Source organism: Acinetobacter sp. 148 (assembly GCF_031196675.1).
GTDB lineage: Bacteria > Pseudomonadota > Gammaproteobacteria > Pseudomonadales > Moraxellaceae > Acinetobacter > Acinetobacter baumannii.
In genome coordinates this window covers 170,368-217,567 of sequence record NZ_JAVIMT010000090.1, presented here as the reverse complement: position 1 = coordinate 217,567, position 47,200 = coordinate 170,368, and the positions used below count along the sequence as shown (strand labels likewise).

The 47,200-nt window shown below is 38.5% G+C and carries 44 protein-coding genes (1 of these 44 cut by a window edge); 29 read left to right on the top strand and 15 right to left on the bottom strand.

Annotation, left to right across the window (positions count from 1 at the left end):
• Positions 1-36: 36 nt before the first annotated feature.
• The 3 genes from prmC to RFX69_RS18635 form a co-directional block, all read right to left on the bottom strand.
• Positions 37-858 carry a peptide chain release factor N(5)-glutamine methyltransferase gene (gene prmC, locus RFX69_RS18645; RefSeq protein WP_289332382.1) on the bottom strand — a complete coding sequence of 274 codons (822 nt, stop codon included), beginning with the start codon at positions 856-858 and terminating at the stop codon, positions 37-39.
• The gene (gene prfA, locus RFX69_RS18640) at positions 858-1,946 is read right to left on the bottom strand and encodes a peptide chain release factor 1 (protein WP_000648005.1); all 1,089 of its coding nucleotides are present in this window, start codon (positions 1,944-1,946) and stop codon (positions 858-860) included. The genes prmC and prfA overlap by 1 nt, the downstream gene beginning before the upstream one ends.
• A gap of 190 nt (positions 1,947-2,136) precedes the next feature.
• A complete protein-coding gene (locus RFX69_RS18635; RefSeq protein WP_031985607.1) occupies positions 2,137-2,976 on the bottom strand; it encodes a type 1 glutamine amidotransferase domain-containing protein in 840 nt (279 codons plus the stop codon).
• Positions 2,977-3,095: 119 nt separating this feature from the next.
• On the opposite strand from RFX69_RS18635, the gene RFX69_RS18630 reads away from it, so the two are divergent.
• From RFX69_RS18630 to RFX69_RS18610, 5 genes are all read left to right on the top strand, one after another.
• Complete coding sequence (locus RFX69_RS18630) at positions 3,096-3,998, top strand: LysR family transcriptional regulator (protein ID WP_289332381.1); 903 nt, start codon at positions 3,096-3,098, stop codon at positions 3,996-3,998.
• 198 nt (positions 3,999-4,196) lie between these two features.
• Positions 4,197-4,619, top strand: coding sequence for a glycine zipper domain-containing protein (locus RFX69_RS18625; protein WP_000772605.1), 423 nt, complete (start codon positions 4,197-4,199; stop codon positions 4,617-4,619).
• Between the two features lie 234 nt (positions 4,620-4,853).
• The gene (locus RFX69_RS18620; protein ID WP_289332380.1) at positions 4,854-5,357 is read left to right on the top strand and encodes a hypothetical protein; all 504 of its coding nucleotides are present in this window, start codon (positions 4,854-4,856) and stop codon (positions 5,355-5,357) included.
• Positions 5,358-5,491: 134 nt separating this feature from the next.
• Entirely contained in the window at positions 5,492-6,496 is a 1,005-nt protein-coding gene (locus tag RFX69_RS18615; protein WP_004840791.1) for an LLM class flavin-dependent oxidoreductase, read from the top strand.
• Between the two features lie 147 nt (positions 6,497-6,643).
• Complete coding sequence (locus tag RFX69_RS18610) at positions 6,644-7,207, top strand: flavoprotein (protein WP_271055745.1); 564 nt, start codon at positions 6,644-6,646, stop codon at positions 7,205-7,207.
• Between the two features lie 40 nt (positions 7,208-7,247).
• On the opposite strand, the gene pgaD is transcribed toward RFX69_RS18610, so the two are convergent.
• The 5 genes from pgaD to RFX69_RS18585 form a co-directional block, all read right to left on the bottom strand.
• A complete protein-coding gene (gene pgaD / locus RFX69_RS18605) occupies positions 7,248-7,712 on the bottom strand; it encodes a poly-beta-1,6-N-acetyl-D-glucosamine biosynthesis protein PgaD (protein WP_000786880.1) in 465 nt (154 codons plus the stop codon).
• The gene (gene pgaC / locus RFX69_RS18600) at positions 7,709-8,956 is read right to left on the bottom strand and encodes a poly-beta-1,6-N-acetyl-D-glucosamine synthase (protein WP_289332379.1); all 1,248 of its coding nucleotides are present in this window, start codon (positions 8,954-8,956) and stop codon (positions 7,709-7,711) included. Before pgaC ends, pgaD begins: the two co-directional genes overlap by 4 nt.
• Positions 8,956-10,785, bottom strand: a complete 1,830-nt coding sequence (gene pgaB / locus RFX69_RS18595) for a poly-beta-1,6-N-acetyl-D-glucosamine N-deacetylase PgaB (protein ID WP_289332378.1) — start codon at positions 10,783-10,785, stop codon at positions 8,956-8,958. The genes pgaC and pgaB overlap by 1 nt, the downstream gene beginning before the upstream one ends.
• Positions 10,785-13,223 (bottom strand): poly-beta-1,6 N-acetyl-D-glucosamine exporter porin PgaA, encoded by a 2,439-nt coding sequence (gene pgaA / locus RFX69_RS18590; protein ID WP_005128348.1) that lies wholly within the window; start codon positions 13,221-13,223, stop codon positions 10,785-10,787. Before pgaA ends, pgaB begins: the two co-directional genes overlap by 1 nt.
• A 385-nt stretch (positions 13,224-13,608) precedes the next feature.
• Entirely contained in the window at positions 13,609-14,445 is an 837-nt protein-coding gene (locus RFX69_RS18585) for a pyruvate, water dikinase regulatory protein (protein WP_000004354.1), read from the bottom strand.
• Positions 14,446-14,591: 146 nt separating this feature from the next.
• Between RFX69_RS18585 and ppsA the strand changes: the two genes are divergently transcribed.
• From ppsA to alr, 12 genes are all read left to right on the top strand, one after another.
• On the top strand, positions 14,592-16,979 hold the full coding sequence (ppsA, locus tag RFX69_RS18580; RefSeq protein WP_000853480.1) for a phosphoenolpyruvate synthase: 2,388 nt from the start codon (positions 14,592-14,594) through the stop codon (positions 16,977-16,979).
• A gap of 64 nt (positions 16,980-17,043) precedes the next feature.
• A complete protein-coding gene (locus tag RFX69_RS18575; RefSeq protein WP_001167811.1) occupies positions 17,044-17,799 on the top strand; it encodes an RDD family protein in 756 nt (251 codons plus the stop codon).
• 316 nt (positions 17,800-18,115) lie between these two features.
• Complete coding sequence (gene cyoA / locus RFX69_RS18570; RefSeq protein ID WP_001250044.1) at positions 18,116-19,168, top strand: ubiquinol oxidase subunit II; 1,053 nt, start codon at positions 18,116-18,118, stop codon at positions 19,166-19,168.
• 3 nt (positions 19,169-19,171) lie between these two features.
• Positions 19,172-21,163 carry a cytochrome o ubiquinol oxidase subunit I gene (gene cyoB / locus RFX69_RS18565; protein ID WP_289332377.1) on the top strand — a complete coding sequence of 664 codons (1,992 nt, stop codon included), beginning with the start codon at positions 19,172-19,174 and terminating at the stop codon, positions 21,161-21,163.
• A gap of 4 nt (positions 21,164-21,167) precedes the next feature.
• A complete protein-coding gene (cyoC, locus tag RFX69_RS18560) occupies positions 21,168-21,788 on the top strand; it encodes a cytochrome o ubiquinol oxidase subunit III (RefSeq protein WP_000852577.1) in 621 nt (206 codons plus the stop codon).
• Complete coding sequence (locus RFX69_RS18555; protein WP_000094534.1) at positions 21,788-22,117, top strand: cytochrome o ubiquinol oxidase subunit IV; 330 nt, start codon at positions 21,788-21,790, stop codon at positions 22,115-22,117. Before cyoC ends, RFX69_RS18555 begins: the two co-directional genes overlap by 1 nt.
• Before the next feature lie 10 nt (positions 22,118-22,127).
• A complete protein-coding gene (gene cyoE, locus RFX69_RS18550; RefSeq protein ID WP_000915319.1) occupies positions 22,128-23,006 on the top strand; it encodes a heme o synthase in 879 nt (292 codons plus the stop codon).
• Positions 23,007-23,190: 184 nt separating this feature from the next.
• Positions 23,191-23,574 (top strand): 30S ribosomal protein S6, encoded by a 384-nt coding sequence (gene rpsF, locus RFX69_RS18545; RefSeq protein ID WP_001216679.1) that lies wholly within the window; start codon positions 23,191-23,193, stop codon positions 23,572-23,574.
• Positions 23,575-23,585: 11 nt separating this feature from the next.
• Positions 23,586-23,813 carry a 30S ribosomal protein S18 gene (gene rpsR, locus RFX69_RS18540; protein WP_000090661.1) on the top strand — a complete coding sequence of 76 codons (228 nt, stop codon included), beginning with the start codon at positions 23,586-23,588 and terminating at the stop codon, positions 23,811-23,813.
• 8 nt (positions 23,814-23,821) lie between these two features.
• Entirely contained in the window at positions 23,822-24,268 is a 447-nt protein-coding gene (rplI, locus tag RFX69_RS18535; protein ID WP_000382591.1) for a 50S ribosomal protein L9, read from the top strand.
• Between the two features lie 200 nt (positions 24,269-24,468).
• Entirely contained in the window at positions 24,469-25,914 is a 1,446-nt protein-coding gene (gene dnaB / locus RFX69_RS18530; protein WP_000075891.1) for a replicative DNA helicase, read from the top strand.
• 32 nt (positions 25,915-25,946) lie between these two features.
• Complete coding sequence (gene alr / locus RFX69_RS18525; protein WP_289332376.1) at positions 25,947-27,017, top strand: alanine racemase; 1,071 nt, start codon at positions 25,947-25,949, stop codon at positions 27,015-27,017.
• A gap of 52 nt (positions 27,018-27,069) precedes the next feature.
• On the opposite strand, the gene RFX69_RS18520 is transcribed toward alr, so the two are convergent.
• From RFX69_RS18520 to RFX69_RS18505, 4 genes are read right to left on the bottom strand one after another with little or no spacing between them, the layout of a single operon-like run.
• Positions 27,070-27,804: a proteasome-type protease gene (locus tag RFX69_RS18520; RefSeq protein WP_000220477.1), complete on the bottom strand. Its 735-nt coding sequence runs from the start codon at positions 27,802-27,804 to the stop codon at positions 27,070-27,072.
• 16 nt (positions 27,805-27,820) lie between these two features.
• A complete protein-coding gene (locus tag RFX69_RS18515; protein ID WP_289332375.1) occupies positions 27,821-28,600 on the bottom strand; it encodes a transglutaminase family protein in 780 nt (259 codons plus the stop codon).
• A 2-nt stretch (positions 28,601-28,602) separates the two neighbouring features.
• On the bottom strand, positions 28,603-29,199 hold the full coding sequence (locus RFX69_RS18510) for an alpha-E domain-containing protein (RefSeq protein WP_289332374.1): 597 nt from the start codon (positions 29,197-29,199) through the stop codon (positions 28,603-28,605).
• Between the two features lie 22 nt (positions 29,200-29,221).
• On the bottom strand, positions 29,222-30,772 hold the full coding sequence (locus tag RFX69_RS18505; protein WP_001295019.1) for a circularly permuted type 2 ATP-grasp protein: 1,551 nt from the start codon (positions 30,770-30,772) through the stop codon (positions 29,222-29,224).
• Between the two features lie 223 nt (positions 30,773-30,995).
• On the opposite strand from RFX69_RS18505, the gene RFX69_RS18500 reads away from it, so the two are divergent.
• Entirely contained in the window at positions 30,996-32,003 is a 1,008-nt protein-coding gene (locus tag RFX69_RS18500; protein WP_000117148.1) for a YafY family protein, read from the top strand.
• A gap of 386 nt (positions 32,004-32,389) precedes the next feature.
• Here the strand turns inward: RFX69_RS18500 and mnmG are convergent, their stop codons facing one another.
• Positions 32,390-34,270: a tRNA uridine-5-carboxymethylaminomethyl(34) synthesis enzyme MnmG gene (gene mnmG / locus RFX69_RS18495; RefSeq protein ID WP_075400100.1), complete on the bottom strand. Its 1,881-nt coding sequence runs from the start codon at positions 34,268-34,270 to the stop codon at positions 32,390-32,392.
• A gap of 232 nt (positions 34,271-34,502) precedes the next feature.
• Here mnmG and RFX69_RS18490 point away from each other — a divergent pair, with 232 nt between their 5' ends.
• From RFX69_RS18490 to RFX69_RS18440, 11 genes are all read left to right on the top strand, one after another.
• Positions 34,503-34,733, top strand: a complete 231-nt coding sequence (locus RFX69_RS18490) for a hypothetical protein (RefSeq protein WP_000859008.1) — start codon at positions 34,503-34,505, stop codon at positions 34,731-34,733.
• A gap of 156 nt (positions 34,734-34,889) precedes the next feature.
• Complete coding sequence (prmA, locus tag RFX69_RS18485; RefSeq protein WP_000871703.1) at positions 34,890-35,795, top strand: 50S ribosomal protein L11 methyltransferase; 906 nt, start codon at positions 34,890-34,892, stop codon at positions 35,793-35,795.
• Positions 35,796-35,808: 13 nt separating this feature from the next.
• A complete protein-coding gene (locus tag RFX69_RS18480) occupies positions 35,809-36,651 on the top strand; it encodes a zinc-ribbon and DUF3426 domain-containing protein (RefSeq protein WP_001003277.1) in 843 nt (280 codons plus the stop codon).
• A gap of 376 nt (positions 36,652-37,027) precedes the next feature.
• Positions 37,028-37,297, top strand: coding sequence for a DNA-binding transcriptional regulator Fis (fis, locus tag RFX69_RS18475; RefSeq protein WP_001086304.1), 270 nt, complete (start codon positions 37,028-37,030; stop codon positions 37,295-37,297).
• 89 nt (positions 37,298-37,386) lie between these two features.
• A complete protein-coding gene (gene purH, locus RFX69_RS18470) occupies positions 37,387-38,961 on the top strand; it encodes a bifunctional phosphoribosylaminoimidazolecarboxamide formyltransferase/IMP cyclohydrolase (RefSeq protein WP_002041327.1) in 1,575 nt (524 codons plus the stop codon).
• A gap of 125 nt (positions 38,962-39,086) precedes the next feature.
• On the top strand, positions 39,087-40,373 hold the full coding sequence (purD, locus tag RFX69_RS18465; RefSeq protein WP_001024112.1) for a phosphoribosylamine--glycine ligase: 1,287 nt from the start codon (positions 39,087-39,089) through the stop codon (positions 40,371-40,373).
• A gap of 248 nt (positions 40,374-40,621) precedes the next feature.
• Positions 40,622-41,488 carry a MetQ/NlpA family ABC transporter substrate-binding protein gene (locus RFX69_RS18460; RefSeq protein WP_000733779.1) on the top strand — a complete coding sequence of 289 codons (867 nt, stop codon included), beginning with the start codon at positions 40,622-40,624 and terminating at the stop codon, positions 41,486-41,488.
• A gap of 75 nt (positions 41,489-41,563) precedes the next feature.
• On the top strand, positions 41,564-42,589 hold the full coding sequence (locus RFX69_RS18455) for a methionine ABC transporter ATP-binding protein (RefSeq protein ID WP_000614025.1): 1,026 nt from the start codon (positions 41,564-41,566) through the stop codon (positions 42,587-42,589).
• Positions 42,586-43,281, top strand: coding sequence for a methionine ABC transporter permease (locus tag RFX69_RS18450; protein WP_001205190.1), 696 nt, complete (start codon positions 42,586-42,588; stop codon positions 43,279-43,281). The genes RFX69_RS18455 and RFX69_RS18450 overlap by 4 nt, the downstream gene beginning before the upstream one ends.
• A 157-nt stretch (positions 43,282-43,438) precedes the next feature.
• The gene (gene gloB / locus RFX69_RS18445) at positions 43,439-44,170 is read left to right on the top strand and encodes a hydroxyacylglutathione hydrolase (protein ID WP_261482640.1); all 732 of its coding nucleotides are present in this window, start codon (positions 43,439-43,441) and stop codon (positions 44,168-44,170) included.
• Between the two features lie 356 nt (positions 44,171-44,526).
• Positions 44,527-44,730: a hypothetical protein gene (locus RFX69_RS18440; protein WP_000758190.1), complete on the top strand. Its 204-nt coding sequence runs from the start codon at positions 44,527-44,529 to the stop codon at positions 44,728-44,730.
• A gap of 240 nt (positions 44,731-44,970) precedes the next feature.
• Here the strand turns inward: RFX69_RS18440 and RFX69_RS18435 are convergent, their stop codons facing one another.
• Both RFX69_RS18435 and RFX69_RS18430 read right to left on the bottom strand, forming a co-directional pair.
• Positions 44,971-46,269: a dicarboxylate/amino acid:cation symporter gene (locus RFX69_RS18435; RefSeq protein WP_000347180.1), complete on the bottom strand. Its 1,299-nt coding sequence runs from the start codon at positions 46,267-46,269 to the stop codon at positions 44,971-44,973.
• Positions 46,270-46,697: 428 nt separating this feature from the next.
• Positions 46,698-47,200 carry the 3' portion of a TetR/AcrR family transcriptional regulator gene (locus RFX69_RS18430; RefSeq protein ID WP_072617747.1) on the bottom strand. The gene runs 64 nt beyond the window's last position, so 503 of the gene's 567 nt are visible here — the last part of the coding sequence; its start codon lies beyond the right edge, outside the window; it ends in the stop codon at positions 46,698-46,700.

Below are 47,200 nucleotides of genomic sequence, written 5' to 3'. Positions count from 1 at the left end.
AAAATTTAGAACAGTCCCCTAGAGCTTAAGTTATTCTTATTTTATTAATAATGATGCTAAAGTGACTCGATCATTTTGGCCATAGTCTTGAATAGTTTTTATCTCACTAAAACCATGCTCAGCAAATACATTTCGCACAGCTTGTCCCTGATCGTAACCATGCTCTAGTGCAATCCAGCCTTGCGGTTTTAACCAGTTTTTGCCTTGAGCAATAATAATTTCAATATCGGCTAACCCATGATGGTCTGCAACCAATGCACGGCGCGGCTCTGTTGCCAAAGCTTGCATGTGTTCATCTTCAGGGTCAATGTAAGGCGGATTAGAAACAATTAAATCAAAATGTTGGGGTTCTAGTGCTTCAAACCAAACGCCACAAGCAAATTTCACATGATGCAAGCCATGTGTTTGTGCATTTTCTTTTGCAACATCTAAAGTAGGTGCGTAAATATCAGTTGCTGTGACGAACCAGTCTGGACGTTCACTTGCCAATGCAAGCGCAATTGCACCTGTTCCCGTTCCCAAATCCACGATATTTGCATTCTTTGGCAAATTTAGATTTAAAACAGTTTCAACTAAAACCTCAGTATCTGGTCGTGGCACTAAAGTATCCGACGTTACTTTTAAATCGAGCGTCCAAAATGGCTGCGAACCTGTCACATAGGCTAAAGGTTCACCATTTTGGATACGTTCAAGACCAGCCAAGTAGTCTTGCTCTTGTTGGACTGTTAACTCTTGCTCAAGTCTGAACTTTAATTCGAGTGAATTGATTTTTAGAAAATGCTCAAGTAACCAAGCATTTTCCTGTCGGTCATAACTGTCAGGCTCACCACGAATTGCAAGCGCTTGAGCAATATTCATTAGCCGCCATTTTCCTGTGCAAGCATCGCAAGCTGATCTGCCTGATATTCACGATGTAAACTATCGAGCAATTCCGTTAGATCACCTTCCATAATGGCATCTAACTTATATAAAGTTAGGTTAATACGGTGATCCGTCATACGTCCTTGCGGGTAGTTATAAGTACGGATACGTTCAGAGCGGTCACCAGAACCGACCAAATCACGGCGCATTTCAGAAGTTGCTGCATCGGCTGCTGCACGTTTAGCATTTTCTAGACGTGATACTAGCAATGCCATCGCCTTAGCTTTGTTTTTATGCTGTGAACGTTCTTCTTGGCACTCAACGACTGTACCGGTTGGAATGTGAGTAATACGCACTGCCGAATCGGTTTTGTTAATATGCTGACCACCCGCACCCGAAGCACGGTAAGTATCAATACGCAAATCTGCCGGGTTAATTTCAACGTTAGTATCAACGTCAATTTCAGGCAAGATTGCTACTGTACAAGCTGACGTATGCACACGACCTTGTGATTCAGTTGCTGGTACACGTTGTACACGATGCGCGCCACTTTCAAACTTTAAGCGGCCATACACACCATCGCCATCTACACGGCAAATGACTTCTTTAAAACCACCATGCTCGCCTTCATTTTCAGAAAGGACTTCAATACGCCAACCTTGCGATTCGGCATATTTGCTATACATACGGAATAAATCGCCTGAGAAAATTGCAGCTTCATCACCGCCCGTCCCGGCACGAATTTCTAAATATGCAGCATTAGAGTCATTTGGATCTTTTGGAATCATCAAAATATTAAGCTGGCTTTCTAATTCTTCAAGCAATGCTTTATTTGCTTGAATTTCTTCTTCTGCCATATCTTTAAAGTCAGGGTCCGACTTCATCATTTCAGCAGTTTCAATATCTTCTTCTGCTTGACGGTATTTGCCCCAAACTTCGGTAATTTCAGTTAAATCACTATGTTCACGAGACAGTTTACGGAAACGTTTGTTATCGGAAATCACTTCTGCATCTGCAAGCAATGCAGTAAGTTCTTCATGACGATCACAGAGTTGATCAAGACGTAAACGGAGTGACGCTTTCATAAGAGGAAATATCTCAAAAGTCCAAAAAACTTATCTAGATAAATATAAGAAGATAAGCCAAATCATAAAAATAGCGCATAGTTTACAGTTTATGCCGATTAAATAACATATGTAATCCTTTAAAACGTTAACTTTCCAAATCCATATAATAAAAGAGACTTTATTTATAAAGCCTCTTTAACCTCTATAGTTATTTTAATTTTTCTAATAAAGATTTACCGACAAGAACAGCCGAAGCTGGGTTTTGTCCAGTAATAAGTTCACGATCCACCACTACATTTGGCGACCAAGCTTTCGTATTGCTTTGATATTTTGCTCCAAGTGACTCTAATGCAGTTTGTGGATAGAACTTCATCTCACCGCCTTTTAATAAGCCCTTCGCTTGCTCTTCTTCTTGATTGCTAATTACTGTCATCTGATAATTTTTATAAATCCATTCTCCAGTTTTAACTTTTTTACCTTGTTCAAGTTGCTTAACGGCTTCCGCAGCATGAGGTAAAGTTGACATCAGGGCTATAGGACCATGACAAACCAAAGCTGTAGGCTTTCCTGCATTATGAAAAGCCGTGAGAACTTTACCAAGCTGTTTATCTTTTAATAGGTCTTGCATAGGCGCGTGTCCGCCCGGAATATAAATAGCATCAAATTGATCTATACCAATTTGCTCAATACGCGCCAGACTTACAACAGGAGAATCTTGAGCAGAAGTTAACTTTAGATTATGTAATAAACCAGCATACTGCTTTAATGCTTTTTCATCTTGATTAAAATACATTGCATTATTTGATGACTCATCTAACGTTGGAGCTTTCCCCTTTGGAGTGGCAAATGTTACGGTATGCCCTGCATCTAAAAGCATTTTTGTAGGCTGCATCAACTCATTAAGATAAAAGCCCGTTTTAAAAACCTGCTTATTCTTTAGCTCTAACTGTCCTTCATCAGACAATACAACCAATACATGAGCGGCATTTGCACTTAATGCTGCCGAAGCTGCAATCATTGCAAACATTATTTGATTTAACTTCTTCATTATTCGACCTTCATTCCAAGCATTTGCTGGATTTATAACTGGGATGGATATATTCTATTTTTACCCCAGAGGTATAAAAACAACTCATTTCACAAATCTTTTTTGCGTTTGAGGACAAAATGTCTCGCCAATTTGACCATCTTCCCGATGTTGAAGTGTTTTTAATTGTGGCTGAAAAGCTTTCTATTAGTGCAGCTGCAATTGATTTATCTACAACGCCTTCGGTCATTAGTAGAACAATTACAAGACTCGAGAAAAAATTAGGTATCCAGTTTTTTAGAAGAACTACTCGTCATTTAAGTCTGACCGAAGCAGGCCAGCTTTACTATGAAAAAATGCAACATGCTTTTCAGTTAATTGACCATGCTGAACGCGTGGTTCAAGGTGAACAACTACAAATTTCTGGAAAAATTAAATTAAGTGTACCTACGACTTATGGGCACTATCGTCTACCACCCTTATTAGAAAAATTTCTTTTGAAATATCCGGACATTCAAATTGAAATTAGTATTTCTAATCGAAACGTTGACTTAATTGCTGAGGGTTTTGATTTAGCCATCCGTCAAGGACAACTTCCTAACAGCACCCTTATTGCTAGGCCTTTAGAGCAAGCACCTTTAAAACTTGTTGCCTCACCTGCTTATTTGAAACGCATGGGTATTCCAAAAAATTTGGAAGAATTAAAACATCATCAATGTATTGCCTTTGAATTGCCCAGTAGCGGCAAAATAACCCCATGGTTTTTAAAAAATGATAATGAGGAAATTCAATGGATACCAACAAATCGAATTTTAGTAAAAGAAGATATTGTGGGTGTGGTAACTCTTGCTGAAAGTGGGCTAGGTATATGTCAAAGTTACGACTTTATTGTTAATGAAAAAATTCAACAAGGAAGACTACAACCTATACTTACTACATATGCAGGTCATACACGTCCTTTTTCTTTGTTATATGCGCAGCATAAACACATGTCCTCTGCTACCCGAGCTTTAATTGATTTCTTATGTTCAAATGATGACTAGCTAAACTTGAATATATGTAAATGGTATTTAATTTTTCTAGGTGAATAGTAAATATTCCATTTTAATAGAAAGCATACAAAGAAGACACTAAACTCCAATAATCGAATGAAGGTTCTCCACATTTAAAGAGAAGTGTTTTGTTACATTTGCCGTAACGAAAGATATTAAGGTCCTGTAACTTGGGACACGGAGTAAATGATGAAATTAAATGCTTTATTATGTAGTGCTGTTTTAGCTACTTCTATGGTAACTGTAGCACATGCTGACAACACAACTCATGTAGCAGCAGCTTCTGCTTTAGGTAGTATCGCTGGTACTGCAATTGGTAAAAGCATGGGTGGTACATCTGGTGCAACAATTGGTGCTGCTTTAGGTGGTGCTGGTGGTGCAGCAGTTGCAAGTGACCGTCGTCACCGTACAGAATCTGCAATTGGCGGTGGTTTAGGTGGCGGTGCAGGTTATACTGTTGGTAAAAGCATGGGTGGTACAAACGGTGGTTACATCGGTGCTGCTTTAGGTGCAGCAGGTGGTTCTGCTTTAGGTAATAAAATTTCTAAAGACCGTGATGCAGACCGTTCTTCTAAGTATTGGAAGAAAAAACACCGTCATCATCGTCACTAATTACCGTGATGAAATCAGCTTAAAAACACCTTCGGGTGTTTTTTTATAACTAAAAATTTTGGTTTCTAGGATAGTTGTTCATAGTTTATCCATATATTAATAGAAACAATACAAAGCAGACACAAAACTATCGTATCAGCATGTGCCTTCTTCATAATTTTCTCGAAATTTTTAATTACATTTAGCTCAAGACATAAAGATTGCTCGTTATTGAAAAGAGCATGGAGTTCCACAATGAAAATGAATGTTTGGTTAGCAAGTGCATTAATCGCAACAACATCTATGGTTACAGTTGCTCATGCAGATAATGGTACCCGTATAGCGGCAACTTCTGCTCTAGGTAGTGTAGTAGGAACAGCAATCGGTAAAAGTATCGGCGGTACATCAGGTGCAACAATTGGTGCAGCTTTAGGTGGTGCTGGTGGTGCTGCTGCAGCAAGCGACCGTCGTAACCGTACAGAAGCGGCTATTGGTGGTGCTTTAGGCGGTGGCGCAGGTTACACCGTTGGTAAAAACATGGGCGGTACAAATGGCGGATATATCGGTGCAGCAGTTGGTGCCGCTGGTGGTTCTGCTCTAGGTCGTAAAGTTGCCCAAGATCGTAACTATGATGACCGTTATGACCGTCGTTATGATCGTGATGACCGTAGATATTATGATGGTGATCGCCGCTATTACAGAGGTGGTAACTACCGTCATGACAACGGTTTACACCGTGGTTGGTACAAACATCGTTAATTTATATATCAATCTAAAAAGGCACCCTAGTGGTGCTTTTTTATTTTAGGAAGAAATCCATATCGAAAAAAAACGATATACAATGGCTTCTTTATATCGTATTATTTCGATATAATGTTTTCCGAGAATATCGCATGCGATCACTTCAAGATACTAAATTTTCAATTTTGGAGCTTGCCCCTATACGTGATGATAAAACTATTGAGTTTTCATTACGTCATGCACTAGAGCTTGCCCAACATGCAGAAAAGTTAGGTTATGACCGTTTTTGGCTTGCAGAACATCATAATATGGATGGAATTGCGAGTTCGGCAACAGCTGTTTTACTTGGTTTTATCGCGGCTCATACCCAGCGCATTCGTTTAGGTTCAGGCGGGATCATGCTGCCAAACCATGCTCCCTTAGTGGTTGCAGAACAATTCGGTACATTAGCTACTTTATATCCAGACCGTATTGAGTTAGGTTTAGGTCGCGCTCCAGGTACAGATCAGGTCACTATGCGTGCCTTACGCCGCGGACATCAGGAAACAGAAGATCAGTTCCCGAGAGATGTTGTAGAAATCTTGCAATATTTCAAAGCACCTCAAGTGGGCCAAAAGATTATTGCGACACCTGGACAAAATACTCATGTACCTGTCTGGTTGTTAGGTTCAAGCTTATTTAGTGCTCAGTTGGCTGCAAAACTTGGCTTACCCTACTCTTTTGCATCACATTTTGCACCACGTATGCTTGGTCAAGCCATTGAACTTTATCGTGAGAATTTCGAGCCTTCTGAATATCTAGATAAACCTTACGTTTCAATGGGTGTTCCAGTTGTCGTTGCAAGCACAGATGAAGAAGCACAATTCTTGGCAACAAGTGCTTATCAACGTGTATTAGGATTAATTCGTGGGGAAAGCCTCAAACTTAAGCCACCAGTTACATCTATGCAGGGATTATGGAACACGGCAGAACAACTGTCTGTTGAAAACTTCTATACGATGGCACAAATCGGTTCAGTTGAAACAGTACGTTCAGGTCTGCAAAAACTTCTGGACACTTATAAAGTCGATGAGTTTATTTTTACTTGTGATGTATACGACACAGCTAAACGCTTAGATAGTTTCACCCAATTAATGCAAGTAAAATCAGGAAATTAATATATATGCAACATCTCATGTTTGAATCTATATCAAGCATGAGATAACCACCTATCTGAAAATACTTTACCCAGACTCCTTGCTTGGTTATTTATATTAAAACGATAAAAAATCATCATAAATGAAAACCAAAAGGACTTTTGGAAAATGAGTATTGACCTTAAAAATAATGTCGCTAAATCAGCTATTTTTCAAAATACAGTTGAGGATTTTGAAGCCTTCACTGGTCAAATTCTGCCATCAAATAAACTTAAAGAATTTGATTTTTCTCATTTAAATGTAGCCATTATTGGAACGGATCAGGAGACCGTAACGCATTTAGAAAAAATCTGCCAACAGGCAAAATTTGTAACGGTATTTCAAATTACGCCTCACTTTATTTTACCTCACAGTCAAATCGGTATACATCGATTAATTACCCATCCACTTATTGCCAAGAACCGGAGGTTATTTAACAATCGTGTTAAAAGCATCTTAGCTTTACGTTTTCTTGAAACCCAAGTAAATGAAACATGGCTTAAACGACTTTTGACGCCCAATACCGCACGGGCCAATAAAACATTTTTTAAATCGGATAGCTACTATACGGCACTGCAAAGACCAAATTGCAAACTACAAACTTGGCCGATTGTAAAAGTTACCGATACATCCATTTATAGTATGGATGGCACTCAACGACCCGTTGATATCATTATCAGAACTACAGCTTAAAAATAAAAAAGCATGGTTGATAGACCATGCTTTTTTTCACTCATTTCAAATCATATCGAGTTAAATACCCCTGATCATCATAATGTAAGATGATGCGCTGAGACTTTTGTAATTCTGATAATGATTCGGTACTGACCATAAATTGTGAGGCCAGCAACTCAACAGAGCTATTCGGAGCTTTGCTGCGGCGATCATCCCCATGAAATCTAAGCCAGTTATAACTTGCCCATAAAATTAAAATGAGCGCGCTTAGACCTATTAATAGAAGTAAATGCAATAAAGTTTTCACTTCTGAAACATGATCTACCCACACATAGTCATAGATGAGATGCCCTTCAAAAATCCATAAAAATAATGAAACGAGTGGAAAAAGCAGCCACATTAAACAAAACCAACCTATTGTTTGTAATGTATAGTTTGCGGTTTTATTTTTCACATATTCAGGCTGATCAATATATTCAGGTATATCTAAAACTTCTACGTCGATATTTGTATCATTTTTCATGAGTGATCTCCACGGAAGCCTCGATCAGGGCTTACCCAACGAGCACGTTTTTTGGTGTTAAATATAGTTTTGGGTACTGCAACAACACTGGTAAATAACGTCAGTAACCAGAAAAATAATGGATACCAAATTACCCAAAAATAATTTCTAAAAAGCCGACCACGATCATAACGATGGTCTATCCATAAACTTACTAGAAATTGAACAAGACATGTTCCACCTAATATCACGCCATACCACTGCGGCATGAGTGAATTAATTTGAAATTGTTGCGGTAAATCCACAAACAATCCCACAAAAAATAGAATAAAAATCATAATCATCACATATGACCAAATAATGCTGACTAAAGCTTCGAGCATTACCGGCCACATACGGCGCAAGCGCAGTTTGAACATTTTCGGAATATATTCTAATAATACCTCTACCCCACCTTGTGCCCAGCGTAAACGCTGTTTCCAAAGGCCTTTAAAGGTTTCCGGCATATAGATATAACAAAGTGCTTGAGGAATATATTGAATGTCCCAATGGTCCATTTGGAGCTTCCAAGAGATATCAATATCTTCCGTAATTTTGTCATCAGACCAAAAGCCCACGCGAACCAAAGCGGTCTTTCTAAAAGCTGCAATTACGCCTGATACTGTAAAAATACGGCCATATGTTCTTTGTGCGCGCTTAATCAAGCCAATAATTGAAGAGAACTCGCCAACTTGTAATTTACCTAAAATACTTGAGCGATTTAAAATCCTAGGATTACCAGTTACAGCACCAATTCTTGGAAAATTAAAAAAAGGCTGCATAAGCCAAAGTACTGCATGAGGATGTAATAAAGCATCTCCGTCAATACAAACTAGATATTCGTATTTACTTACTAACACTCCCGATCTTAAAGCTACGGCCTTACCTTGGTTTTCTGCCAGGTGCACAACTCTTAATCGGACATCTTGAGCTGCCAGTTCATCAAGAATTTCTGCAGTGCTGTCACTACTTCCGTCATTTACAGCAATGACTTCAAAATTCGGATATTTTGTCTGTAAGGCATAACGAATCGTTTGTCGGACCTGAGCTTCTTCATTAAAGCAAGGAATAATAATACTGCACCCTTCACTTGATGGCTCAGGCAGTTGCTGCTCATGATATTCCCTTTTAAAGAAAAACCAGAGACCTCCTACCATCCATGTCCAAGCCATCAACAACGGATATAAAAAGGCAAAAGCAAATAAAATATCGAGTAATACTTTCATTACTTTTTCCCCTCAGTCGCGAGACCTGCAAAGGGCTGATACATGACCGAACTCGAATTTAAACTAATCGGGTTATATAAATATTCATGAACATTTTTTGAGTTTTCATTGGTATAGCCATCAACCCCAAATTTCTGAATACCTATGCGCTGAATATTGAAAAGACCTTGTTTCACTTCTTGCCAGGCATTTTGCTGACTATTTTCGGGTAATGATAAAGTCAGCATAATGCGCTGTTTATATTTCGAATCAAGCGTATTTAAAATTGCTAATACGTGATTAAACTGTTTTTGCTTACCCACTATATTGAACTTAAGATTTACTAAATCATGTTGGGATAACAGCGTTTTTAAAAGCGTTGGTAAATTTTCAATATGTTCAAAATCAGGTGTAAGCAATAAACTAAACTGAGCCTGATTACTCATGTTTAAATAAGGCTTCACAGCCTTTTGAGTAAGCTGGCTCACATATGTAAGCTGTTTTAATTGGTCAGCACAGGCATTTTCTTTTATTGTTGTGCTTTGCATAGCACAATTTAAAGTGGTTCCAGCATTAAGTTGAATACCACTTAAATTACTATTGAAACGTGCGATATCCTTCGCTAAGTCTGCCACCAAAAACGGTTTATTTTTTTGAGGATATACAGGCAACTCTAAAATAACCGACTGTCCGGCACGAGTCTGTGCCTGCCATAAAGTTCGGTTCAAAATATCTTGCTGGACGCTTAGTTGAGTTGTTGGGAAATAAGCAATGTCATACTGCCCATCGCCATCTTGATCATCTAAAGGTTTCAATATAAATGTGTTATTCTTTAAGCTATAAAGCTTGGATAACAATAACCCTAGTTTTTCATCTGACTGAGTATTAGTTGAAGCAGCTAACTGTTTTAAGTCCATACTCACAAAGTGGCGAGGTTGCTTAAATAAATCTAATTCTTCAAAGTTGAGAATATTGATCATACCCTCTGTTAACTGCTCAGCTGTAGGATTATTAGTGACCAAACTACGTTTAAAAGTCGAGTCACTCACTCTATTCATTCCATCACGCCCTAAACTGAAAGAAAAAATAAAGCCGGCTTCTTGAGACAATTTTTCTAATTGCTCATTCACAGCACCATAAGGCCAAATAATTGCCTTAGGTTCAACACCCACTTCTTTCTTTAAAACGGCGTATGATTTTTTTAAGTCCTGTAAAATACGTTGTTGATATTCCACATCCGTTTCATAACGCTTTTGTGATTTTAAATACGCGTAAGAAGTCGCAACAGGCTGTTCATTCCCTTGAGGATTAGCCAATACTCCATGATGCAAATCATCACTATGACTTGCAAACTCGGCTAAGCCCGAAGCTTGCATTTCTCGCACTTGCTTCCAATTGACTAGATTTCCTTGCCCATAAGCTTCATAGCCAGCTTGTGTATTGCCATTTAGCCAGCTGGTCGGAAGTGCAAATACTGCCGGAATCTGATATTGCTTAAGTAATGGGAATACACGGCTATAACTACTTAAAGCACCATCATCGAAAGTTAACAAAATAGAATTATGAGGTAATTCCTTACCTTGTTTACGCGCTTCTTCAATATCTTTTAAGCGAATGGGCTTCCAATCAGATTGACTTAACCAGTCAAAGAACTGTGCTAAATTTTTCGTTTGGATTGCATAAATATCCCGATCCCCTTCTTTTAAGACATCATCCCTGACATCATGAAAGGTTAAAGAAACCGTATGATTTTTTGGTAAATCTTTTTCTATCTGGGCATATGCAAATTGCAGAGGCAACAATGTTGAGACCAAGGCACAGCCCAACATTTTCGACAATAAATTATTCATTAAAAACGCCCTTCAAATCCAAAAATACCGTAGGTATGTTGTTCATCATGTCCATCGTAAGGATGGTATTGCCAACCAATTCCATAATTGAGCTGCCATGTCCGTGATAGCTGCCATTGATGTTGATATTGCAAAGAGTAAGTGGGTTTAGCAGAGTAATCGGCCTGTTTATAAAGGCCTACACCCGCTTCAAAATGCTGTTTAAATGAACGCTCATATTCACGCCAAGTCACCCAATCATGACTTAAGTTCATCTCAGCGCTGTAATGTGAACTTGGACTAAAATAAGCTGTTTGATCTTGGCTGTTAGTACCGTAGAAACCTCGAACAGTGCCATAAGTAATATGATGAGGTGCGTCGAATAGCCTTTCACGCCAAAATGTTGAAAATTCTTGTTGTTTGTTACCATCACTAATATCAGTTAAACCGTAACTCGCGCCAATCTGGCGAGATTCATCTTTTTGCCATGTAACAGCAGCTCGGTAAGATTGACCATCTTCCCCTGCATCAAGGGCTTGTAGAGGAATGTCAGCCTGACTGTTATATTGCAATTGATACTGCCAGTGGTCATTTAGCCATTGGGACCAATCAAGACGGACTCCTGCTTGTCCACCATCCGTACTTTGCGACACAATTGCCGCCAACGCCTTACGGTTCGCCTGCCATTCTGCTCCGACCCCATAACGCTGGTCATGCACATCGCCAAAACGGTACTCACCATAACGATCTTGATGCCAAGCGAATAAACGATAATTATCCTTAATCCAAGGGCTATTAAGACGCGTTTCCATTTCACGGTCTTTTAAACCATTCTGCCCACTTACAGTATCGCGACCGTCGGCCTTACTTTGCCCCCAAGTGGTTGAGTGTGAAATTGTGGCTCTATTACGATCTTCTAATTCTTTTCGACTTTTAATGACCCCACTATCATCAGGGTAATATTGCACTAAGTTTTGTGTGGTTTTTCGCCATGTCGGAATATCACCTAAAGCTTGAGCATTTTGCATTTCATTAATGCGGGTGTCTTTAGCAATCGGATCTATACCATTTAACCGGGAAATTGTTTTTTTTGCCTCTAGCGGTTTTTCTCTCCAACGTTCTACACGCGCAAGATTATTAATCAGGCTCTCATTCGCAGGCGCCTGCTCTACTTTTTTTTGAAAATGCTTTTCAGCTTGATCCAGATGATTAGCGTAGGCTAAATGCATTCCTTGTAAAGCAATATAATCATCACGATCAGGATGGCTGATTTTATCTACACCCTTAGCCTGACTATATTTATAAGTTGGAATAAGCCGATCAACTTCAGCGAGAAGTTGTTCAGCTTCCTTATATTTTTCTTGTTCAATATAAGAATAATACAGTCCCGTATAAACGGTCATATCCGGATAATTCTTTTCGGTTAAAAGCGTTTTATAAGCAAACTCGGCCTTTTTCGGTTTTTGCTCCGCCAAATAACTATCCGCAATTGCATGACGTACATATGCCGGTAATTTTTCGAGTGGAATATTCAACTGGGTGAAATTCTCTATAACTGCTTTTGAACGCCCTCTAAAATCTAATCCATATAAATAATCGTAATAAAATCGTAAGTAATTAGGATCGGAAGGATTCATTTGCTGATGCATTTTTTGTCCTTGCTCCAGCACTTTATCTAATTCAGCAAAGCTTTCGGCATCGGATAGACCTTCGCGATTTAAATATTTATATCGAGCAATTGCATTGTTGATATGTTGAGAAAACTCACTAACTTGTAAAGTCTGCAGCATTTGCACTGTTTGTTCAGTTTTTTCGCTCGCTTGCAGCAATTGCTGTGCCTTCTTATATGAGCCAATAGCAATTAGATCATAAACATATTCTTGTAAAACGGATGAAGATTTTGGTTGTTGTTGATAAGCATGCTCAACTGTAGCTAAAGCATCTACTGGTAAATTTATTAAACGATAAGCATATGCAACCCGTACCAACTGATCAGCAGTTAAACCTTTAATATCGATCTTCGACAACTGATCTTTAGCATTCGCCACATCTTGAGCTTCAGCATACAAAACCGATAATAAAATACGCCCATCAACTGACTTTTGAATATTGAACTTATTTGACCAGTCAATTGCAGTTTTAAAATGCTTAAAATCACGGAAATTTTGAATTAAAGGTAACTTTGCATATTCTGGAAAGTCTACATAATTAATATTTACCAAAAACCGTGAAAAATTCGTAAGATCCCTTTTTTCACTTGACATAATAAACAGATAATCAGCAAGCAGCTTTTGATCATGCGGGTATTTATTTAGCAATTGATCTAGTTGAGATACAGCTTGTTGAGTTTGTCCTGCTCTATAATTTTGAATAGCTTGCTCACGCAATACATCAACCTGAGCAGCGTATAAATGAATTGGCAAGAGATAGACCAATGAAAAAACACATTTCTTTAGCATTTTGAGAATCGAATAGTCCCATATCGAGATGGGAAAGTATAGTTAAAAATGTGACATACATCACAATAATCAAATAACTAGCACCTTTAATCACAAATAATAAATATGGAGAAAAAAAGTATTTGTTTTTTTAAAAGCCACCTAAAAACAAACATTTATAAAAATATAGATTATTCTTTTATATACATTTCTTTTCAAAATTATTCTTTTTGAATATATTTAATTTGCACAAAACACACTTAACATTAACCAATCAAAAACATTTTTATATAAATGGTTTTATATTTAAAACTTTTATTTTTAATTTATTTTATATTTAAAACCATTCAATTTAATCATATTAATAAAGTTTAAATTGAATGGTTAAAATAAATAATTGACTTAATTACCCAATACGACGTTTTAAGCCTGTCATTTGTAAAATACGAGTAGAAATTTCTTCAATCGACATTTCGGTAACATTTAAGTATTTAATTCCCTCAGAAATATAAATACCTTCAATAGCTCGCAACTCCATCTGACACTGGCTAAAACTTGCATATCGGCTATTCGCTTTACGTTCACTTCGAATGGCAACCAAGCGCTCTGCATCAATCATCAAACCAAATAATTTACTGCGGTGCTCTCTTAAAACTGCCGGTAAACGATTATCATCTAAATCTTCTTCGGTTAAAGGATAGTTAGCAACACGGATACCAAATTGCAAAGATAGATAAATAGAAGTCGGTGTTTTACCGGAACGAGACACCCCAATTAAAATTAAATCAGCTTTGTCATAATGGCGGGTACGTGCTCCATCATCATTATCAAGCGCAAAATGAACAGCATCAATCCGGGCTTTGTAATACTCCGAATCGGTCACGGCATGAGTCTGTCCTACTAAAGTTGTAGGCGGGGTTCCAAGCTCCTGTTCCAGCTTACTAATTAACCCTTCAAACACATCCAGATTAACCGCTTTAGCCGTATTAATAATTTCTCGCACATGCGGATCGACCAAAGTATCAAATACTAATGGCAGGCAACCATCTCTGGTCTGACACTTGTTAATCTCGACCACCACTGCCATTGCGGCCTCTTCAGTGGTGATATAAGGCATGATGTGAATATCAAAATCTACGTTAGGAAATTGGGCTAATAACGAATGTCCAAGGGTCTCGGCAGTAATCGCAGTTCCATCAGAAATAAAAAAAACACTCCGCTTAAATTGTTTACTTTCTGACATTAAAATTCTCCTTAAACATTTGTCTTAGTGCTATATAATCTTTATAGTAAACTGATCTTACATGACTGTCGCTTAGTAAAATTCTCAACTAAGCACTTTATTTTTTAATTTCATGCCAAGATAGACATTAATACTGCAAAAGTGGAGTGAAAACTTTGGAAGCGCGCGTAATCGGTCTAGAAAAATTAGGGAAACACGATGTCGAACTCGTAGGTGGGAAAAACTCATCTTTGGGTGAAATGATCAGCCATTTATCAAATGCTGGTGTATCGGTACCTGGTGGTTTTGCAACAACTGCTGATGCCTATCGTGAGTTCTTAGACCAAAGCGGTCTTAACGCTCGAATTCAAGCAGAACTTGCAGAGCTTAACGTTGACGATGTAAATGCCTTAGCAGAAACTGGCGCTAAAATTCGTCAATGGATTGTAGAGACTCCACTTACACCTGGCTTAGAACAAGAAATTCGTGAAGCATTTGCTGCACTTTCAAATGGTAACCCAGATATTGCTGTTGCTGTTCGTTCGTCTGCTACTGCAGAAGACTTACCGGATGCATCGTTCGCCGGTCAGCAAGAAACTTTCTTGAATATTCGCGGTATTGATAACGTATTAATTGCTGTAAAAGAAGTATTTGCATCATTATTTAATGACCGTGCTATTGCATATCGCGTTCACCAAGGTTTTGAACACAGTCTAGTTGCGCTTTCTGCTGGTGTTCAACGTATGGTTCGCTCTGAAACTGGCGCTGCAGGCGTAATGTTTACCCTTGATACTGAGTCTGGCTTCCGTGATGTTGTATTTATTACTGCATCTTACGGTTTAGGTGAAATGGTTGTACAAGGTGCCGTTAACCCGGATGAATTCTATCTTTCTAAACCATTATTAAATGCAGGTAAACACGCGGTATTACGCCGTAACCTTGGTTCTAAGCACCAGAAAATGATTTATGGTGAAGAAGGTTCAGCGGGTAAATCTGTTGTAGTTGTAGACGTTGAAAAACAAGAACGTCAACAATTCGCGTTAAATGATCACGAGTTACAAGAGTTAGCGAAACAAGCGCTTATTATCGAAAAGCACTATGGCGCTCCAATGGATATCGAGTGGGCAAAAGATGGTGACGATGGTCAAATCTATATTGTTCAAGCTCGTCCTGAAACTGTAAAGAGCCGTCAAAATGTCGGCACAATGGAACGCTACCTACTCAAGCAAAAAGGTACTGTACTTTGTGAAGGCCGTTCAATCGGTCAACGTATTGGTTCTGGTAAAGTCCGTATTGTTAACTCAATTAAAGAAATGGACAAAGTACAAGACGGTGACGTACTTGTATCAGACATGACTGACCCAGATTGGGAACCAGTAATGAAACGTGCTGCTGCCATCATTACTAACCGTGGTGGCCGTACTTGTCACGCTGCAATTATTGCCCGTGAACTTGGCGTACCAGCAATCGTAGGTTGTGGTAACGCAACTGAAGTATTGACTGATGGTCAAGAAGTTACTGTTTCTTGTGCTGAAGGCGACACTGGTTTCATCTACGAAGGCGCGTTAGATTTTGAAGTTCAACGTAACTCTATCGAATCTATGCCTAAACTTTCATTCAAAATCATGATGAACGTAGGTAACCCTGACCGTGCCTTTGACTTTGCTCAAATTCCAAACGAAGGTATTGGACTTGCTCGTCTAGAGTTCATTATTAACCGTATGATCGGTGTTCACCCTAAAGCTCTTCTGAACATTGAAAGCTTGCCTCGCGAAACTCGTGCTGCGGTAATGACCCGTACAGCTGGTTATGCATCACCTGTAGAATTCTATGTTGAAAAACTAGTTGAAGGTATTGCTACACTTGCAGCAGCATTTGCTGATAAACCAGTTATTGTTCGTATGTCTGACTTTAAGTCAAATGAATATGCGAATCTTATTGGCGGTAAGTTATACGAGCCAGAAGAAGAAAACCCAATGCTTGGCTTCCGTGGCGCAAGCCGTTATGTTTCGGACAATTTCCGTGACTGTTTCGAACTTGAATGTCGCGCACTTAAAAAAGTTCGTGATGAAATGGGTTTAACTAACATCCAAATCATGATCCCATTCGTACGTACAGTGTCTGAAGCGAAACGCGTTATTGAGTTATTAGCTCAAAATGGCTTGAAGCGTGGTGAGAATGGCTTAAAAGTCATCATGATGTGTGAATTACCAACTAATGCATTGTTAGCTGAACAATTCCTTGAACACTTCGATGGCTTCTCTATCGGTTCTAACGACTTAACTCAGTTAACACTTGGTCTTGACCGTGACTCTGGTATTGTTTCTCACTTGTTCGATGAGCGTGATGCTGCTGTAAAAGCTCTCCTTTCTATGGCAATTCATGCTTGTCGTAAAGCGGGTAAATATGTCGGTATCTGTGGTCAAGGACCATCAGACCACCCAGACCTTGCAAAATGGTTAATGGAGCAAGGTATTGAATCAGTATCTCTTAACCCTGACTCGGTTTTAGACACATGGTTCTTCCTTGCTGAAGAAAAAATCAAGCAAATCTAATTTGTTATAAAAAAAGACCCATCCGTGGGTCTTTTTTCATCTTTAGAATAGAGAATTTTTACTTATGCAAATTTACTTGGCACGTAATAATCAACAAGCTGGGCCTTATACCTTAGAACAACTAAATCAAATGTTGGCAAGTCAACAAGTTTTGCTTACTGATTTAGCTTGGCATGAAGGCATGACAGAATGGAAAGCTTTAGGAGAATTAACCCAAGGTAAACTTGTATATCAACCTACTGGTTATTCTGCTTTTTCAGCAAATACAAATACGCCTTATAATGAGACCATTCAACACATTCGTGTAGAAACTAAAACACACGAGCTTGCTTCAATTTCGTCTCGTGCTCTTGCAAAAATTATTGACTTATTACTTTGGCTACCTATTGCAGCTATTCCGTCTTTTTTCTTTAATGAAGCTCAATATAAACAACTTTTTGAGTTACAAAAACAGATGCAATCTGCAGAAGTTGCATCAACTAAAGCAGCTGAACTTCAACAGCAGCTTTTTACCCTTATTCCTATAGAAGCTTGGCACACAATGCTACTTTATGTCGTGATAATGCTCGCTATTCAAGCATTTTTATTGACTAAGTTTGGGCAAAGTATTGGTAAAAAAATTGTCGGAATTAGAATTGTCGATGCCGAAACCAATGGTAAAGTTAATTTAACGCGTATCTTCCTTCTAAGAAGTGTCGTTTTCATTATATTAAACTTACTATTTATGCCTATTAGTACAATTATTGACTATGCTTTTGCATTAGGACAAAAGCGACAAGCTCTACATGACAAAATTGCAAGAACAAAAGTGATCAAATGATAGTAAATGACTCATTCATTTAATGTCTAAAAAAAAGGAGGCACCTCGCCTCCTTTTTTTCCATAGAGAGTTGATATTTAAATAAAAGCTCTGTTGAAATTAGATACCCTACAAAAAAAATCGGGTTTTAAAACAATTATTTCAGACGACTTTATGTGTAGCTTAGTTTGTCGATATGAGGCATAATGCCCTACAACGTAGCGGTGTCACATCATTGAGAAGTCTAATTTTTAAGACTAGCGTTCTCAATCATGCGACACTTTAATCGCTATCCCATATTTAATTAGGGAATGGGACTCTTCACCGAGGTTGTAAAATGAGACAAACGATTTTAGCTGTATTGTCTTTATCAACGCTTGCCGCACTTTTGACTGGGTGTGGTGGTGATATGGTACTTCTAAACTCTAAAGGTCCAGTTGGTCAAGGTCAAAGTGACCTTATGATGACTGCGATCTATTTAATGTTACTTGTGGTGATTCCTTCAATCATCATGGCATTATGGTTTGGTTGGAAATATCGTGCGTCAAATAAAGATGCAGACTATAAACCTACATGGGCACACTCAACTGCAATTGAAGTTGTAGTATGGGGTATTCCTGTCATTATTATTGGTATTTTAGCTTGGTTAACTTGGTGGGGTTCCCACAAGTATGACCCATACCGTCCTTTAGAATCAGATAAAGCACCTTTAACTATTCAGGTTATTGCTGAACAGTTCAAGTGGATTTTTATTTATCCTGAACAAAACATTGCGACTGTTAACGAAGTACGTTTCCCAGAGAAAACTCCGTTAAGTTTCAAAATCACTTCTAACTTCACGATGAACTCATTCTTCATTCCACAGTTAGGCGGTCAGATTTATGCAATGGCAGGTATGCAAACTCACCTTCATTTGTTAGCAAATGAAACTGGTGTATATCGTGGTTTCTCTTCTAACTACTCAGGCTATGGTTTCTCTCAAATGCGTTTCAAAGCGCATAGCGTTACAGAGCAACAATTCAACGAATGGGTAGCGGCTGTTAAAGCAGGTAATGGTACAACTATTAACCCAGAAGCAGTTCAAAAAACTACGCTTGACCAAGCTGAATTGGCAACCTTACGTGATGGCGATCGTTCTAAGCACCAAATCGAGCATTTAGTAAATCGTGCTAAAGCTGCTGGTGACCAAGAAGCGCTTGCTAAAGCAGAAGCGATGAAACCGTTCCCGACTAAGCCACACCCTGTGACTTATTACTCTTCAGTTGAACCAAAATTGTTTGAAACAATTATCAACCACTATATGAGTAACTATCATGGTGCTGACCACTCTGCTGCACATACAACAGCAGAAACTCATGTTGCAGCTGAACACGCTGCTCAAGGGGAATAAGACATGGATATGATTTTTGGTAAATTGGGTTGGGACTCTATCCCGACAGAGCCAATCGTACTTGTCACCATGGTCTTTATGGCACTTGGTGCAATTGCTGTGCTTGGCGGTATCACCTATTTCAAAAAATGGGGATATTTGTGGAAAGAATGGTTTACAACTGTAGACCATAAAAAGATTGGTATCATGTATATCATCGTATCTGTTGTCATGCTTTTGCGTGGTTTCGCCGATGCGATCATGATGCGTTTACAACTTTTCCTCGCTAAAGGCGGTGGTGAAGGTTATTTACATCCTGACCATTACGACCAGATCTTCACCGCTCACGGTGTAATCATGATCTTCTTCGTAGCAATGGGTCTAGTTGTAGGTATGATGAACATCTCTGTACCTTTACAGATCGGTGCTCGTGACGTTGCTTTCCCATTATTAAACTCTTTAAGCTTCTGGTTATTCGCTGGTGCTGCTGGTTTAATGATGCTTTCACTTGTATTAGGTGAATTTGCTGCGACTGGTTGGATGGCTTACCCTCCTCTGTCTGGTATTCAATATTCTCCTGGTGTAGGTGTTGACTACTATATCTGGGCACTTCAGGTTTCTGGTCTAGGTACGCTTTTATCTGGTGTTAACTTCTTCGTTACCATCATCAAAATGCGTGCGCCTGGCATGAAATTGATGGATATGCCTATTTTCACGTGGACTTCACTTTGTACGGCTGTATTAATCATTGCATCTTTCCCTGTATTAACAGGTACTCTTGCGATGCTTACATTAGACCGTTACTTCGGTTTCCATTTCTTCACAAATGAGCTTGGCGGTAGCCCAATGCTTTATGTGAACTTGATCTGGACATGGGGTCACCCTGAAGTATATATCTTGGTATTACCAGCATTTGGTTTATACTCAGAAATCGTTGCAACCTTCTCTCGTAAAGCGTTGTTCGGTTACAAGTCTATGGTATATGCAACAATTGCAATTACTGTATTAGCATTTGTTGTATGGCTTCACCACTTCTTCACCATGGGTGCTGGTGCGAACGTTAACGCGTTCTTCGGTATCATGACCATGGTTATTGCGATTCCTACTGGTGTGAAAATCTTCTCTTGGTTATTCACCATGTATAAAGGTCGCATCACCTTTACTACTCCAATGTTATGGACGCTTGGCTTCCTTGTAACATTCGGTATTGGTGGTTTAACTGGTGTACTTATGGCTGTTCCACCTGCGGACTTCCTTGTACACAACTCATTATTCTTGATCGCTCACTTCCATAACGTAATTATCGGTGGTGTGGTGTTTGGTATGTTTGCCGGCATCATTTACTACTGGCCAAAAATGTTTGGTTGGAAGCTCAATGAAGCATGGGGTAAAGCTGCATTCTGGTTCTGGTTCTTCGGTTTCTATTTTGCATTCATGCCACTTTATATCCTTGGTTTCATGGGTATGACTCGTCGTTTGAATACATATGACAACCCTGAATGGGACCCATACCTTGCGATTGCATTATTCGGTGCTGTTCTTGTTGCAATTGGTATTGCATGTTTCTTAATGCAAATCATCGTTGGTTTCTTACAACGTCACCAAAACATGGACTACACAGGCGATCCATGGGATGCTCGTACACTTGAATGGGCTACTTCTTCCCCTGCTCCATTCTATAACTTTGCTCATGAACCAGATGCAAGCGGTATTGACCGTTTCTGGACTGACAAAGAGAACGGTGTAGCATACGCACGTAATACTAAATATGAAGACATCCACATGCCGACTGACCGTGCTGCTGGTTTTGTCATTGCAATGTTCATTACTCTTCTTGGCTTTGCACTCATCTGGCATATTTGGTGGCTCGTTGTTGTTTCATTCGTTGCAGCTGTTGTTAGCTTGATCGTAAGCTCATTCACTACGAATGTTGATTACTATGTTCCAGCTGCAGAAGTTGAGCGTATTGAAAACGAACGCTATGCTTTACTTGAAAAACACTTGAAGAAGGACTAAGGAAATGGCTGAAGTACTTCATCACGACAACCACGGCCATGATGGTCATCATGAACATGATGATACTGACTTAACGGTCTTTGGTTTCTGGACATACTTGATGAGTGACTTGATTCTTTTCGGATCACTCTTCATTGCGTTCGCTGTATTAAGCAGTCATGTTCCACCAGGAACTCCAAGTGCATATGACCTGTTCCATGAATCATTAGGCTACGTGTTAACTGAAACATTTGCCTTATTGATTTCATCGGTGACTTTCGGTTTTGCGGTACTTGCATCTTATAAAAAGAATGTAAATCAAGTGATCACTTGGTTATTTATTACATTCCTTTTTGGTGCAACCTTCATCGGGATGGAACTCTATGAATTCCATCACCTTGTAGAAGAAGGTCATGGTCCAACTCACAGTGCTTTCTTATCATCGTTCTTTACTTTGGTAGGTACGCACGGTATCCACGTAACTTCTGGTTTAGTGTGGATGTTGGTACTGATGTATCAAATCAAAACTAAAGGTTTGACTTTACCGAATACACGTCGTCTTGCTTGCTTAAGCTTGTTCTGGCACTTCCTTGACATCGTTTGGATCTGTGTATTCAGCGTCGTTTACTTACTGGGAGTTCTCTAATGAGTAGTCATGAGCATAATGCTGCTGGTGCGTCACACGGTAACTTTAAGCAATACACTGTTGGCTTTATTCTTTCTGTCATCCTTACCATCATCCCATTCGGGATGGTGATGGCGGGTGGTTTCAGCCGCGGTCTTTTGGTTACAGTGATTGCAATCACTGCCGTTGCTCAGGTTCTTGTACAACTTGTGTACTTCTTACACATGAATACATCATCTGAACAACGTTGGAATATGATTGCATTTATCTACACAATCCTATGTATCGCTGTACTTTTAATCGGTTCTGTGTGGATTATGAATTACCTTCACTACAATATGATGATCTAAACTGATTGTCATGTTGAAAAAGTATTTATTCCTGACTAAACCAGGAATTCTCTTCGGTAATTTCATTACCACCTTGGGCGGCTTCTTCTTAGCCGCCCAAGGCTCTATAGACATCTTATTATTATTGCTCACTCTCATTGGAACAACATTAGTTGTTGCTTCAGGTTGTGTGGTTAATAATGTTATAGATCAAGATATTGATACAAAGATGCAGCGCACTCAAAACCGTGCACTTGTTAAAAAAACCATCTCTCCTACTGTTGCGCTTGTATATGCTTTCGTACTCGGAGTAATGGGTTTTAGCATTTTGTGGTTTGGTGTAAATGGTTACGCATTTTTGTTTGCAATGATTGGTTTTATTGTCTATGTCGGTTTTTACAGTTTGTGGACTAAACGTACCTCAATCCATCAAACCGTCATTGGTAGTATCTCCGGAGCGAGCCCTCCTGTTATTGGTTATACAGCAGTAACTCATCAATTTGATGTGGCAGCCTTGCTTTTGTTTTTAGCATACGCTTTATGGCAAATGCCTCACTCTTGGGCAATTGCAATTTATCGTTTTGATGATTACAAAAATGCGGGAATTCCTATCTTGCCTGTAGCACGTTCCATTTATCGCACGAAAATTGAATGTGTAATCTATATCCTGTTGTTTGCAGCTGTTTTGAATGGGTTATATTGTTTTGGCTACACCAATGTATTTTTCTTGATTACCTTTAATGCTTTGACCGCATACTGGTTTTATTTATCAATTATTGGATTTAAAGCCGAAAACGACCAACTTTGGGCTAAACGCTTTTTCCTTTACTCAGTAATCTTAATTACTTTGCTAAGTTTAAGTTTTAGCTTTACCTATCAATCCCCTGCTCCAAATCTTCCTCTCTTTTAATTAAGGGAGGATTTCCTCCTCTCTCAAATAACTTTTATATTTCTCATCAAAAGATTTGTTTTTAGTCTAATTTTTACCTATAATTCAGCCTTCGCATTTTTTGCGACGTAGCTATTTATATTTTTAGCTATGACTCCTTGCTTCTAATTTTATTAGGGGCTGTTTAAACCGTAAGGAGCTGACAATGCGTCATTACGAAATCGTACTTTTGGTACACCCAGACCAAAGCGATCAAGTTGTAGGTATGGTTGAACGCTATATCTCTCAGATCAAAGAAGCTGATGGTCAAATTCACCGTTTAGAAGATTGGGGCCGTCGTCAATTGGCTTACCCAATTAACAAAATTCACAAAGCGCATTACATTCTTATGAATGTTGAATGTGGTCAATCTACGCTTGATGAGTTAGAAGAATTATTCCGTTATAACGACGCGATCATTCGTAACCTTATCATCCGTCGTGAACACGCAATCACTGAAGAGTCATTGCTTGCTAAGAGTGCGGAAGAAAAGCGTGCGCGTAAAGCTCAACGTGAAGAAGCACAGCAAGTTGCTCAAGAAGCTGAATAAGGAGAACATCAATGGCACGTTTTTACCGTCGTCGCAAGTTCTGCCGCTTTACAGCTGAGAATGTTGCGTACATCGACTACAAAGATATCGATACTTTAAAACAGTACATCACTGAAAACGGCAAGATTGTTCCTAGCCGTATCACTGGTACTAAAGCTCGTTATCAACGTCAATTAGCGCTTGCTATCAAACAAGCTCGCTACTTGTCTTTGATTCCGTACACTGACAACCATAAGTGAGGTGATCTGTGGACGTTATCTTATTACAACGCATTAAGAACCTTGGTAAATTAGGCGATAAAGTATCAGTTAAAGCTGGTTACGGCCGTAACTTCCTTATCCCTCAAGGTAAAGCAGTTGCAGCTACTGAAGCTAACACTGCTGCTTTCGAAGCTCGTCGTGCTGAACTTGAGAAGCAAGAAGCTGAAGTATTAGCTGCTGCTCAAGCACGTGCTGAACAATTGAACGAAGTTAACATCGTTATCACTGCTAAAGCTGGTGACGAAGGTAAACTCTTCGGTTCTATCGGTACTCGTGACATCGCTGACGCGTTAACGAATGCTGGTCTTACAGTTGACCGTGCAGAAGTTCGTTTACCAAACGGTGCGCTTCGTCACACTGGTGAATTCAACATCGCAATTCAATTGCACCATGATGTTGTTGCAGAAGTTCTCGTTACTATCGTATCTGAGTAATTTCTCATCAAAAAAAGAGCATGCTTACGCATGCTCTTTTTTTATCTCTTAAATTTAAGCAATAAAATTAGATATATTAATTCCTGATCAGTTCTTCAGTTTAATTGGTTTTTTAATTAGGTAGTTTATTTAGTTTTGTTTTAAGATAGTTCTCGGCTTAAAACCCTTTTTGTGTACACATTTTATCATCAGGTCTAATTATGTCTCAGGCGAATGCCACTTCTTTAACCCTTTCATCTCCAACAGAAAATAAGACGAGTGAATCAGGCCAACTTAAAGAGTTTCGCACTCCCCCACACAATTTAGCCATTGAGCAAGCTGTACTTGCGGCGCTGATGACCGTAGCTGAATCTTTTGAACAAGTCAGTGACTTACTCAAAGAAAATGATTTTTATGCCACTCGTCATAAATATATTTATCGTGCAATTGAAAAATTAGCACAGGAAAACTCACCCTATGATGCGGTTTTAGTCAACGACTGGCTTTTAAAACAAAATTTACTCGATGCGATTGGCGGTGAAGAATATTTGATGCAGCTTATGGCTGACTCACCTTCGAGTTTCTATAATCTTGAAACTTATGCGACTAAAATTAAAGAATTTTCTACACTACGCAGTATGATTAAGGTAAGTACTGAAATTTTACAAAATGCTTACGACACAAAAGGTCGAGGTGTAAGTGAAATTTTAGATTTAGCCGAAACGAGTATTTTCTCTTTAGCAGAACAACATAACAACAATAAAAAAGATTCTGGACCTAAAGCAATTAGTTCTGTAACTGCCGATGTGATTAGTAAACTTGATGAGCTTTCAAAATTAGACGGAAATATTACTGGTTTAACGACTGGCTTCTTAGAGCTCGATAATAAAACCTCTGGTATGCAACCGGGTGATTTGATTATTGTCGCAGCACGTCCGTCTATGGGTAAAACTACTTTCGCCATGAACTTGGTTGAAAGTGTTTTGCAATACAATAAACTCCCAGCTCTCGTCTTCTCTATGGAGATGCCAGCAGACTCTATTGCGATGCGTCTCATTTCAGCTATGGGTAAAGTGCATCAAGGGCATTTACGTTCAGGTAATTTAGATGCTGATGAATGGACTAAAGTAACGGGTACCATTCTGCAACTTCAACAAATGCATTTGTATATTGATGATTCCTCTGCCCTACCACCTACTGAAGTTCGTGCCCGAGCTAGACGTATCGCAAAAATGCATGATGGTAAAATTGGCTGTATCATGGTCGACTATTTACAGTTGATGAAAGTTCCGGGCATGGGTGACAACCGTGTTGGTGAGATCTCGGAAATTTCACGTAGCTTAAAAGCTTTAGCTAAAGAAATGAACTGTCCTGTGATTGCACTATCTCAGCTTAACCGAAGTCTGGAAAACCGACCGAATAAACGCCCAGTAATGTCTGACTTACGTGAATCTGGTGCGATTGAACAGGATGCCGACTTAATCATGTTTATTTACCGTGATGAAGTCTATAACAAAGAATCGAAAGAAGCAGGCACCGCAGAAATTATCATCGGTAAACAGCGTAATGGTCCAATTGGTACCGTTCGCCTTGCCTTTGAAGGCCAATATACTCGGTTTAGTAATCTCTCTCCTGAGTATTACAGCCAATATGATGATGAAGAATAAACTCTATCTCTAGCCCAAAGGAGTAAATGAGGGTGCGTCAAGCAACAGTTTATATTGATCGCCAAGCGCTTCAATATAATTTAAACCGTGTCAAACAACTCGCAGCAAATTCAAAAATCGTAAGCATGGTAAAGGCCAATGCATACGGACATGGAGTCAAAGACTGTTTAGCAGCCTTAAATGCCTCAGATGCCTTTGGTGTCGCCTGCCTACAAGAAGGATTAGAAATCCGTGAACTCGGTTTCAAGCAACCAGTTACTTTAATTGAAGGGGTATTTTCTGAAGATGAAATGCCCATCGCAATTGAACAAAAATTTGAATGCGTCATTCACCATCAACAACAGTTTGAATGGTTAATTAAACACAAACAAGCATATATTGCCCAAGGCTTAAAAGCATGGGTTAAATTAAATAGCGGTATGAACCGTTTAGGTTTTAAAAACCCAGAAATTATTGAAGTGATTAAGACATTAAAGTCTGAAGGTTTTACATGTGTACTTGCTATGCATTTTGCAAATGCAGATGTAGACCACCCTTTAAATGAACAACAAAAACAGCAATTTTTGCATATTAAAGAAACTTGCGATCCAATTTTAGCATCATGCTGTAATTCAGCTGCCATCTTTAAATGGCCAGAACTAAATTTTGACTATGTACGTCCTGGTATTATGCTCTACGGCGCTTCACCTTTTGCAGATAAAACAGTGCATGATCTTGATTTGAAACCTGTCATGACTTTTACTGCAGAAATAATAGCGTTAAACCATATTGAAGCTGGTGAACACGTAGGTTATGGCTCTACTTTTTGTGCTCAACAGGCTATGGATATCGCCATTGTTTCTATTGGCTATGGTGATGGTTATCCAAGAGCTTATGTTAAGCAAAATTTTGTCGCTATTGATGGTAAACTTTGCCCAGTTGTGGGCCGTGTAAGTATGGATATGATTGCGATTGATGTGACAAATACTCAAGTAAAACTTGGCACCCAAGTTGAACTTTGGGGAAATTACCGTTTAGTTGATGATGTGGCTGAAGCAAATGGCACAATCGGCTATGAATTACTTTGCCGTCTAAGTTCTCGCCCAGTCCGTCAGGGTACTTAAAGTTCACTAAATAAAAAATCCAAGCACTGCTTGGATTTTTTTTGAATAAATTTTAGCGCCAATAATCATCTGTAGGTTTTGGCATTTCCTGTAAACCACGGCGTAACGTATCTGACCATTGACGACTAATTTGTGAAAAATATGGATCATCTTCAGTAATTCGCTTACCCATAGGGATCACAAAACTATCTTTACTATAAACCAATGCATCTAACGGCAAACCAACAGAGACATTAGAACGCAATGTAGAATCAAATGAAATTAAACTACAACGAAGAGCATCATCTAATGGCATCGCATAATATAAAGCTCGATCTAAAATAGGTTTGCCATATTTACTTTCGCCAATTTGAAAGTAAGGCGTATCTGTGGTGGCACAAATAAAATTGCCTTGCGGATAAACATTATAAAGCTGCATATCTCCGCCTTTGATTTGCCCACCCACTAAAATACTACAGGCATAATTCATTTGTTCTTGGGTATCTGAACTGATATCTTCTAAAACGCTTTTCAAGGTTTTACCGACTAGATCAGCCACCTCAAACATAGTATTAATGCTATATAAATTAGGCTCTTGTTGCAAAATAAGTGCATTTTGCAAATGCCCGATAACCGCTTGTGTAGTTGCTAAATTGCCTGCTGTTTGCAAGGCAATAAACCGCTCTCCCGTTACTCCAAAAGTATGCAGTTTACGGAACACAGAAATATGATCGACCCCGGCATTAGTTCGAGTGTCACTTATAAACACCAAACCCTGTTCCAATCTCAGCGCACAACAATAGGTCATTTCGTTCTCTTTACATTCAACAAGCCAGCACTTGAACCACAGACATCATATTTTCAGTACCACCTTTTTCTCGCACTCCCCTAATGGGCGCAACATCGAGATAGTCCCGACCAACAGCAAGATAAATATGATGCTTTGGTGTAAACAATTGATTGCTCACATCAAAACAATACCACTGATTATCTAAAAATACCTCCGCCCAAGCGTGACTGGCAAGGTGTGGAGAATTTTGATCAAATAGATAACCAGAGACATAACGTGCTGGTAATTGTAACGCACGGCACATAGCGATTAAAACATGTGCATGATCTTGACACACCCCCTGACCTGCCTGAAAGGCTTGCGTAGCCGTTGTATGAACAGATGTACTATCCGGTTGATATGGCATCTTTTGCAGAATATTTTCACTGAGCAAAGCAATATGTTGTCGATCTTTGACAGTTACAATTCTCTGGGCAAAATCCAACATTTCAGCATTATATTTAGTGGCCTCTGTACTTTGGAGAAATAGATTTATTGGTATAGATACATCTACTCCTCCTATTTCTGTATTTAGAAGCTCTACAATACCTTGTGCCATAAAAGTAAGGTGCTGATACTCATAACGCTGGCTAGCCGTTATCCAAAAATTATTAAAAATATCTCTTTTGAGCGTCTTGTCACCAGGTACACTGATTGCCCAATTCATAACATGTTGATGCAGCGATGTTTGAGGCATCATCTTGATATACTGAATACTGTTTTTAGCAGTTTCAGTATAGTTATAATGCGTTTGATGATTAACCATCAATTTCATAATTATGCCTCGAACATATATTCCAACTGCTGGGTAAAATTATAATAAGCATCCCAATTTGGATGATCTTTTAATAATTGCCATGGTTGGGTTAATTTATTCCATCCTAAGTCATTCAGCTGTTGAAGTAATTTTTCTAGCTCCTGCAAGAGCTGTGTAACGTCTTGCTGAAAACGTAGTTGTATATCAAATAATTCTATCTTTTGTCCTAAATGCAGAAATAACGCTATATCTTCATGTTCAGCATCAAGTATATGATTACATTTCGCTAAAGCCTGCTTTAATGAATCAGGATGAGCTTGGACTCCCTTAATCGCATGATTTAATTCTGCATAGGCATTTGAATATAATATTCCTCTTAACTCTTGAATATTATCTTTAGCAATAGCGAACTGATTCAGTAATGAATATGTTTGTTTCGTATCCAACATATAGCAATTCAGTAATTCTGCTTGATCAATGACTAGCCCAAATGCTGCTGCAAATTGGGCTGCTTTAGCATCATCTGTAAATGGCAAATGTGATACAGCAAATTGAATTCGCATTAAATAACGACCCAACCAATAAATGTGGTGCGCACTCGAATTGAGTAAAACCATAAATTTCCTCTTTAACCAACCATTAAGAATGTAGCGTTTCAACGACCCATGTATCTTTAATACCTCCTCCTTGTGAGGAGTTAACGACTAAAGAACCTGCCTGCATGGCTACTCGTGTTAAACCTCCGGGCACAATTTCGGTCCGATAAGGAGAACTGAGTACAAACGGGCGTAGGTCGATGTGGCGCTCAGCCACCCCTGCTGTAGTTAAAGTCGGTGCAACCGATAAAGCCAATGTTGGCTGGGCAATATATTCATGCGGTGTAGCAAGCAGTTTTTGTCTAAATTCATCAATTTCACATGAGCTTGCTTTAGGACCAATTAACATGCCATATCCACCCGATCCTTGAGCTTCTTTAATGACCAATTGATCTAAATGAGCCAGTACATAGTCCAGATGTTCTTTCTCACGGCACTGGTAAGTAGGTACATTCTTCAAAATTGGTGTTTCACCCAAATAATATTGGATCATCTGATCAACATATGGATAAATCGATTTATCATCAGCTACTCCAGTGCCGGGTGCATTGGCAATTACTACATTTTTTTGTAAATAAGCAGACATTAAACCTGCCACACCTAAAGCACTATCAGGTCTAAATGCAAGTGGGTCTAAAAAATCATCATCTAAACGGCGATAAATCACATCAACCTTTTGACGGCCGCGAATCGTTTTTACAAATACTTGATCATTTTCTACAAATAAATCTCGATTGGTAACCAGTGGCACATCCATTTCACGTGCTAAAAAAGCGTGTTCATAATAAGCACTGTTAAAACGTCCTGGCGTTAAGACCACAATAAAAGGCTGATCAACCTCAGAGTTTTCTTGAAGTATTTCTTTTAATAAGCTTGGATAGTGTTCAATACCTTGCAGATTGTTAGCAGCGCAGAGCTCAGGCATGAGTTGCTGACTAATATTCCTGCATTCAATCATATAAGATACGCCAGATGGCGTTCTTAAATTATCTTCAAGTACAAAAAACTCGCCTTCACTGTCACGAATAATATCTATTCCGCTAATTTGAGAATAAATTTTGCCTTTTAGCGTGTGTTTAAGCATATGGGGCTGAAAAGCCTCATGACAAATAATCTGACTTTCCGGAATTAATTGCTCTTTTAAAATATGTTGCCCATGATAGATGTCATCTAAAAAATAATTGAGCGCTTTAACTCGCTGTGCGCAGCCAGCTGCGATTTTTTCCCACTGTTTTTTTTCAATAACCCTTGGAATGAGATCAAAAGGTATCGTTCTCTCCACTCCTTCCTTATCACCGTATACGTTAAATGTAATGCCGTGATAGAGAAAATGTTGCTTAGCCTCCGCATTTAATTGTTTCAACTCATCCAAAGTACGAATGCTCAGCCATTGTTCAATTTTTTTAGAGGCCACACCGTTAGATGTTGCATCATCTAACATCTCATTAAAAAACTGCGATTTTAGTTGTTCAAATAGGTTCGACTGTACGGAAAGATTTTCTATAAACGAAGTTTGGTTAAGTAATGCGTTGGTCGCCTGTTCCTGTAAAAAATAATCAATATCGGCTTGTAGGTCTTTCTCTTGTTCTGACATAGCAACCTCGTCTTATCATTTATCTATATTTCATTTTTAAATAAGCAATTTCAGTGCCACTTATATCTATAATGCTTATTGAGTATCATTGTTATAACTTTCTTCTAAATTTTAGCATTGATTGTAAAAGCTGCTATAAACCGAATCTGACAAACTTGCTAAATCTGTAAAGTTTTTTTATTGTGTTGACACCAAAGCAATTGGATATAGATGTATTACGCTTATGTCTGTAACGGAAAAAGAAACTTCAAATAGTTTATATCGCCAATGGCAGATTCTATCTCGCCTTCCTACCGGTAAATGGATCGGAACTCGAGAATTGCAAGAAATGCTTGAGCGTGAAGGTATTGAAATCAGTTTAAGGACAATTCAGCGTGATTTAAACCAAATTGCTCAGCGTTTTCCAATTGAAAGTAATAAAGCTGTACCTCAAGGCTGGCGTTGGCAATCAGATGCACCAATTCAAAGCTTACCGCATATGACAAGCTCTCAAGCTGTAACTTTTATGATGGTTGAGGAACATCTCAAACATTTACTTCCACCCAGTCTCCTTGACGAGATGGGGCCTTGGTTTGATTTGGCAAAACGTAGTCTGTCTACACAAAATAATGTGAGACAGTGGATTAATCGTGTCCGTATTGTGCCAGCAAGCCAACCTCTTATTCCACCTGTAGTGGACCGTGCTGCTCAACAGGCAATTTATGAAGGTCTACTACAAGACAAACAGATTGAGTGTGTCTATCGGGCCCGTGTAAATCAAGGTGAAGATAAAACTTATATTTTAAATCCTCTTGCTTTGGTCCAAAAAGGTGCTGTGATTTACTTAATTTGTACTCGCCATGATAAAACTGAAGTACAAACATTTGCCTTGCATCGATTCAAATCCGCTAAAGTTTTAGAAAGTCGGGCTTTACACCCTGTCAATTTCGATATTGACCATTATATTGACTCAGGGGCTTTAGGTTTCAGAGTAGATTACAACCAACCTACTGAATCTATTCAGCTTACTTTAACCATGACCGAGCAAACTGCTAAAACTTTTTATGAAAGTCAGTTAAGTAAAGATCAGACCATTACCCCAATTGAAGAAAATATTGTCGAAGTTACGGCGACCGTTCCATTTACATCCCAACTCGTATGGTGGTTACGGAGTTTTGGTAAAAAACTGCTTCATATTGAGCCAGTCCAAGTACACAATGCTGTGCGAGAAATTGAGCCTGATAGCAAATAATCAGTAGATATAAAAAAGAGAACCATATGGTTCTCTTTAGATTTTGAATTGTAATTTTCTTAATTTTATATTGGCATTTATACTTTTATTTATTTTCAGATCAATATGTTTTCCCCCACCAAAACTGATCTGCTTCTTCTTTTGCGCTATGTTGAACATGAGCATTGGCATGCCATTTCATATCCATTGTAGCGAATTGATTTCATTGTCATGTTTAAAGCCCTCTTGTTTGAACGTGAATTTAATATAACTTTCGCTTTAAAACTTGTGAAATAAGAAAAAAAGGATGCAAAATCTCTTTTGATGCTTAGGAAAATTCCATATATTTTTTGATCAGAAAATAAAAAAGCCCAGTCTTAACCGGGCTTTTTTACACGCTTAAATAATTAAGCCGTTTTTTTCGTCATATTATTTTTACGAATCGTGATCATTACAAGCTGAACAGCAGCTGGGGTAACACCAGGAATACGGCTCGCTTGAGCTAATGTCTCCGGACGAACTGTTTTCAACTTCTGAGTAATTTCGCGAGATAAACCTGAAACGACGTCATAATCAAAATCAGCAGGAATTTTAGTTTCTTCAAGACGTTTTAATTGAGCTACATCTTCATGCTGACGGTTAATATAACCTTCATATTTAACAGCAATTTCAATTTGCTCGCCGACCTGTTGTGAAACTTCAGAACCTGTAAGTTCCGCAATTTGGCCAAAATTAATATTAGGACGTTTAAGCAAGTCAATCGCACTACATTCTTTACTTAAATCAGCACCTGTCATTTCAACAAACTTTTTACCCATTGGGTTGTTAGGTGCCGCCCATAAATGTTGTAGACGAGATGTTTCGCGCTCAACAGCTTCCATTTTTTCGCAATAAGCTGCCCAACGAACATCATCAACCAAACCAAGCTCACGACCAATAGTTGTTAAACGTTGATCGGCATTATCTTCACGTAACATCAAACGATATTCCGCACGTGAAGTGAACATACGGTATGGCTCTTTCGTACCTAGGGTAATCAAGTCGTCAACCAATACACCCATATAAGCTTGGTCACGTTTAGGTGTCCATTCTTCTTGTTCCCATGCACGGCGTGCAGCATTCAAGCCTGCAAGTAAACCTTGGGCACCAGCTTCTTCATAACCGGTAGTACCATTAATTTGCCCTGCAAAATACAAGCCGTTAATTGCTTTGGTTTCTAGGGTAAATTTCAAAGCTTGCGGGTTGAAATAGTCATATTCGATTGCATAACCCGGACGTAAGATATGGGCATTTTCCATACCGCGAATCGAGCGCACAAGTTCAAACTGAACATCAAATGGTAATGAAGTCGAAATACCATTTGGATAAAGTTCATGTGTATCAAGGCCTTCTGGCTCTAAGAATACCTGATGCGAGTCTTTATCAGAGAAACGATGAATCTTATCTTCAATTGAAGGACAGTAACGTGGACCTACCCCTTCAATAACACCGGTATACATTGGTGAACGGTCTAAGCCACCACGAATAATGTCATGAGTTTTTTCGTTAGTATGCGTGATATAGCAGTTCACTTGTTCTGGGTGCATAGCCACATCACCCATGAACGACATTACCGGAGACGGGAAGTCGCCTGGTTGTGGTGTCATAACAGAAAAATCAACTGAACGTGCATCAATACGTGGAGGTGTACCTGTTTTTAAACGGCCTACCGGTAATTTCAACTCACGAAGACGCTGAGCAAGAGCAATAGAAGGAGGATCACCAGCACGACCGCCGCTTGATTTCTCTAAACCAACGTGAATAACACCGCCCAAGAATGTACCAGTAGTTAACACAACAGTTTTTGCATCAAAGCGGATACCCATTTGGGTCACAACACCCTTAACTGTATCGCCTTCAACAATCAGGTCATCAGCCGCCTGTTGGAAAATATCAAGATTTGCTTGGTTTTCTAAGGTCTCACGAATCGCAGCTTTATAGCGAACACGGTCAGCCTGAGCACGCGTTGCACGTACTGCAGCACCTTTACGCGAGTTTAAAATACGGAATTGAATACCACCTTTATCGGCAGCTAAAGCCATTGCACCGCCAAGCGCATCAATTTCACGAACTAAGTGTGACTTACCAATACCACCAATCGCTGGGTTACAGCTCATCTGACCCAAAGTCTCAATGTTATGGGTCAAAAGCAAAGTCTGTCGTCCCATACGCGCAGCAGCAAGCGCCGCTTCCGTACCTGCGTGACCGCCACCGATAACGATAACATCATAAACTTTAGGATAGTGCATGAGTACAAAAACACCAGAAAAAAAAGACGGAACATTATAGCAAAATTATCTGCTTATAGATGTACATAATTACAAAATTGTCGTGACATGATTTACGGTAAGCCACATGTTTTGACATTTTGTTTCATGAATTCAATACAAAGTGAATGTTTTTAAAACTTTTTCATTTTAGAATAAAAAACGTACAGCACTTCTATGACTTTAAAATTAACGCAACTAGAAGGAACACAAAATGAAAACGACCATGTTGAAAATCTTAACAGCATCTCTAATTTGTTTTTCAGGCGTAACTTTTACACACGCTGCTGACACGAGTAAAGCTGAAACTCAAAAACAAATTCGAGTATGTGCAAAAAAACAGCAAGGTGAATGGGTTTCTTACAATCACAACGGTGTAACCTTTAATGGTACTTGCCAGCCGAACGAAAATGGCAAATTACAATTCAAGGCCCCTGCTCCTTAATACAGTTTTAACTTAAGATATAGAGAAATCGTTTTATATTCTCCTATATCACATCATCATTTTCAAAAAGCGGTCCATTAAAGATGGGCCGTTTTCTTTTTTAAACTACTCTAGTCAGCTACAATATGCCTTTAAATAAAATTTTAGGTCCTTTTCGTGAAGTGGTTACAAATACACATTACCGTTGATCAAGAACAAGTTGAATTCACAGAAACACTTTTAATGTCTCTAGGTGCGGTAAGCGTAACTTTGGATGATGCCGAAGATCAGGCTTTACTGGAACCATTACCAGGTGAAACACCACTCTGGAACAAAGTCATTGTTACTGGTATTTACCAACAAGACGAACAAGACCCAATTGATGTTGATACTTTAGAAGCTTTCTTAAAAGCACAACTTCCAGATGTGCCGATGCGTCATGAAGAACTTGAAGATCAAGTTTGGGAACGCGCATGGATGGATTATTATGAACCAATTCAGATTGGGGAAAAATTCTGGATTGTTCCTGAATGGTTAGAGCCACCAGAAGCAGATGCTACAAATATTAAGCTTGACCCAGGCCTTGCTTTTGGTACAGGTAATCATGCAAGTACTTTCTTATGCTTACAATGGTTAGGTAAAACTGATGTTAAAGATAAGATCGTGATTGATTATGGCTGTGGCTCAGGCATTTTAGGTGTTGCAGCTTTATTATTAGGCGCTAAGAAAGTCTATGCGACAGACATCGACCCACAAGCAGTTTTAGCAACTAAACAAAATGCAGAACTCAATGGTGTATTAGACCGTTTATACGTAGGTCTTCCTGAAGAGTTTGATCAAGAATTCAAACCTCAACAAGCAGATGTTTTAGTCGCAAATATTTTAGCGGGTCCTTTAATGGCACTTGCGCCAGAGTTTGCAAAATTACTTAAATCTGATGGTGATTTCGCACTTGCTGGTGTAATCGAAGAGCAAGTTGCTGATGTTTCAGGTGTTTATTCTGAATTTTTTGATATATTAGATGTCGAAAAGCGCGAAGAAAACTGGTGCCGCATTTCAGGAAAACGTAAAACAACAAATTGAGATGTTTTAACTCATGAATGAAAAACAAACCCGCTGCCCTAAGTGTCTAACAGTTTATAAAGTTTCTCTTACTCAGTTAACTGTTGCTCAGGGTATGGTTTGTTGCCCTAAATGTAATTTAAATTTTAATGCTCTGACTAATTTAGTAAATGTTGAGCAGCCGGAAACGGTAAATTCATCTGCTTTAGCTCATGGCTCTATGCAAACACGATATATGACCCATTCTCATGTGTTAGATATCTTTGATCAAAAAGTTGAAAACTCTAATATTGATCTTTTGACTTATTTGAATAATTTAAATTACTTCCATAATGAACCTATTAATGCTCTTCCTAACCTTAATTTGGCTGAGCAAGCAACCTCTCCTGAACAAGATAACGGTAAAAAGCATAGCTGGTTGTACTATACGCTTTGGAGTTCTGCAAATCTGATTCTGATTTTGGTTTTTACTTTTCAGATTCTTTGGTTTAACCCTAAACTCATGCAACAAAGCCCTGCGATTAGCCATGCATTTAATTATGTTTGTCAAATATTGCATTGCAACAAGTCAGCTGAACAATATCAACTTCTTTATATAGAAAAAGTAAAGCTACGTAAAATTGGTACAGAGCATACTCAACTTTCAGGTGTTCTCATAAATCAGAATAATAAAAGTATTGAGTTACCCAACCTAAAACTCAGCTTTGGCAAAGAAACCGATCAAGAAGAAATCATTTTTACCCCTCAACAATACTTGGTCGAAAATTTACGGGGTATTCAACGTATTCCGACCAATACACCTTTTAGATTCCAAGTTGAGCTAAATAAAAGCAAAAAAAGCCTAGTAAATTATCGATTAGAAATTGTCCACCCCTAATTTGTAAAAAAAGTGAAAAAAAATTAAAAAAAAATGCAGTTAATTTGCTCACTTTTTCCTAGACAATGGTATGATACGCGCCACGAAAGCTTTGACTCATATACTCCTCGCTCTCAATTCAAAAAATATACTGTTAAGCATGTGTGCTTTTCTACATTAAGCGCATAGCCTAACTTTTTTTGTTTTTGAGGGGGCTGTAACAAATATTTAATTATTGTTACGCTTATTTTTTACTCAATACGAAGAAATATGGCAAGCTAATTGTTCTTATGTTTTAGAGTCACTGTTTTAGGATCTAAAACAGGACTCCGTATTTTTAGACCACATTTATATACTACTTTACCCAAGCTAGTATTTGATTTTCGGATTAACTCGCATGAATAGCAAATCTCCTATTTTTACTGCACAATCTGATGTTGCTCTTCGCATCCACGTGGATCGCGCAGTTCGCCATTATTTTGCACAATTGCAAGGTGAGCAACCATCTCAGGTATATGACATGGTGCTAGCAGAAATGGAGAAACCTCTTTTATCTGTAGTTCTAGAATATACTCGTGGTAACCAAACACGTGCCGCAGAAATTCTTGGACTCAACCGTGGCACTTTACGTAAAAAGTTAAAAGCTCACGGTTTAATGAGTGAATAAATGATAAAATGCTCACGGCTTCGTGGGCATTTTTTTTGTGCTTCTAATTGGTTTTAATCCGTAGACTTGAAATTGTTGACTTGAACATCATGACTATTAAACGTGCTTTGATTTCTGTATCAGACAAAACAGGAATTGTCGAATTTGCTCAAAACCTTGCAGCTTTAGGGGTAGAATTATTATCTACAGGCGGCACATACAAGTTGCTTAAAGATAATAATATTGCTGTTGTTGAAGTATCTGAACATACCGGTTTCCCGGAAATGATGGATGGCCGTGTTAAAACACTACACCCAAAAATTCATGGCGGTATTTTGGCTCGTCGTGGTCTAGACGAAGCTGTTATGCAAGAACACAACATCGATCCAATCGATTTAGTTGTAGTTAACCTTTACCCATTTGCGGCTACAGTAGCTAAACCTAACTGTTCTCTTGCTGATGCTATCGAAAATATCGACATCGGTGGTCCAACAATGGTACGTGCTGCTGCTAAGAACCATGCATCTGTCGGTATTGTGGTAAATGCTTCAGATTACGATACAGTTATTAGCGAATTAAAATCTTCTGGTTCACTTTCTTACGAAACACGCTTCGATTTAGCGGTTAAAGCATTTGAACATACAGCTCAATATGACGGCATGATTGCTTCTTACTTAGGCGCTCGCGTTGGTAAGGCCGAAGGTGAAGCAGATTTATTCCCTCGTACGTTCAATACCCAATTAAACAAAGCACAAGATTTACGTTACGGTGAAAATCCACACCAATCTGCTGCTTTCTATGTTGAAGCAAATGCAAAAGAAGCTTCTGTTTCTACTGCAAAACAATTACAAGGCAAAGAATTGTCTTATAACAACATTGCCGATACTGATGCTGCCCTTGAGTGCGTAAAATCATTTGCAAAACCAGCTTGTGTCATCGTAAAACATGCTAACCCTTGTGGTGTTGCCGTTTCTTTAGACGGTATTAAAGCTGCTTATGATTTAGCTTACGCAACAGATCCAGAATCTGCTTTCGGCGGTATTATTGCATTTAACCGTGAGTTAGATGTTGCTACTGCTCAAGCAATTGTAGATCGCCAATTCGTTGAAGTAATTATTGCTCCAAGTATTGCTGATGGTGTACTTGAAGTTACTGGCGCGAAGAAAAATGTTCGTGTTTTAGTATGTGGTGAATTACCTGCAATTGATGCACGTGCTCCACAACTTGACTATAAACGCGTTAACGGCGGCTTACTTGTTCAAGACCAAGACTTGGGCATGATTACTAAAGATGATCTTAAAGTTGTGACTAAACGTGCACCAACAGAACAAGAAATTGATGATCTTATTTTCGCATGGAAAGTTGCGAAATACGTAAAATCAAACGCTATTGTTTATGCCAAAAACCGTCAAACTATTGGTGTAGGTGCAGGCCAAATGAGCCGTGTTAACTCAGCACGTATCGCAGCAATTAAAGCTGAGCATGCTGGTCTGGTTGTTGAAGGCGCAGTTATGGCATCTGATGCATTCTTCCCGTTCCGTGACGGTATTGATAATGCAGCAAAAGCTGGCATTAAATGCATTATTCAACCGGGTGGTTCTATGCGTGATGAAGAAGTTATTGCAGCTGCTGATGAAGCTGGCATTGCAATGGTCTTCACTGGGATGCGCCATTTCCGCCACTAATTTAAATTTAGTCCTCCCTAACCCTCCTTTTATTCAGGAGGGTTTTCCACAATAATGGAACTATCTCTCCACCTTGAGAAATAGAGGGGGATGAAAAAGGATTAAAGTTAAGGAACAAATTAAAAATGAATATTTTAGTTTTAGGTAGTGGTGGTCGTGAGCATGCTTTAGCATGGAAAATCGCGCAAGATGCCAAAGTTACTCAAGTTTTCGTTGCGCCTGGTAACGCAGGAACTGCAACAGAACCAAAATGCGTTAACGTTCAGCTCGATATTTTAGACAACCCGGCAATTATTGCTTTTGCTAAAGAAAATAATGTTGAACTGATTGTTGTTGGCCCAGAAGCGCCATTAGTAAATGGTGTTGTTGATGCTGCGCGTGAAGCAGGCGTAAAAATTTGGGGACCTACTCAATATGCAGCACAGCTTGAAGGTTCAAAAGCATTTGCTAAGCACTTTTTAAAACGCCACAACATTCCAACTGCTTTTTATGAAGTATTTACGGAAGTTGATGCAGCAAAAGCTTATGTTGAAAAAAATGGCGCACCAATTGTAATTAAAGCTGACGGTCTTGCGGCTGGTAAAGGCGTTATCGTTGCAATGACCAATGAAGAAGCTTTTGCAGCAATTGATGACATGCTTGCAGGCAACAAATTTGGTGATGCAGGCTCACGTGTTGTAATTGAACAGTTCCTTGCTGGTGAAGAAGCTTCTTTCATTTGTATGATTGACGGTAAAAACATTTTACCAATGGCAACTTCACAAGATCACAAACGTATTTTTGAAGGTGACCAAGGTCCTAACACAGGTGGTATGGGTGCCTACTCTCCTGCTCCAGTTGTGACTCCAGACGTTTTTGAGCGTGTAATGAATGAAATTATGCGCCCAACTGTTGATGGTATGGCTGCTGATGGACATGTTTATACTGGCTTCTTATATGCTGGTTTAATGATTGATGAACAAGGTCAACCACGCGTAATTGAGTTTAACTGCCGTTTCGGTGATCCGGAAACTCAACCTATCATGATGCGTTTGAAGTCATCTCTTGTTGATTTGGTTGAAGCAGGTATCGCAGGTAACTTACCAAGCGAAGCAGAATGGGATGAGCGTAAGTCAATCGGTATTGTACTTGCAGCAGAAGGTTACCCAGACAGCGTGCGTAAAGGTGACGTTATCTCAGGTATCGGTCAATCACCAGAAGATACTAAAATCTTCCATGCAGGCACTGCTACTCGTGAAGATGGCCATATCGTTACTTCTGGCGGACGTGTACTTTGCGTGACTGCTCTAGGTGACAGCGTTCTTGAAGCACAAATCAATGCTTTAGAAGTATGTGGGCAAGTAACCTTCACAGGTATGCAATACCGCAGTGACATTGGTTACCGTGCTATTGCTCGTGAAAAAGCTGAATAAAAATTTAAATAGTAAAAAAGCTCTCTTATGAGGGCTTTTTTATTTTGCTTATTCACTTATCACAAATATTCATATTAATCTTAATTTTTATTCAATTCTGATTAATAAGATCGAAACATGTCCACTATATTGAATATGTTTTTATTGTTATGATTGGTTAAACCGTTGGAACTTTCAACATCACCAATTTTCCCAGCTGAGAGCCAACCCGAATGGTTGAGATCTCTCATAATCAGGACTTTTTTTACATGAAAAAGCTGATCAGTCTTTTTTTAAGCGTGTCTGTAGTATTACTTGCAGCTTGCGGCAAACAGCAAAATGAACCACAAAATGGCAAAGACTCTGCTCAGTTACAAACTGTAGTCATTGCTTCAACTGGTTCTGACGCTGATATTTGGCGCTATATTGCAACTTTACCGGAAACTAAAGCTGCCGGTCTTAAACTTGAGGTGAAAAACTTCACTGATTATGTTGCAATGAATACAGCTACTGCAAACAAAGAAGTTGACCTAAATGCATTCCAATCTTATGCCTACCTTGTTGCATTTAATGCTTCAAATAAAGATAAGATTGCTCCTGTTGCTACAACTTATCTTGAACCAATGGGTATTTACTCGAGTAAATACAAAAAAGTTGATGAGTTCCCTCAAGGTGCAAGCATTGCTATTCCTAATGATGCAGCGAACGAAGCTCGTGCATTGTTATTATTACAAAGCGCAGGTCTAATCAAGCTTAAAGCTGACTTTGATCCAGCGAAAGGCACTCCAAGCGATATTACTGACAACAGCAAAAAAATTGACATTAAACCAATTCAAATGGCAACTGCTGTTCGTGTAAAAGACGAAGTTGATGCAATTGTTTTAGGAAATACTTTAGCAATGGAAGGTGGTTTAAATGTGCTTAAAGATTCTATCTATTATGAGCCAGTTGACCAAAGTACAAAGCTGAATGTAAATATTCTTGCAACTGCTGAATCACGTAAAGATGACCCTGTTCTTCAGAAAGTTGGTCAGCTTTACCACACCGAAGCTGTTAAAAAATACGTTGAACAACACTTTGGTGGTACAAAAGTTGACGTGAATCAGCCAATCAGCTACCTCACGCAAGCTAAATAGTAATATAATAGCTGCAACGCGAAACAGGCAAAGACTCTTTGCCTGTTTTTTCTTTTTAGCATAGTTTTTGACGACATGATTCAATTTAAAAACATTTCAAAGCACTATCAGCTTAAAGGCCAAACTATACGTGCACTGGACCAAATTAATTTGGAAATTCCTGAAGGCAGTATTTTCGGCATTATTGGCTATAGTGGTGCAGGTAAAAGTACTTTAATCCGCCTGATTAACTTACTTGAACGACCAAATGAAGGTCAGGTTATCATTAATCAAAAGGACTTCACTGCTTTGGATGCGCGTTCATTACGTCAGGAACGTGCAAATATTGGTATGATTTTCCAGCACTTCAATTTGCTTCAAACCAAAACAGTTGCTGAAAATATTGAAATGCCAATGCGTCTGCTAAATTACAGCAAAGCAGAACGTGAAAAGCGTTTAAATGAGTTACTTGAATTCATTGATCTTAAGCATAAAAAAGATGCTTATCCGGATGAATTATCTGGCGGTCAGAAACAACGTGTTGGTATCGCTCGTGCTTTAGCCAATCACCCTAAAATTCTTTTGTGTGATGAGGCCACCTCTGCCCTCGACCCACAAACGACAAAGTCGGTTTTAGAATTATTAAAGAAAATTAACCAAGAGCAAAAAATCACAATCGTCATGGTAACTCATGAAATGGATGTGATTGAGACTGTATGTGACCATGTTGCTGTCATGGAAGCTGGTAAAGTGATTGAGCAAGGCTCAACCATTGATATCTTTAGTAATCCACAACATCCGACAACTAAAAACTTTATACAAACTGTTTTACATCAGCAGTTGCCTGTAAATATTTTAAATCAACTTGAAAACCAGCATCATCACAGCATTTATTGCTTACAGTTCTTAGGGCGTTCAGCACAAGAGCCTGTGATTCAGTCGCTTATTAAACAATTTGATATCAGTTTAAATATCTTATTTGCCAATATGACTGAAATTAACGGCACCGTCATTGGTCAGATGTTTGTACAGCTTTTAGGTGATCCACAGTTGATTCGTCAGGCGATTGAGTTTTTAGAGAAAAATGAAGTGAGTGTAGTTCAATCAGGAGATCAAGTATGAGAGATTTAATCGTACAGTGGTTAACTGAACTTACTCAACCTTTCTGGCACAGTTCACTTTCAATTGACCAGTTTGTAACTGCGTTACAAGAAACCTTCCATATGGTGTTCTTTGCGCTTTTATTTGGTGGTATTTGGGGCTTTATCCAAGGGATTATTCTACTTGTAACCCGCCCAGAAGGCATTTTGCCAAATAAATTCATTTATCATTTACTCAACCCAATTGTAAATGCTTTACGTTCTCTGCCATTTATTATTTTACTTATTGCAGTTATTCCACTGACCAAATTATTGGTAGGAACTTCAATTGGTACATGGGCAGCGATCGTTCCTTTAACAATTTACGTTGGACCATATATGGGACGTCTTATTGAGACTTCCCTGCTTGAAGTAAATGAAGGAATTATCGAATCTGCTCAAGCTATGGGTGCAACTCCTTGGCAGATTATTTCGCGCTTTATCTTACCTGAAGCTCGTAGTTCGCTTATTTTGAACTTAACGACTGCTACGATTAGCCTTATTGGTGCAACCGCTATGGCTGGTGCAGTTGGTGCTGGTGGTATTGGTGACTTGGCAATTTCTTATGGCTATCAACGTTTTGATACAAGCGTCGTTATTTTAACGGTTATTGTACTATTACTTTTGGTACAAATCGTTCAAATGCTAGGAAATTGGCTCGCAAAAATGCGCTAATTGAACTCCTAAAAAAGCCCTCTTTTATGAGGGCTTTTTTATTTTAGAGAGTCTAATTTATAGGACATTTTATTAGACAGGTTACTCAAGGTAATTTCTGTTATTATCAAAATTAGCCCGTAGATACTGCTTTTGGATTTAGTTTCAGGATAAAAAAATGCGTTATAGAATTCATTATATTGATGTGCAAAATGCCCTACAAAACTATATCTGGATTTTAGAAGATACTGAGTCTCATGAAGCTGTTGCAGTTGATCCAACAGAGGCTGAGTTAGTCACCCACTTTTGCCAAGAACATCAATTAACTTTAAAACAGATTTGGCTTACCCATTGGCATAAAGACCATATCGGTGGTGTTGCTGATTTAACGGCTAACACGCCTATGGCGGTATATGGCCCAAGAGATGAACTAAGTAAAATCCCTGACATTACTCATCCCTTACAACACGATGATCATCTAAAATTTAATGATTTAAAAGTAGAGATTATTGCAACACCAGGCCATACCTTAGGTCATATTGTATATTTTATTGAAGAGCTTAATGCCCTCTTTTGTGGAGATACCTTATTTGCAATGGGATGCGGGCGACTATTTGAAGGTACAGCAGAACAAATGTACCACTCACTAAATCGTCTTGCTGCACTACCCACTGCAACCAAAGTGTATTGCACACATGAATATACACTTTCTAATGCGGAATTTGCCTTGAGTGTAGAGCCTGAAAACCACGCACTGCAAGAACGTGCTGAACAAGTCCGTATGCTCCGTCAAGAAGGTAAAATTACCTTGCCAAGTAGTATTGAGCTTGAACTAGCAACAAATCCTTTTTTACGTGCTGAAAGTGTAGATGAGTTCGCTCACTTACGTAGCTTAAAAGATAATTTTTAAAATTATAAGCTTTCAACCAAGATACAGTTTAATTTTAAGAACTGTATCTTTTTGAATAAAGCATGTTGCATGAAATTATTTTTTACATTTATTGATTTTAGATTAATTTAAATTGATTAAATTTCAACCTAATATCATTATTTTAAAATCTATATAAAAAACAAAAGCTTAAAATTTACAAGCATTCAGATTAATTACATAAAAACTTAATAAATTTATAAAATGAAGGATATTGCTTTATCTATTTTACTTTTTTTACAAGATGCAAAATAAAACAAAGTTTTCCCCCTTTAAAAAATTCGAGTAAATCCCTATTAATAAATAAGGTGTAAGACACGGATAGAAGGAGTTCTCACGTGAAAAAGGTTGTTAAAGCGAAAAATTTAATTGCGTTCCGTATTTGGTTAGAAAAATTAGGGTATTCGGTTAAAAACCTTGCTGATGGAAAAGGTTTTACTTTCAGTTTTAAAAAAGAATATGGCTTAGTGACCTGTGATTTGGCAGGTAATGCTTTAGCAATGCAGTTAGGTGAAGAATTTGAGGATCACTTAAAAGCATAAACCTAGGCTAGTTTGTATACTATTTTTATAGTGTAGATAACTCAAAAGTTCTGCTTTTTAAAAAGTAGTTCTATACGAAAATTTGCGAAATTTTTATAGTGGCTTTCCTTAATAACTATTAATGAGTAGATAGTTTTTAAATTATATTTTTTGATCATTAAATAATAAAACCTGTAGCACAGCACCTCTCCCGATTTGCCAGTTGCTACAGGTTTTTATTTCGAATTAAAAATTAAATAATTAATTCGTTTTCGATTTGCGTAATGCTTTATCTAGAACATCCTTGTCCAGAGCTTTGTCCCAACGGGCAACCACAATGGTTGCACATGCATTACCAATTAAATTGGTTAATGCACGACACTCCGACATAAAACGGTCAATACCTAAAATAAGCGCCATACCTGCCACTGGTACAGCAGGTACTACCGATAAAGTAGCTGCGAGTGTAATAAAGCCTGCGCCCGTTACCCCTGCCGCACCTTTAGAACTCACCATTGCCACTAAAAGCAATGCAACCTGCTCACCAATTGATAAATCAACATTACATGCTTGTGCAATAAATAAAGCCGCCATAGTCATATAGATGTTAGTTCCATCAAGGTTAAATGAGTAACCTGTCGGAATGACAAGACCTACTACAGATTTTTCACAACCTGCTTTTTGCATTTTATCCATTAAAGATGGTAAAGCAGCTTCAGAAGAGCTTGTACCTAAAACTAACCAGAGTTCGTCTTTGATGTAACGAATTAAATCGATAATTGAAAAGCCATTGTAGCGTGCTACAGCCCCTAAAATGATTAATACGAACAGCACTGCCGTGATATAGAAAGTCATAATCAATAGTAATAAATTACCGATTGATTCGATTCCATACGCACCGATAGTAAATGCCATAGCACCAAAAGCTCCAATTGGTGCAAGTTTCATTAACATGCCAACCAAATAGAAAACCGGAGCCGTGAGGTTATTTAAAAAATCAGTAATTGGACGTGCACGGTCACCCAATGCAGCTAAAGAAATACCAAATAGGACTGCCACAAATAGAACCTGCAAAATTTCACCACCAGCAAGCGGACTCACTAATGTTTGCGGGATAATATTCATGAAAAAGTCAGTGATATTTGTAGCATGAGCCTTTTCAACGTAACTATTTACTTTATCGTTGACTAAGGTTGCCGGGTCAATATTTAGGCCTTTACCAGGTTGAATGATATTAGCCACAATCATACCAACCACAAGCGCAAGGCTAGAGAAAGTAAGGAAATATAGCATTGCCTTACCTGTCACTCGCCCAACTCGACTCATGTTTGTCATGCTGGCAATACCAGTAACCACTGTCAAAAAGATTACGGGAGCAATAATCATTTTGACGATTTTGATGAATGCATCACCAAGCGGTTTTAAGCTCTCGCCAAGTTCTGGGTAAAAATGACCAATTAAAATGCCCAAAATAATTGCAAAGATGACCTGTACATACAAAATTTGATGAAACTTTTGTTTTTTCTGTACCGTTTCTTGGTCAAGGGTATTGAAATCCATTATCTAAATACCTTTTCGATGGGGATAAAAAAATAAAATATAAAGCGTGCACCACAAGCTGCTTTAAATGAAGTGGAGCCATTGTAAAGAATAAAAAACACCCTGTGTCATAAATTTAAAAAATGTAAAATTTAAAAACCATGCATAATTTTGTATAGAAAATATTTATCTCAATAAGTTTCATAAAACTCAAAGCCTTCAAAAATTTACATAAACGCATGTTTATAAAATAATTTAATTAATTACATCATGCATTATCTATGTTTATTTTTGACTTTTAAATGAGCAGAACAATTATTTCAAAAATAAATGATTAACTCATCCTCATATCAATCTTAAATTATGAGAATTTATTTTTTAAATAATAAGAAAGATTGATATATATTTATTTAATAAAAACAAGGGACTAGTCTTTTTATAGATTTTCTCTACTTATTTTTTATAAAAAGACGGTTTAAAAGGTCATATACATACTCAAGGCTAAGATCATGATTGGTAAATAAAATTCGAAATAACATAGGTGCAATTACTGCCTCGATGATTTCCTGATTAGGTATAGTAAGCTCATTACGTAATTTTGCCCTGTTTTGAATAATATCGAGTTGCTGGATAATTAAAGTCTCACATTTACGGGCATTAGAATCCGAGTTTGATGTATAGAGTACGTCTCGCAATAAGTCTTGCCCAACCTCTGAAGCATATTCTTCAAAATATTGCTCAACCCATGCTGTAATATCTTGTTGGAACGAACCTAAATCTTTGGGTTCCATGTCAGGTTTGAGTTCATTTAAAGCTACATCTGAAAATAATTGATTGATGTCACCCCATCGACGGTAAATGGTTGAAGGCGTAACCCCTGCCTGCGCTGCAATCATAGGAATAGTAATTTGGCTTTGCTCAAAATGTTTTTGTAGTTCTTTTACAGCTTGAT

What these genes read in the sequence shown, in the direction of transcription:
- pgaB (WP_289332378.1), bottom strand. Translation starts at nt 10,785, where the DNA reads ATGAATAATTTATTGTCGAAAATGTTGGGCTGTGCCTTGGTCTCAACA.
- RFX69_RS18460 (WP_000733779.1), top strand. Translation starts at nt 40,622, where the DNA reads ATGAAAAAGCTGATCAGTCTTTTTTTAAGCGTGTCTGTAGTATTACTT.
- RFX69_RS18625 (WP_000772605.1), top strand. Translation starts at nt 4,197, where the DNA reads ATGAAATTAAATGCTTTATTATGTAGTGCTGTTTTAGCTACTTCTATG.
- cyoB (WP_289332377.1), top strand. Translation starts at nt 19,172, where the DNA reads ATGGATATGATTTTTGGTAAATTGGGTTGGGACTCTATCCCGACAGAG.
- RFX69_RS18435 (WP_000347180.1), bottom strand. Translation starts at nt 46,269, where the DNA reads ATGGATTTCAATACCCTTGACCAAGAAACGGTACAGAAAAAACAAAAG.
- RFX69_RS18490 (WP_000859008.1), top strand. Translation starts at nt 34,503, where the DNA reads ATGAAAACGACCATGTTGAAAATCTTAACAGCATCTCTAATTTGTTTT.
- RFX69_RS18620 (WP_289332380.1), top strand. Translation starts at nt 4,854, where the DNA reads ATGAAAATGAATGTTTGGTTAGCAAGTGCATTAATCGCAACAACATCT.
- RFX69_RS18500 (WP_000117148.1), top strand. Translation starts at nt 30,996, where the DNA reads ATGTCTGTAACGGAAAAAGAAACTTCAAATAGTTTATATCGCCAATGG.
- RFX69_RS18615 (WP_004840791.1), top strand. Translation starts at nt 5,492, where the DNA reads ATGCGATCACTTCAAGATACTAAATTTTCAATTTTGGAGCTTGCCCCT.
- pgaC (WP_289332379.1), bottom strand. Translation starts at nt 8,956, where the DNA reads ATGAAAGTATTACTCGATATTTTATTTGCTTTTGCCTTTTTATATCCG.
- gloB (WP_261482640.1), top strand. Translation starts at nt 43,439, where the DNA reads ATGCGTTATAGAATTCATTATATTGATGTGCAAAATGCCCTACAAAAC.
- RFX69_RS18520 (WP_000220477.1), bottom strand. Translation starts at nt 27,804, where the DNA reads ATGACCTATTGTTGTGCGCTGAGATTGGAACAGGGTTTGGTGTTTATA.
- RFX69_RS18630 (WP_289332381.1), top strand. Translation starts at nt 3,096, where the DNA reads ATGTCTCGCCAATTTGACCATCTTCCCGATGTTGAAGTGTTTTTAATT.
- cyoA (WP_001250044.1), top strand. Translation starts at nt 18,116, where the DNA reads ATGAGACAAACGATTTTAGCTGTATTGTCTTTATCAACGCTTGCCGCA.
- purH (WP_002041327.1), top strand. Translation starts at nt 37,387, where the DNA reads ATGACTATTAAACGTGCTTTGATTTCTGTATCAGACAAAACAGGAATT.
- prmC (WP_289332382.1), bottom strand. Translation starts at nt 858, where the DNA reads ATGAATATTGCTCAAGCGCTTGCAATTCGTGGTGAGCCTGACAGTTAT.
- RFX69_RS18510 (WP_289332374.1), bottom strand. Translation starts at nt 29,199, where the DNA reads ATGGTTTTACTCAATTCGAGTGCGCACCACATTTATTGGTTGGGTCGT.
- RFX69_RS18450 (WP_001205190.1), top strand. Translation starts at nt 42,586, where the DNA reads ATGAGAGATTTAATCGTACAGTGGTTAACTGAACTTACTCAACCTTTC.
- pgaD (WP_000786880.1), bottom strand. Translation starts at nt 7,712, where the DNA reads ATGAAAAATGATACAAATATCGACGTAGAAGTTTTAGATATACCTGAA.
- RFX69_RS18635 (WP_031985607.1), bottom strand. Translation starts at nt 2,976, where the DNA reads ATGAAGAAGTTAAATCAAATAATGTTTGCAATGATTGCAGCTTCGGCA.
- rpsR (WP_000090661.1), top strand. Translation starts at nt 23,586, where the DNA reads ATGGCACGTTTTTACCGTCGTCGCAAGTTCTGCCGCTTTACAGCTGAG.
- RFX69_RS18480 (WP_001003277.1), top strand. Translation starts at nt 35,809, where the DNA reads ATGAATGAAAAACAAACCCGCTGCCCTAAGTGTCTAACAGTTTATAAA.
- mnmG (WP_075400100.1), bottom strand. Translation starts at nt 34,270, where the DNA reads ATGCACTATCCTAAAGTTTATGATGTTATCGTTATCGGTGGCGGTCAC.
- RFX69_RS18575 (WP_001167811.1), top strand. Translation starts at nt 17,044, where the DNA reads ATGCAAATTTACTTGGCACGTAATAATCAACAAGCTGGGCCTTATACC.
- rpsF (WP_001216679.1), top strand. Translation starts at nt 23,191, where the DNA reads ATGCGTCATTACGAAATCGTACTTTTGGTACACCCAGACCAAAGCGAT.
- RFX69_RS18555 (WP_000094534.1), top strand. Translation starts at nt 21,788, where the DNA reads ATGAGTAGTCATGAGCATAATGCTGCTGGTGCGTCACACGGTAACTTT.
- dnaB (WP_000075891.1), top strand. Translation starts at nt 24,469, where the DNA reads ATGTCTCAGGCGAATGCCACTTCTTTAACCCTTTCATCTCCAACAGAA.
- pgaA (WP_005128348.1), bottom strand. Translation starts at nt 13,223, where the DNA reads ATGCTAAAGAAATGTGTTTTTTCATTGGTCTATCTCTTGCCAATTCAT.
- RFX69_RS18585 (WP_000004354.1), bottom strand. Translation starts at nt 14,445, where the DNA reads ATGTCAGAAAGTAAACAATTTAAGCGGAGTGTTTTTTTTATTTCTGAT.
- cyoE (WP_000915319.1), top strand. Translation starts at nt 22,128, where the DNA reads ATGTTGAAAAAGTATTTATTCCTGACTAAACCAGGAATTCTCTTCGGT.
- RFX69_RS18515 (WP_289332375.1), bottom strand. Translation starts at nt 28,600, where the DNA reads ATGAAATTGATGGTTAATCATCAAACGCATTATAACTATACTGAAACT.
- prfA (WP_000648005.1), bottom strand. Translation starts at nt 1,946, where the DNA reads ATGAAAGCGTCACTCCGTTTACGTCTTGATCAACTCTGTGATCGTCAT.
- RFX69_RS18610 (WP_271055745.1), top strand. Translation starts at nt 6,644, where the DNA reads ATGAGTATTGACCTTAAAAATAATGTCGCTAAATCAGCTATTTTTCAA.
- cyoC (WP_000852577.1), top strand. Translation starts at nt 21,168, where the DNA reads ATGGCTGAAGTACTTCATCACGACAACCACGGCCATGATGGTCATCAT.
- fis (WP_001086304.1), top strand. Translation starts at nt 37,028, where the DNA reads ATGAATAGCAAATCTCCTATTTTTACTGCACAATCTGATGTTGCTCTT.
- RFX69_RS18455 (WP_000614025.1), top strand. Translation starts at nt 41,564, where the DNA reads ATGATTCAATTTAAAAACATTTCAAAGCACTATCAGCTTAAAGGCCAA.
- RFX69_RS18505 (WP_001295019.1), bottom strand. Translation starts at nt 30,772, where the DNA reads ATGTCAGAACAAGAGAAAGACCTACAAGCCGATATTGATTATTTTTTA.
- purD (WP_001024112.1), top strand. Translation starts at nt 39,087, where the DNA reads ATGAATATTTTAGTTTTAGGTAGTGGTGGTCGTGAGCATGCTTTAGCA.